48 protein-coding genes and 1 riboswitch (2 of these 49 running past the window's edge) are annotated in these 57,671 nt (G+C 73.8%); of the genes, 24 read left to right on the top strand and 24 right to left on the bottom strand.

Annotated elements, in window-relative coordinates:
* From LY71_RS08905 to LY71_RS08880, 6 genes are all read right to left on the bottom strand, one after another.
* Positions 1 to 622 carry the 5' portion of a TerD family protein gene (locus LY71_RS08905; RefSeq protein WP_106276620.1) on the bottom strand. Its footprint begins 152 nt before the window's first position, so the window shows 622 of its 774 coding nt (coding positions 1-622); its start codon is at positions 620 to 622; the stop codon falls past the left edge of the window.
* Positions 623 to 691: 69 nt separating this feature from the next.
* A complete protein-coding gene (locus LY71_RS08900; RefSeq protein ID WP_106276619.1) occupies positions 692 to 2,443 on the bottom strand; it encodes an alpha/beta hydrolase family protein in 1,752 nt (583 codons plus the stop codon).
* A 68-nt stretch (positions 2,444 to 2,511) separates the two neighbouring features.
* Positions 2,512 to 3,450, bottom strand: coding sequence for an AIM24 family protein (locus LY71_RS08895; protein WP_211297228.1), 939 nt, complete (start codon positions 3,448 to 3,450; stop codon positions 2,512 to 2,514).
* A gap of 10 nt (positions 3,451 to 3,460) precedes the next feature.
* Positions 3,461 to 4,105: an AIM24 family protein gene (locus LY71_RS08890; protein WP_106276618.1), complete on the bottom strand. Its 645-nt coding sequence runs from the start codon at positions 4,103 to 4,105 to the stop codon at positions 3,461 to 3,463.
* A 3-nt stretch (positions 4,106 to 4,108) separates the two neighbouring features.
* Positions 4,109 to 4,726, bottom strand: coding sequence for an AIM24 family protein (locus LY71_RS08885; RefSeq protein ID WP_106276617.1), 618 nt, complete (start codon positions 4,724 to 4,726; stop codon positions 4,109 to 4,111).
* Positions 4,727 to 4,861: 135 nt separating this feature from the next.
* Positions 4,862 to 5,980 carry a DUF475 domain-containing protein gene (locus LY71_RS08880; RefSeq protein WP_211297227.1) on the bottom strand — a complete coding sequence of 373 codons (1,119 nt, stop codon included), beginning with the start codon at positions 5,978 to 5,980 and terminating at the stop codon, positions 4,862 to 4,864.
* Between the two features lie 218 nt (positions 5,981 to 6,198).
* Here LY71_RS08880 and LY71_RS08875 point away from each other — a divergent pair, with 218 nt between their 5' ends.
* On the top strand, positions 6,199 to 7,551 hold the full coding sequence (locus LY71_RS08875) for a hypothetical protein (protein ID WP_146146090.1): 1,353 nt from the start codon (positions 6,199 to 6,201) through the stop codon (positions 7,549 to 7,551).
* On the opposite strand, the gene LY71_RS08870 is transcribed toward LY71_RS08875, so the two are convergent.
* The 8 genes from LY71_RS08870 to uvrB all read right to left on the bottom strand — a co-directional run bounded on the left by LY71_RS08870 (position 7,548) and on the right by uvrB (position 18,130).
* Positions 7,548 to 8,354 carry an HAD family hydrolase gene (locus LY71_RS08870; protein ID WP_211297226.1) on the bottom strand — a complete coding sequence of 269 codons (807 nt, stop codon included), beginning with the start codon at positions 8,352 to 8,354 and terminating at the stop codon, positions 7,548 to 7,550. The two genes, LY71_RS08875 and LY71_RS08870, sit on opposite strands and share 4 nt — an antisense overlap.
* Positions 8,351 to 9,475: a cysteine protease StiP family protein gene (locus tag LY71_RS08865; RefSeq protein WP_211297225.1), complete on the bottom strand. Its 1,125-nt coding sequence runs from the start codon at positions 9,473 to 9,475 to the stop codon at positions 8,351 to 8,353. The genes LY71_RS08870 and LY71_RS08865 overlap by 4 nt, the downstream gene beginning before the upstream one ends.
* Positions 9,472 to 10,743 (bottom strand): phosphoribosyltransferase domain-containing protein, encoded by a 1,272-nt coding sequence (locus LY71_RS23710; RefSeq protein ID WP_211297224.1) that lies wholly within the window; start codon positions 10,741 to 10,743, stop codon positions 9,472 to 9,474. Before LY71_RS23710 ends, LY71_RS08865 begins: the two co-directional genes overlap by 4 nt.
* The gene (locus tag LY71_RS08855) at positions 10,740 to 11,936 is read right to left on the bottom strand and encodes an HpcH/HpaI aldolase/citrate lyase family protein (RefSeq protein WP_106276614.1); all 1,197 of its coding nucleotides are present in this window, start codon (positions 11,934 to 11,936) and stop codon (positions 10,740 to 10,742) included. Before LY71_RS08855 ends, LY71_RS23710 begins: the two co-directional genes overlap by 4 nt.
* Positions 11,937 to 11,995: 59 nt before the next feature.
* Positions 11,996 to 13,381 (bottom strand): VWA domain-containing protein, encoded by a 1,386-nt coding sequence (locus tag LY71_RS08850; protein WP_170121282.1) that lies wholly within the window; start codon positions 13,379 to 13,381, stop codon positions 11,996 to 11,998.
* 171 nt (positions 13,382 to 13,552) lie between these two features.
* Positions 13,553 to 14,134, bottom strand: coding sequence for a TerD family protein (locus LY71_RS08845; RefSeq protein ID WP_106276612.1), 582 nt, complete (start codon positions 14,132 to 14,134; stop codon positions 13,553 to 13,555).
* A gap of 231 nt (positions 14,135 to 14,365) precedes the next feature.
* On the bottom strand, positions 14,366 to 15,508 hold the full coding sequence (locus tag LY71_RS08840; protein WP_146146089.1) for a TerC family protein: 1,143 nt from the start codon (positions 15,506 to 15,508) through the stop codon (positions 14,366 to 14,368).
* 501 nt (positions 15,509 to 16,009) lie between these two features.
* Complete coding sequence (uvrB, locus tag LY71_RS08835) at positions 16,010 to 18,130, bottom strand: excinuclease ABC subunit UvrB (protein ID WP_106276611.1); 2,121 nt, start codon at positions 18,128 to 18,130, stop codon at positions 16,010 to 16,012.
* 475 nt (positions 18,131 to 18,605) lie between these two features.
* Here uvrB and glgX point away from each other — a divergent pair, with 475 nt between their 5' ends.
* The 5 genes from glgX (at position 18,606) to LY71_RS08810 (ending at position 26,601) form a co-directional block, all read left to right on the top strand.
* Positions 18,606 to 20,711: a glycogen debranching protein GlgX gene (glgX, locus tag LY71_RS08830; protein WP_106276610.1), complete on the top strand. Its 2,106-nt coding sequence runs from the start codon at positions 18,606 to 18,608 to the stop codon at positions 20,709 to 20,711.
* The gene (gene treY, locus LY71_RS08825) at positions 20,708 to 23,047 is read left to right on the top strand and encodes a malto-oligosyltrehalose synthase (protein ID WP_106276609.1); all 2,340 of its coding nucleotides are present in this window, start codon (positions 20,708 to 20,710) and stop codon (positions 23,045 to 23,047) included. The genes glgX and treY overlap by 4 nt, the downstream gene beginning before the upstream one ends.
* A 256-nt stretch (positions 23,048 to 23,303) precedes the next feature.
* Positions 23,304 to 23,404: riboswitch (cyclic di-AMP (ydaO/yuaA leader) on the top strand.
* 61 nt (positions 23,405 to 23,465) lie between these two features.
* On the top strand, positions 23,466 to 24,017 hold the full coding sequence (locus LY71_RS24430; protein WP_281261596.1) for a LysM peptidoglycan-binding domain-containing protein: 552 nt from the start codon (positions 23,466 to 23,468) through the stop codon (positions 24,015 to 24,017).
* 110 nt (positions 24,018 to 24,127) lie between these two features.
* Positions 24,128 to 25,879 carry a malto-oligosyltrehalose trehalohydrolase gene (gene treZ / locus LY71_RS08815; protein ID WP_106276607.1) on the top strand — a complete coding sequence of 584 codons (1,752 nt, stop codon included), beginning with the start codon at positions 24,128 to 24,130 and terminating at the stop codon, positions 25,877 to 25,879.
* A complete protein-coding gene (locus LY71_RS08810) occupies positions 25,879 to 26,601 on the top strand; it encodes a dihydrofolate reductase family protein (protein WP_106276606.1) in 723 nt (240 codons plus the stop codon). The genes treZ and LY71_RS08810 overlap by 1 nt, the downstream gene beginning before the upstream one ends.
* Here the strand turns inward: LY71_RS08810 and LY71_RS08805 are convergent.
* Positions 26,576 to 26,770, bottom strand: a complete 195-nt coding sequence (locus LY71_RS08805; RefSeq protein ID WP_106276605.1) for a DoxX family protein — start codon at positions 26,768 to 26,770, stop codon at positions 26,576 to 26,578. The genes LY71_RS08810 and LY71_RS08805 overlap by 26 nt on opposite strands.
* Before the next feature lie 164 nt (positions 26,771 to 26,934).
* Between LY71_RS08805 and LY71_RS08800 the strand changes: the two genes are divergently transcribed.
* The 4 genes from LY71_RS08800 to LY71_RS08785 are packed head-to-tail and all read left to right on the top strand — an operon-like array spanning position 26,935 to position 31,702.
* Positions 26,935 to 28,002: an ATP-dependent DNA ligase gene (locus LY71_RS08800; RefSeq protein ID WP_106276604.1), complete on the top strand. Its 1,068-nt coding sequence runs from the start codon at positions 26,935 to 26,937 to the stop codon at positions 28,000 to 28,002.
* Positions 28,003 to 28,055: 53 nt separating this feature from the next.
* Entirely contained in the window at positions 28,056 to 29,618 is a 1,563-nt protein-coding gene (locus LY71_RS08795; RefSeq protein ID WP_106276747.1) for an alpha/beta hydrolase, read from the top strand.
* 37 nt (positions 29,619 to 29,655) lie between these two features.
* Positions 29,656 to 30,729 (top strand): DNA polymerase domain-containing protein, encoded by a 1,074-nt coding sequence (locus LY71_RS08790; RefSeq protein ID WP_106276603.1) that lies wholly within the window; start codon positions 29,656 to 29,658, stop codon positions 30,727 to 30,729.
* Positions 30,730 to 30,778: 49 nt separating this feature from the next.
* Positions 30,779 to 31,702, top strand: coding sequence for a tyrosine-type recombinase/integrase (locus LY71_RS08785; RefSeq protein WP_106276602.1), 924 nt, complete (start codon positions 30,779 to 30,781; stop codon positions 31,700 to 31,702).
* A gap of 9 nt (positions 31,703 to 31,711) precedes the next feature.
* On the opposite strand, the gene LY71_RS08780 is transcribed toward LY71_RS08785, so the two are convergent.
* The 3 genes from LY71_RS08780 to LY71_RS08770 all read right to left on the bottom strand — a co-directional run bounded on the left by LY71_RS08780 (position 31,712) and on the right by LY71_RS08770 (position 33,464).
* Positions 31,712 to 32,380 carry a hypothetical protein gene (locus tag LY71_RS08780; protein WP_170121279.1) on the bottom strand — a complete coding sequence of 223 codons (669 nt, stop codon included), beginning with the start codon at positions 32,378 to 32,380 and terminating at the stop codon, positions 31,712 to 31,714.
* Between the two features lie 26 nt (positions 32,381 to 32,406).
* The gene (locus tag LY71_RS08775; RefSeq protein ID WP_146146087.1) at positions 32,407 to 32,808 is read right to left on the bottom strand and encodes a hypothetical protein; all 402 of its coding nucleotides are present in this window, start codon (positions 32,806 to 32,808) and stop codon (positions 32,407 to 32,409) included.
* 71 nt (positions 32,809 to 32,879) lie between these two features.
* Positions 32,880 to 33,464 carry a TetR/AcrR family transcriptional regulator gene (locus LY71_RS08770; protein ID WP_211297223.1) on the bottom strand — a complete coding sequence of 195 codons (585 nt, stop codon included), beginning with the start codon at positions 33,462 to 33,464 and terminating at the stop codon, positions 32,880 to 32,882.
* A gap of 285 nt (positions 33,465 to 33,749) precedes the next feature.
* Between LY71_RS08770 and LY71_RS08765 the strand changes: the two genes are divergently transcribed.
* The 10 genes from LY71_RS08765 to LY71_RS08720 all read left to right on the top strand — a co-directional run bounded on the left by LY71_RS08765 (position 33,750) and on the right by LY71_RS08720 (position 45,307).
* Entirely contained in the window at positions 33,750 to 35,246 is a 1,497-nt protein-coding gene (locus LY71_RS08765) for an APC family permease (protein ID WP_106276745.1), read from the top strand.
* Between the two features lie 29 nt (positions 35,247 to 35,275).
* Positions 35,276 to 36,622, top strand: a complete 1,347-nt coding sequence (locus tag LY71_RS08760) for a flavin monoamine oxidase family protein (RefSeq protein WP_106276599.1) — start codon at positions 35,276 to 35,278, stop codon at positions 36,620 to 36,622.
* Between the two features lie 28 nt (positions 36,623 to 36,650).
* Entirely contained in the window at positions 36,651 to 36,947 is a 297-nt protein-coding gene (locus LY71_RS08755; RefSeq protein ID WP_106276598.1) for a hypothetical protein, read from the top strand.
* A gap of 178 nt (positions 36,948 to 37,125) precedes the next feature.
* Positions 37,126 to 38,088, top strand: coding sequence for an MBL fold metallo-hydrolase (locus tag LY71_RS08750; RefSeq protein WP_106276597.1), 963 nt, complete (start codon positions 37,126 to 37,128; stop codon positions 38,086 to 38,088).
* Positions 38,089 to 38,096: 8 nt separating this feature from the next.
* Entirely contained in the window at positions 38,097 to 39,710 is a 1,614-nt protein-coding gene (locus tag LY71_RS08745) for an FAD-dependent monooxygenase (RefSeq protein WP_106276596.1), read from the top strand.
* A gap of 19 nt (positions 39,711 to 39,729) precedes the next feature.
* On the top strand, positions 39,730 to 40,935 hold the full coding sequence (locus tag LY71_RS08740) for a homogentisate 1,2-dioxygenase (protein WP_106276595.1): 1,206 nt from the start codon (positions 39,730 to 39,732) through the stop codon (positions 40,933 to 40,935).
* A complete protein-coding gene (locus LY71_RS08735) occupies positions 40,932 to 41,768 on the top strand; it encodes a hypothetical protein (RefSeq protein ID WP_106276594.1) in 837 nt (278 codons plus the stop codon). The genes LY71_RS08740 and LY71_RS08735 overlap by 4 nt, the downstream gene beginning before the upstream one ends.
* Positions 41,765 to 42,973 carry a fumarylacetoacetase gene (gene fahA, locus LY71_RS08730; RefSeq protein WP_106276593.1) on the top strand — a complete coding sequence of 403 codons (1,209 nt, stop codon included), beginning with the start codon at positions 41,765 to 41,767 and terminating at the stop codon, positions 42,971 to 42,973. Before LY71_RS08735 ends, fahA begins: the two co-directional genes overlap by 4 nt.
* A gap of 91 nt (positions 42,974 to 43,064) precedes the next feature.
* Positions 43,065 to 44,498 (top strand): aldehyde dehydrogenase family protein, encoded by a 1,434-nt coding sequence (locus LY71_RS08725; protein WP_245887776.1) that lies wholly within the window; start codon positions 43,065 to 43,067, stop codon positions 44,496 to 44,498.
* Between the two features lie 140 nt (positions 44,499 to 44,638).
* Positions 44,639 to 45,307: an IclR family transcriptional regulator gene (locus tag LY71_RS08720; protein ID WP_245887775.1), complete on the top strand. Its 669-nt coding sequence runs from the start codon at positions 44,639 to 44,641 to the stop codon at positions 45,305 to 45,307.
* A 214-nt stretch (positions 45,308 to 45,521) separates the two neighbouring features.
* Here LY71_RS08720 and LY71_RS08715 read toward each other — a convergent pair whose 3' ends face one another.
* From LY71_RS08715 to LY71_RS08705, 3 genes are all read right to left on the bottom strand, one after another.
* Positions 45,522 to 46,646 carry an NDMA-dependent alcohol dehydrogenase gene (locus LY71_RS08715; protein ID WP_106276590.1) on the bottom strand — a complete coding sequence of 375 codons (1,125 nt, stop codon included), beginning with the start codon at positions 46,644 to 46,646 and terminating at the stop codon, positions 45,522 to 45,524.
* Positions 46,647 to 46,691: 45 nt separating this feature from the next.
* Positions 46,692 to 48,146 carry a phenylacetaldehyde dehydrogenase StyD gene (gene styD / locus LY71_RS08710; RefSeq protein ID WP_211297222.1) on the bottom strand — a complete coding sequence of 485 codons (1,455 nt, stop codon included), beginning with the start codon at positions 48,144 to 48,146 and terminating at the stop codon, positions 46,692 to 46,694.
* 137 nt (positions 48,147 to 48,283) lie between these two features.
* On the bottom strand, positions 48,284 to 49,204 hold the full coding sequence (locus tag LY71_RS08705; protein ID WP_211297221.1) for an AraC-like ligand-binding domain-containing protein: 921 nt from the start codon (positions 49,202 to 49,204) through the stop codon (positions 48,284 to 48,286).
* Positions 49,205 to 49,470: 266 nt separating this feature from the next.
* Here LY71_RS08705 and LY71_RS08700 point away from each other — a divergent pair, with 266 nt between their 5' ends.
* From LY71_RS08700 to LY71_RS08685, 4 genes are read left to right on the top strand one after another with little or no spacing between them, the layout of a single operon-like run.
* Positions 49,471 to 50,715, top strand: a complete 1,245-nt coding sequence (locus tag LY71_RS08700; RefSeq protein WP_106276587.1) for a thiolase family protein — start codon at positions 49,471 to 49,473, stop codon at positions 50,713 to 50,715.
* Positions 50,712 to 51,566 carry a 3-hydroxyacyl-CoA dehydrogenase family protein gene (locus tag LY71_RS08695; RefSeq protein WP_245887774.1) on the top strand — a complete coding sequence of 285 codons (855 nt, stop codon included), beginning with the start codon at positions 50,712 to 50,714 and terminating at the stop codon, positions 51,564 to 51,566. Before LY71_RS08700 ends, LY71_RS08695 begins: the two co-directional genes overlap by 4 nt.
* Positions 51,567 to 51,595: 29 nt before the next feature.
* A complete protein-coding gene (locus tag LY71_RS08690; protein WP_106276586.1) occupies positions 51,596 to 52,384 on the top strand; it encodes an enoyl-CoA hydratase-related protein in 789 nt (262 codons plus the stop codon).
* Complete coding sequence (locus LY71_RS08685; protein WP_106276585.1) at positions 52,381 to 53,721, top strand: cytochrome P450; 1,341 nt, start codon at positions 52,381 to 52,383, stop codon at positions 53,719 to 53,721. The genes LY71_RS08690 and LY71_RS08685 overlap by 4 nt, the downstream gene beginning before the upstream one ends.
* Positions 53,722 to 53,773: 52 nt before the next feature.
* Here LY71_RS08685 and paaZ read toward each other — a convergent pair whose 3' ends face one another.
* The 3 genes in view from paaZ to paaK are tightly spaced (at most 56 nt apart) and all read right to left on the bottom strand, a layout consistent with a single transcriptional unit that may run on beyond the window.
* Positions 53,774 to 55,840, bottom strand: a complete 2,067-nt coding sequence (gene paaZ / locus LY71_RS08680) for a phenylacetic acid degradation bifunctional protein PaaZ (RefSeq protein WP_106276584.1) — start codon at positions 55,838 to 55,840, stop codon at positions 53,774 to 53,776.
* A 56-nt stretch (positions 55,841 to 55,896) separates the two neighbouring features.
* A complete protein-coding gene (locus tag LY71_RS08675; protein WP_106276583.1) occupies positions 55,897 to 56,508 on the bottom strand; it encodes a TetR/AcrR family transcriptional regulator in 612 nt (203 codons plus the stop codon).
* A protein-coding gene (gene paaK / locus LY71_RS08670) for a phenylacetate--CoA ligase PaaK (RefSeq protein ID WP_106276582.1) crosses the window boundary here: on the bottom strand, positions 56,505 to 57,671 show its 3' portion. Its footprint extends 174 nt past the window's final position; 1,167 of the gene's 1,341 nt are visible here — the last part of the coding sequence; its start codon lies beyond the right edge, outside the window — the gene reads right to left on this strand; it ends in the stop codon at positions 56,505 to 56,507. The genes LY71_RS08675 and paaK overlap by 4 nt, the downstream gene beginning before the upstream one ends.

The raw sequence follows: 57,671 nt of genomic DNA, 5'->3' as shown, positions 1-57,671 counted from the left end.
CGTGCTCGTCGAGGCGCACCTCGATCTGCGGCCCGTTCGCCGGGAACATCGTGACCACGGCGTCGGCCTGGCCCCAGTTGGGCACGCCCTCGTAGATCAGCGCGAAGACCAGGATCCGCCGGATGAGCTGCGTGTGCTGCAGGTCCACCAGCAGGTTCTCGCCACCGGTGTTCCGCCCGGACCGGTCGTCGCCGTCCAGCCACGCGATCGACTGCCCGTTGCCCATCGTGTGCTGCCCGCGGAAGGCGTTGCCCAGCGCCTGGATGACACCCTTCGACCCGTCCGCGTACTCGTAGAGGCAGCCGAGGTCGAGGTCGATCGCACCTCCGCCGGCGGCCGAGGCGAGCCGCTTGAGGAAGCCCCCTCCGCCTCCTCCCGCGCCCCCCGGCCTGGAGTTCCAGTTGAGGTTGACCCGCAGGATCCCCGTGGTGCCGGCCGTCTTGGTCAGCGAGACCGACGGCGCCGACTTGGTCAGCGACACCTTGCTCATGTTCACGCCGCTCCCCTGCGGGGGCGGCGGCTGCTGGCCGTACTGCTGCGGCGGCTGCCCGTACGGCTGCGCCGGCGGCGGCTGGGGGGGCGGCTGCGCCGGGGACTTGGGGCGCTTCGTGTAGTCGACCAAGGGAGCCCTCCTCGCAGGTCACCCCGCAGGGGTCCCTGCACTCCGAGCTGCGGACGTGTCCCCCCGACCCTAGGGGGCCCGGCCACCCTCGGGACCGGTGCCCGTCGACGCCGGCGCGCACGCCCGCTCGGCGCCCTGGTCGGCCGGCAGCCACCGGTCCCACCAGCGCAGCAGGTGCTCGAGCCGGGCCGCGCGGTCGCCGGGCCGGTCCCCGGGCAGGAGCAGCAGCTCGCTGGGCACGCCGCGCCGCTGCAGCGCGGCGAACAGCCGCGGCCCCTCCCCGGGCGGGCAGTCGCGGTCGTCCTCGGCGGCGACGACCAGCAGCGGCGCGCGCAGCGCGTCGAGGTCGTCGGGCAGGCTGCCGGAGGGAGGACGCTCGACCACGGCGGCAGCCACGCGGCCGGGTCCGGCCAGCCACCGCAGCGCGGCGCCGGCCGCCTCCCCGGCGGCCAGGACGCCGACCCGGCCGGTGTCCAGCGGACGCCCGTCGAGGGCCGCGTCGAGCAGGGCGGTCGCGGCGGGGACGTCGTCCGGGTCGCCCTGGACGACGGCGTAGCCGGCCGACACCAGCACCTGGACGTCCTCGCGCAGGCACCACCCGCCGCCGGGCAGCACCAGCAGCACCGGGTGCGGCCCGGGACCGCCGGGGACGGTGACCCGCGCGCCGGCGGGGGCCTCGAGACCGGTCGCCCGGTGCAGCCGCCCGGTGGCGCCCAGCGCGCGGCCGAAGCCGGTGAGCAGCCGCCGCCGGCCCGGGGTGAGCGCCACCAGCTCACCCGCCGACCGGTCGTGCGCCACGGTGGCGACGACGACCCCGCCGGCGGCCGCGACCCCGCGGACGGTGAACGGCCCCTCGACCAGCGTCTCGGCCGGCCCGCCGTCCAGCGGCACCCGCAGCAGCTCCACCGCCCCGCGCCGGGCGACGCCGAGCAGCGCCGCACCGCCGGCCAGCACGGTCGCGGGCGCCTCGTCGGCGCGGGCGTCGGGCAGCAGCGGCTCGAGCACCCCGCCGGCGACCGGCACGCGGCACAGCGTCGGCCCGCCGGCCCCCAGCTCCAGGCCGGCCGGGCCCAGGTCGGGGCGGGCGGTGACGTAGAGGCTGCGGCCGTCGGGCCCGAAGGCCGGCAGCCGGCACTCGCCGCGGCCCCGGGTGACCCGCCGCGGCTCCCCGCCGGCGGCCGGGACCAGGTAGACGTCGCGGACGAGGTCGCGGCCGGCGCGCGCGTGCCGGGCGGAGACGAAGGCCAGCGTGCCGCCGTCGGGCGACCACGCGACGTCGACGTCGTCCCCGGTGCCGTCGGTCACCGCGCGCGGCGCGGGCAGCGGCACGGCGTCGTCGTCCGGGTCGCCGGGCAGGTCGACGACGAACAGGCGGCGGGGCGGGCCGTCGTCGGGCCGCAGCGGCAGGCGGGTGAGCAGCCGCGGCGTCCCGGCGCCGGGCCCGGGCACGCGGGCGGCGAAGGCCAGCCGGCGGGAGTCGGGCGACCAGACCGGGACACCGGCGCCCAGCGGCAGGTCGGTCAGCCGCCGCGGCGCCCCGCCGGCGGTGGGCAGCAGGTGCAGCTGCGCGGGCTCGCCGGGCGCCGCGGAGAGGTGGGCCAGCCAGCGGCCGTCCGGGGAGAACGCGGGGGCGGAGTCGCGGGCGCCGGAGGTGAGCGGCCGGGCCGGCGCGGAGCCGTCGGTGGGCACGGCCCACAGCTGGGCGCGGTACCCGTCGGTGCCCGGGTCGGGCCGCTCGACGGCGACCACGGCGATCCGCCCGTCCGGGGAGACGGCCGGCACGCCCGGGGTGCGCAGCAGGGCGAGGTCGGCGGGCCGCATGGGTCCCCCAGGGTAGTGGAGCGGTGACTCCCCGCCCCGGGACGCGCGCCGGGGTGGGGAGCCGCCGCTCAGTGCTGCTGCTGCGCCCGGGCGATGAGCCGCTGGCCCAGCGAGCCGGCCTGGCTGTCGGTGAGCAGCTGGGTCTGCGACTCCACCAGTCGTAGCACCGCCGGGTCCTCCCGGGCCACCTCGGAGGACTGCAGGAGGATCGTCCCCGTCCCGGTGAAGTCGTACTGCCGCTCCTCGCCCGAGGCCCGGCCCAGCGCGCCGGAGATCATGGCGCGGATGTTCTGCGTCATCCACTGCGCGTCGTGGTGCACGGACGGCGACGGGCAGTCGGCCCACCCCAGCAGCGCCTCCGGGTCGGCCCGGAACGGCGGCTCGACGAAGATCACCGGCCCGTTGGAGGAGGCGATGAACTTGCCGGTGCCGATGAGCGTGACGAAGCCGGGCACGATCGACTGCTTGAGCTCCAGCTGCGGCGAGAACGCGCAGAGGTTGCCCGCCTTGATCGTCAGGTTGCCGTCGTCGAGGTCGTAGGAGTTGAGGTCGAAGCCGCGGTCGCCGATGAGCACCTTGCCGTGCCCGGTGGCCACCACCCAGTCCTGCACGTAGACCGGGCTGGAGAAGCGGGCGGCCACCCACCCCTGCACCGAGGAGTACTCGGTGACGGCCTCGAAGCGCACGTCGCCGTAGTAGGCGAGCATCGCGCCCTTGCTCATGAACCAGTCGCCGTTGAGCGAGACGCAGAAGACGTAGGGGTTGACGTTGTCGTCGTCCGGGAGGGTCCGCGGGTTCAGCGTGGTCCCGGTCGGGCTGGCGGCCGGCTGCGGCGGCCCGCCGTACCCCGGCTGGGGCTGGCCGTACCCGGGCGGGGGCTGGCCGTAGCCGGGCGAGGGCTGGCCGTACCCGGGAGGCGGCTGGCCGTAGCCGGGCTGGGGCTGGCCGTAGGGGTTGCCGCCGGGGCCGGGCTGGCCGCCGTAGGGGTTGCCGGGCGGGTACGTCATGTCGCCGTCCTCAGAACTTCTGCTCGCTGGCCTGCACGTACACGGTGCCGTAGCCGCCAATCCGCAGCTGGAAGGCCTCGCCGGAGCCCCGGCCGACCACGTCGCGCAAGCCCACCTTGGCGGCGAGGTCCACGGTGAGCTGCCCGACGTGCCCGACGTAGGCCTGCGGGTCGACGCCGACCTGGGTGCCGTTGAGCTGCAGCGGGAACGCGCCGCCGTGGGACAGCAGCGCCACCGACCCGCGCCCGTGCACGTTGGTGGTGAACAGCCCCTGCCCGGTCATGGCGCCGCCGATCGCCTGCTTGATCCCGCCCGAGCCGAGGAACTGCACGCTGGTCTGCAGGCCCGCGTCGTGCACCAGCAGCCGGTCGGCCTCGCAGACCAGCGGCGCGCCGCCGTCGAGTTCGAGCACCGTCACGTGCAGGCCCTTGTAGCCGTAGAGCACCTCACCCTGGCCCTCGGTGGCCATCATCGGGTTGGACTCCCCCGACAGCGCCGCGCCGGCGAACCCGCCGATGCCGCGACCCTGCCCGTGGACCGGGCGGAAGGTCACCTGCCCGGAGTAGCCGAGCATCGCGCCCCGCCGGGCGAGCACCGGTGACGCCGGGCTGACCCGCGCGCGCACGACCTTGCTGTTGACCTCTTCGAACGGCACGGGTCAGCGCTCCGAGGACTGGACGAGCACCAGGCCGTGCCCGGTGAAGCGGAGGGAGAAGGGCTCGCCGGAGCCCTCCCCCACGAGGGACTTCCACGAGACGCCGCTGACCAGGTTCATCGACAGCTGGCCGCGGGAGCCGACGTAGGCGTCGGGGTCGACGACGAGGTCCTGGCCGGGCGCGACCTCCAGCGCCATCACCGGGCCCTCGGAGACGAGCGCCACCTGGCCGTGCCCGGTGACGGTGGTGGTGGCCAGGCCCTGGCCGCTGGTGACGCCGCGCAGGCCGGCGAACTGGACGTCGAGGCGCAGCTGCTCGGTGTGCGCCAGGATGTGCTCGCTCTCCACGGTGAGCGTGTCGCCGGCCAGGTCGACGACGAGCACGTCCATGGCGTCGAGGGCGAGGTGGACGCGGCCGTGGCCGGCGCAGTCCATGAGCGAGAGGCTCTCCCCGGCGACGGCGCGCTTGAGCGCCGCCCGCAAGCCGCCGCCACCGCCCATGCCGGCGCTCGTGAACTCGACGTTGCCCTCGACGGCGACCATCGAGCCGCTGGCGGCCCGGATGCGGTCGCCCTGCAGGTCGGCGTGCAGGACGCGCTTGTGCGCGGTGAGCAGTGCCACGGGTTCCTCTCGCGGGACGGGTCGGGGACCGCGCGGGACCGTATCGGGCTCCCCGGCGCGACGGTAGGTCCCGCGCCGCGGACGCAGCGGCGGCCCCGGGGCCGGTGCCCCGGGGCCGCCGGTCGAGCCGTCCGGTCAGCGACCGACGGTCACCTCGTCGCGCTCCCGCGCGGCGCGGGAGGGCACCTCGGCGCGCTCCTTGCGGGTGGCGACAACGCTGCTGATCACCGCGGCGACGATGAACAGCAGGCCGGTCAGGCCGGTGACGTACTCGCTGATGTGGAACTTGAGCTCGAGGATCATGATCGCGGCGAGGAAGCCGATGGCCCACATCGCGCCGTGCTCGAGGTAGCGGTACTCGTCGAGGGTGCCCTTGTCGACCATGTAGATGGTCAGCGACCGCACCCAGAAGGCGCCGATGCCCAGGCCCAGCGCGATGATGAAGATGTCGCTGCTGATGGCGAACGCGCCGATGACGCCGTCGAAGGAGAACGACGCGTCGAGCACCTCGAGGTAGAGGAACGCCGCCAGGCCGGCGCCCGCGACGGCCTTGGTCGCCGTCCCGCCGGCCCCGGCGCCGGAGGAGGCGGTCTCGCCGGTGGCGGTCACGTCGTCCTCGTCGTCGCCGCCCGGCGCCTCGAGCATCTCGTTGATGCCGCCGATGAGCAGGTAGGTGAACAGGCCGGCGATGCCGGAGACCAGCACGGTGGCGTACTTGTCGTCGGCGGCGATCTGCGAGCCGACGTAGATGACGGCCAGCGCGATGACCACCGCGAGGTAGGGCAGCTTGCCGGCCTTGGCCAGCGGCCGCTCGATCCAGGCCAGCCAGTGGATCTCCCGCTCCTCGTCGAAGAGGAAGTTGAGGAAGATCATCAGCAGGAAGATGCCACCGAAGGTGTAGATGGCCTCCGCGGCGGCCTCGACGTTCTCGCCGTAGGCCTGCTGGTCGGTGAGCGCGAGGTCCCAGACCTCGGGGATCGACAGCGACGCGGTGATCGACACGAGCACGACCGGCAGCAGCAGCCGCATGCCGAACACGGCGATGAAGATGCCGACGTAGAGGAAGAGCTTGCGCCACAGCGGGCTCATCCGGCGCAGCACCTTGGCGTTGACCACGGCGTTGTCGAACGACAGGCAGACCTCGAGCACACCGAGGACGGCGACCGCGAGCAGGGCGGCCGGGCCGCCGAAGAACACGGCGGTGACGAGTGCGGCCACCGTCAGGAAGACGGAGAAGCCGAAGTAGCGGAGCATCAGGGGGGTTCCTCTCCACCGCCGGAGGGGTCCGGGCGGCGACGACTGGGGGTCGACCGGGCCGGGGTCGGCCGGGAACCCGGGTCGGGGTGTCAACGCGACCCGGGGAGGCGGTGTTCCCCGCTCCCCTCGCGAGGGGGCGGGACGCCGGGTCAGCGGCCGGGGCGCCTCCCGCCGTCCGCGCGGCCGGGGAACAGCCCGACGGGGAGCCGCCCGACGTGGTATCCACAGGCCGCCGGGGCGCGGAGGCCGCCGGCGGACGGCAACGGGAGGCGCTGATGGCCGGGCTCGGTTCCGGTGCGGCTCCCCGCTGGTGGCGTCGCGACGCGGACGCCGCCCGGCGCCGGGCGGCCGCGGCGCGCGAGGCGGCGGCCGCGGCGATGCTGGAGCTCGACGCGGCGCTCAGCGACCTGCCGGACGCGGTGGCCGTGGCCGAGGAGCGTGCGGAGGAGACCGCGGCGGCTGTTGCGCGCGGAGGCCGGGCCCAGCACGCCGCATCCGCCCCCGACTCGTTGACCCGTGACTGGCGGGACCTCTCCGCCCACGCCGACGCGGTCATTGGACACTATCTGCAGGCGCTTTCCAACCATGACGCGGACGCCGCGACCGAGTCCGGACCGGCCCGCGCGGCCACCGCCGAGCTGGGCCGGGCGGCCGACGCGCTGCGCGAGGTGCTCGCCCAGGTGCTGCGCTTCCGCGAGCAGTACGGCGAGGCCCTCACCGCCGCCTCGAGCGCCCGCGCCGGGGCCACGCGCACGCTCTCCGCGGCCCGCGACGCGGTCGCCGCCGCCCGCGCCGCGCTCGGGGAGGCCACCGCCGCCGGGCTGGCCGACCCCGCGCTGGACGCCGCCCTCGCCGGTGCCCGGGCCGCGGCCGCGAGGGCGGAGGCCGAGCTGGCCGCCCGCCGCGCCGGCGCCGCCGGCAGCGCCGCCGAGGAGGCGCGGCGGACCGCCGCGTCGGTCGCCGAGCGGGCCCGGGCGCTGCCCGGCCGCGCCGCCGACGTGCGCCGCGGCGCCGCCTCGGTGCACACCCGGCGGGAGGCGCTGGGCACCCGGCACGAGCGGCTGGCGCCGGTGATGAGCGAGCTGCGGCGGCGCTACCCGCTCTCGGCCTGGGCCGACGTCGAGCGGGCGCCGCAGCGGGCGGCCGAGGCGCTGCGCGAGGTCGACGCCGCCCTGGCCGGCCTGGACGGCGTCCTCGCCGCCCCGGTGCTCGACGTCCCCGCCGCGGCCGCGCTGCTCGCCCAGGTGCGGACCGCGGCCGGCCGCGTCGACGACGAGGTGCGCGCGGCCACCGGGCGCCTGGAGCAGCTCGACGCGGTGGCCGCCGACCCCCGGGCGCTGCTCGGCGACGTGCAGCGCGCGCTGGTCGACGCCCGCCGGTTCCTCGCGGGCCTCCCCGAAGAGCGGGCCCGCCGCTTCCGCCGCACCTTCGAGGAGCTCGCCCGGCGGCTGCCCCCGCTGGAGGAGGCCGCGCGCGCCGAGCGGCCCGACGTGGGCGCGGTGCTGCGCGAGGCGACCTCGATCGAGCGGGGGCTGGCCGGGCTGGTGCGCACCGCCCGGGCCGACTAGGCCCGGTCGAGCAGCCAGCGCACGATCTCCTCGCCGGCCGCGGCGCCGGTGGCCGCGGTGACCGCGACCCGGGCGCCGGTCCAGCCCTGCTCGTGCAGCTCGCCGTGCGCGGGCCGGACGGCGGCGTCGGCGGCCAGCAGCATCGGCGCGTCGAGCAGGCTGTCGCCGGCGCACAGCAGCCGCGGCGCGGCCCCGCCGGCGGTGAGCAGGCGGCGCAGCCGGAGCAGCCCGGCGGCCTTCGACAGCCCGGCCGGCACGAGGTACACCTTGCGGCCCTGCACCGACAGGGTGGCGCCCGCGGCCGACGCGGCGGCCGCGGTGCCGGCCAGCCAGTCCTCCGGGATGCCGGCCCGGGAGTGCGCCACGAGGTAGCAGAACAGGTCCTCCGCGGCGCGCACGGTGCGCACCCACGGCTGCCCGGCCACCGCCTCGAGCAGGCCGAGCAGCTCCGGCAGCGGCGCCGCGCGCCCGGCCACGCCGGCCGCCCAGTCGTCCCAGCCGGGGTCGCGGACGCCGTCGACGAGCAGCACCCCGCCGTTGCCGCACAGCGCGTACCGGGGCAGCAGCGGCAGCCGCACCCGCTCGTACTGCGCCACGGTGCGGGTGGTCACCGGGACGACCAGCGCCCGGCCGGCCAGCTCGGCGAGCAGCGCCCAGGAGGCCGGGGTGGCGTGCGACAGCGGGGCGCCGTCGAGGTGCTCGACGACCTCGAGGCCCGCGGTGTCCCCGGCCGCGGCGGCGGAGTAGATGAGCGTGCGGTCGAGGTCGACCGCGGCCAGGGTCGCCGGCAGCACCGCCGTCACCGGCCCACCGGCCGGATCAGCCCCACGCAGGAGTAGGGCAGGTCGGGGACGTCGACCAGCGGCACCCCGCGGGCGCGGGCCAGCGCGGCGACGTGCCGCAGGTCCTCGGCCCGGTCGGGGCGGACCAGCACCTGCCAGGGCACCCGGCGCAGCAGCACCCGGGTGGTCTCCCCGACCCCGGGCTTGACCAGGTGGACGTCGGCGATGCCGTGCTCGGCGGCGATCCGCTCCACCGCCGTCCAGCCGGCCCAGGTGGGCGTGCGCGCGCCGGCCGGGACGTCGTCGGCGGGCGGGGCGGCCGGGAAGGCGGCGGCCACGGTGTCGACGAACCGCGCCGACACGTCGGACCCGGCGAGCTCGGCGTAGTACTTCGCGCCGTGGAACATGCCGGGGCCGATGAGGTCGTCGCGCAGCACCGTGCGCGACACCAGCCCCGACACCGTGCTGTTGAGGCAGGCGCTCGGGATGAGGAAGTCGTCGCGGGTGCCGTGCAGCTCCGTGCAGCCGCCGGGGTCGGCCAGGACGGCGAGCCGGTCGTCGAGGGCGGCGTCCTCCGGGTGCGCGGCGACCCAGCCGGCGACGGCCGCGGTGAGCTGGCGCTGGATGGCGCCCTTGCCGGTCCAGCCGTCGACGAAGCGCACCGCCGACGCCGGGTGCCGGGCGAGCACGTGCGCCACCGCCACCTCGTCGATGCCGCGGCCGCGGATGATCGAGATCGTGTAGTGCGGCACGTCGACCCCCCGGGAGGCGCGGTACCAGCGGCGCAGCAGCACGCCGATCGGCGTCCCGGCACGGGCCAGCGAGACGAGCACCGGGGTCTGCCCGTGCGCGGCCGCGGCGTCCCACACCAGCTCGCCGACCCGGGCCACGGCGTCGGCCAGCCGGCCCGCCGAGGCCTCGAGCGCCGCGTCGAACAGCGCGAGGTAGGCCGCGTCGGGCTGGTACTCGACCGGCAGCATCTCCGAGTAGTGGGTGCCCGACTGGATGGCCTCCTCGCGGTCCTCGGTGCCGCGCTCCAGCGCGACCGACGACAGGTCGGTGAGCAGCCAGGTCACCTCCTCGGGCGCGTAGGAGCCGAACCGGCCGGGGACGGCGGGCGCGAGGGCCGCCGCCGCGGTCACGGCGCGGGCTCCGCGACCGGCACGGGCACCAGGTGCACCGCGCGGGCGGCGAACGGGCGCAGCGCCTCGGCCAGCGGCGCGCAGTCGGCGGCCGGCGCGTCGGCGACGACCACGACGTCGTCGGCCCGCAGGTCCGCCCACCGGCCGGCGGCGGGGACGGCGGCCGGGTCGGCCAGGTTGTGCACCCGGGACAGCCGCGACGGGTCGTCGGGCGCGGGGAAGGCGAGGCTGCGCCGCAGGGCGTAGCCGGGGTCGTCGGCGGCGTGCACGGGGCTCCGGGTGGTCGACTGGGTGGTGACGGGGACGCCGGGCAGTCGGCCGGCCAGCCGGGCGGCGACCACGGTGGGCGCGTACATGAGCTCCTCGGTGCCGAGCACCAGGACACCGCGGCTGCCGGCCAGCGCGGGTGCGAGTGCCGCGGCGACGGCGTCGGCGGCCGCGTGCAGCCGTCCCGTGCCGGCGGGGGTCAGGCCGTGCCGGGCGGTGGTGGGCACGCCGGCCGGCCACAGGCCCCCGTGGCGGACGACGGCGCCCGGCGCACCGGCGGGTGCGGGCGCGGGGCCGGGCAGCGCGGCGCGGGCGGCGGCGGCCCGCTCGAGGACGTCGCCGGGCAGCTCCAGCTCCGTGGTGAGCACGGCGGCGACGTAGACCCGCACACCCAGCGCCGCGGCCCGCTCGGCGAACGCCGACCGGGCGGCCGCGGTGCGCGCGTCGAGCAGGGTGGCGACGACGTAGCGCTCGCGCGGCCAGCGGGCCTGCAGCTCGGCGACGGTGTTCAGCGCGGTGCGGCCGCTGGTCAGCTCGTCGTCGACCAGGACGAGCGCCCCGGGGGCGTCCAGCCCGACCGGGCCGGCCGGCTGCAGCGCGTGGGCGACGGCGTGCGAGTGCTCCTCCGCGAACCGGGCGGCCACCGGCACGCCGGGGTGCACCCGCCGGGTGGTGTGCAGGCAGGCCGCGCCGAGGCGGGCCGCGGCCGCGTGGCCGAGGCCGGTCGCCGTCTCGCAGTAGCCGACGACCAGGCCGGGGACGTCGTCGCCGAGGACGGCGGCCACGGCGTCCCCCACCGCCGCCCCGGCGCCGAGGACGGCGTCCGGCGCGACCGGCACGTGCTTGCCCAGCACCCGGGAGACCACCAGGTGGGCGCGGCGCGGGTTGTCCCGCAGGCCCAGGCCGCACAGCGCGGCGAAGCCGGCCGGGTCCGCCGCGCGGACGTCGAGCAGGCGGGAGACGGTGCCGTCCAGCGCGGCACCCGACAGGAGCGCCGTCACGAGCGCCGGGCCTCCCCAACCGCGAACACCTCGGCCAGCCGGCGCTGCCCGGCCGAGAGCAGCTCGACCAGCGCGGCCTCGTCGGCGACCACGCCGTAGACCGCGGCGCGGCGGCTGACCAGCTCGGCCCACAGCGCGTGCGGCCCGACCTCGTTCATCCGCCCGTGCCCGGACACCGCGATGCCGCCGCGGCCGCGGGCCATGAGCACCTCGAGGGCGTCGTCGTACTCGTCGCGGGAGACGGTGAGCAGCGCGTTGACCACCGACACGTGCGACGGGTGGATCACCGTCTTGCCGAGCACGCCGTTGGCCTTGTCCAGCGCCACCTCGCGCATCAGCCCGTCGAGGTCGCCGTCGATCATCCGCTGCCGCAGCGGGCCCTCGTGCTGGTCGCTGAACGGCGTGGAGCGCAGCTGCGGCTTGAACAGCCGGGGGCCGGGGATGTGCTCCCACACCGCGCCGGTGACCACGTGCTCGCCGCCCCGGGTGAAGCGGTTGACCACGTCGGCCAGGCAGTCGCGGACGACGGCGACGTCCCAGATGGTGGTGTCGCGGTCGCGGCGCAGGCCGAACAGCCCCGACAGGTCGGTGCCGCCGACGCGCAGGCACAGCACGTGCTCGCGGTGCTCCTCGACGACCTCGGCGAGCGCGGTCAGCGCCCCGGCGCGGGTCTCCCGCCAGGCCAGGTCGGCGGTCTCGAGGATCGGCATGCCGTAGAGCGGGTGGCCGGTCGCGGCGCTGACCTCGGCGACCGCCGCCAGCATCGGGCCGAGCGTGCCGCCGGTGGCCTTGGGCAGGCTGAAGCCGGTGAGGCGGGGCAGGGCGGGACCGGCGGCCAGCGCGATCGAGCGGATCTGCTCGGGGGTGCGCACCCGGACGAACAGCAGCGGCAGGTCCCCGCCGTCGCCGGCCCGCTGGTCGAGCCGCTGCAGCGCGGCCACCACGTTGGCCTCGGCGGCGGGCACCTCGGCGTGCGGGATGGCGTCCTCCAGGCACCAGACCACGCTGGTGGCGCCGATCGAGGCGGCCCGCTCGGCGTCGGCGTCGAGCGCCGGCCGGGTGCCGGGGCTGTAGAGCGTGGCGCCGAGGGCCAGCGCGAGCATGCCGCGCTGGGTGGCCGGGCCGACGTCCCCCGGGGGGACGGCGAACAGCCGGTCGCGGTCGTCGTCGGTCAGGTACGCGAAGTGGCGCACGGTCGTTCCCTTCCACCCGCTGCTGGATGTGGGTCCTGCGGTGCCGGCGAGCCGGCGGCTCACCGGAGGAGCAGTCCCTGGGCGCGCGCCCGGCGCAGCCAGTCGGGGTACTCGGTCATCAGCCGGTCGAACAGCGCGTCGTCGCTGATCGGCCGGCGGCCCATGAGGTCGTCCTGGGCGACGGCGAAGAAGTCGGCGTTGTCGGTGTAGCGGCCCTCGAGGTCGTCCAGGCGCTGCAGGTAGGAGAACTGCCGCTCCGGGCCGATGCCCATGAACTGCCAGAACACCGGCTCGAACGACGCCGACCGGATCTGCCGGGTGGCCACCGCCTTGTCGCTGGGCGCGCCGTCGGTGAGGAACATGACGTACACGGGCACCTGCGCCGGCTGCGGCTCGACGCGCTCCCGGCTGTCGCCGAAGTAGGCCTGCCGGACGGCGGCCATCGCCGCGCCGTAGCGGGTGTCGTACTCCAGCCGGTACTGCCGGGTGAGGTCGGCGATGTACTGCTGGTGGCCCTCCAGGCGCAGCCCCGGCTCGGGCCGGTGGACGTCCTTGCCGAAGAGGAACACGTCGACGACGCCGTCGTCGTCGAAGCGCAGCCCCAGCGCGAGCACCCGCTCGGCCAGCCGCTGCACGGCGCCGGCGCGGTAGAGGGCGGCCATCGAGCCGGAGATGTCCAGGACGAGGGCGACCCGCGCGGTGTGCTCGCCCAGGCCGCGCTTCTCCAGGCTGACGCCGGCGGTCTTGACCAGGCTGAGCATCTGCGGGGCGGAGGTCGCGAGCTTCTTCTCGAGGTCGACCAGCCGGCGCTTCTCCATGCTCACCGGCGGGGTGCTCACCGGCGGGGTGCTCACCGGCGGCGCCGCGGGTGCCGGGGCGGCGGCCTGCGGGGCGGCGGTCGCCGGCTCGTCGTCGACGCTGACGCCGACGTCGGTGGCCAGCCCCGCCAGGCCGGTGGTGAAACCCTGCCCGACCGCGCGGACCTTCCACTCCGCGCCGCGGCGGTACACCTCGGCGAAGACGAGGGCGGTCTCCGGACCGGCGGCGAGCTCGCAGCGGACGGCGGCCGCGCCGCCCTCGGGGCCCACCTCGACGGCCAGGCCGGAGAGCCCGCCGAAGGTGCCCGCCCCGTCGAGGGAGGCGCCGATGACGACCTTCTCGACGTCGGGCGGCAGCGCGGCGGGATCGATGCGCACCTGGTCGACGGTGGCGCCGCCGCGGGTGGACTTGCCCAGGTGGCGGACCGCGCCGCCGGCCCCGGAGGGCTGGTTGTAGAAGACGAAGTCGTCGTCGCTGCGGACCCTGCCGGCGCCGGTGGTGAGGAAGGCCGACAGGTCGGCGTCGACCCCGGGGGCCGGGGTCCAGGTGAGGGTGACGACGACGGGACCGGTCAGGCCGGCCTGGGCCAGGCCGACGTTGCCGCCCCGGGTGAGGACGTGGACCACGCTGCGGCCGCTCAGCCGCGGGGGCGGGGGGTGGACGGGCGGCCGGGCTCGGCCATGGGGACCTCCGGGTCTCGAGGGCTGGCGCAGCGCAGCGCGGCGGCCCCGGCCGGGCGGCGTCGCCACCCGGCCGGGGTGCCGGGCCCGGACGCGGGGGTCCGGGCCCGGCGGGGGTCAGCCGACGTTGACGCCGAAGTCCTGGGCGATGCCGCGCAGGCCGGAGGCGTAGCCCTGGCCCACCGCGCGGAACTTCCACTCGGCGCCGTTGCGGTACAGCTCGCCGAAGACCATGGCGGTCTCGACCGAGGCGTCCTCGGTCAGGTCGTAGCGGGCGATCTCCGCGCCGTTGGCCTGGTTGACCACGCGGATGAACGCGTTGCGGACGGCGCCGAAGTTCTGCTTGCGGCTGTCCGCGTCGTAGATGGACACCGGGAAGACGATCTTCTGGCAGGTCGGCGGGACCGAGGAGAGGTCGACCTGGATGACCTCGTCGTCGCCCTCGCCGGCGCCGGTGAGGTTGTCACCGACGTGCACCACCGAGCCGTCGGGGCTGCGCAGGTTGTTGAAGAAGACGAAGCCCGAGTCGTCCGGGGTGACCTTGCCCTCGGGGCCGACCATGATCGCCGATGCGTCGAGGTCGAAGTCGCCACCGGAGAACGTGTTGACGTCCCAGCCGAGGCCGACGTTCACCGCGGTCAGACCCGGGGCCTCCTTGGTCAGCGAGACGTTCCCGCCCTTGGAGAGGCTGACACCCATCTGTTTGGACTCCCATGTCGCGTGCGGTAGCGGGTCGGCGGTCGCCGCCCTGCTCGGGCGCCGGCGGAGCCGGCGCTGCCGGACGACGGCGCGGGCGCGGGCGCCCGGGCTCGGCCCCCGGCACCGCTCCGCGGGACGCCGGTCGGGCGTCCCGCGGAGCGGACGTGTCTCGGATACTGCCCGACGATCACGGGCGGCAACAGGTTCCCCGGCGCCGTCGCCGGGCGGGGGTCAGACGGTGCCGCGCCCGTCCCCGGGGTCGCGCGACCCGGCCGGCGCCGGGGTCACGGAGCGGTCGCCGCTGTCGGCGGGGACGCCGTCCGCGCGCACCTCGCCCGCGACGCCCGGGCCGGTGGTGCCCACCGTCGGGGTGCCGGTGCGGCCGGCGCGGGCCGCGGCCTCCCGCTCGTCGCGGCGGCTGCGGGCGAGGCTGGCGACGGTGGTGACGAGCAGGGTGACCACGATGACCGCCAGCGACAGCCAGGTCGGCACCTCCGGGATGGCCGTCACGTGCTCGCCGCCGTTGATGAACGGCAGCTCGTTCTCGTGCAGGGCGTGGATGAGCAGCTTGACGCCGATGAAGCCGAGGATGACCGCCAGGCCGTAGTGCAGGTAGACCAGCCGGTCGAGCAGGCCGTCGATGAGGAAGAACAGCTGGCGCAGGCCGAGCAGCGAGAAGGCGTTGGCGGCGAAGACGAGGAAGGTCTCCTCGGTCAGGCCGAAGATGGCCGGGATCGAGTCGACGGCGAAGAGGATGTCGGCGCTGCCGATGGCGACCAGCGCGATGGCCAGCGGGGTGATGTGCCGCCTGCCGTCGAGCTTCGTCGTCATCCGGTCGGAGTGGTACTCCTCGGTGGTCGGGATGACGCGGCGGACCAGCCGGAGGAAGCCGTTCTCCTTGAACTCGTCGTCCTCGTCACCGCTGGCGCGGGCCTGGACGACGGCGGTGTAGATGAGGAAGGCGCCGAAGAGGTAGAAGACCCAGCTGAAGTTCTCGATCGCCGCGGCGCCGAGGAGGATGAAGACCGTCCGCAGGACCAGCGCGAAGGCGATGCCGAACAGCAGCACCTTCTGCTGCAGCTCCCGGGGCACCGCGAAGCTGGCCATGATCAGGACGAAGACGAACAGGTTGTCCACCGAGAGGCTCTTCTCGGTGATGTAACCGGCGAAGTACTCACCGCCGTACTGGCCGCCGGCGAAGACCCACACGCCGATGCCGAACACGACGGCGATGGCGACGTAGATCGCCGACCAGGTCGCCGCCTCGCGCAGCGACGGGGCGTGCGGTGTGCGCACGTGGCCGACGAAGTCGAACACGATCATGGCGATGATCGCGCCGACCGTGATCGCCCAGACCCAGAAGGGGACGTCCACGACAGGTACCTCCGGTGACTCTGCGGCGCGCTCGCGCCGCGTGTCGGGCCTGAGGTCTCTCCCACCGCCTCGGTCGAGGTGGCCGGCGGTACCGGAGGCCCTCGGGGACCTCGTGCTGACGACACCGCCGCGTGGGGATACTCCCCTCCACGGATGACCCCCCGAGGCGGACCTGCTGACGGACCGCGGTCGGGGGGTTCCTTCCCCACAGACGTCCCCGAGATGCGCGGTGTTCCTCGATGAGAGAACTCTCATCGGGGGCCCGCCCCCACCCCGCCGGTCGACGGGGTGGGCGAGCGCACCGTTCCGGACGTCGGAACGGGGCGTGGGCGCACACCGTCGATCGCCCACGCGCGGCCGCTGCGCCGCGCCGTCTCCTCGTTCGACGGTGCACGCCCGCGCCCGGTTCCCCGACCGGGGACGGGCGCACCCACCGTCGGCGGTCCGAGCGTCCGCGACGGGCGCGGGCCGCCGTCCGGCCCGGTGGTCGGCGGCCCGGTCTCAGGCGTGCGCGGCGTCGAGCTGGCGCAGCTCCTTCTTCAGCTCGGTCAGCTCGTCGCGCAGCCGGGCGGCCACCTCGAACTGCAGCTCGCGGGCCGCGGCCAGCATCTGGTCGTTCATCTGGGTGATGAGGTCGGCCAGCTCGGCGCGCGGCAGGCCCTGCACGTCGATCGCCCCGGCCTTGCCCTTCTTGCCGGCCTTCGACGACAGCCCGGGCACCGGTGCCTTGCCGCGGGACTGCTGCCGGCCCGAGCCGCCGACCAGCTCGACGTTCTCGGTGTCCTCGGCCGCGCGGTAGATGCCGTCGAGGATGTCGACGATCTTCTTGCGCAGCGGCTGCGGGTCGATGCCGCGCTCGCGGTTGTAGGCGATCTGCTTCTCGCGGCGCCGGTTGGTCTCGTCGATCGCCTGGGCCATCGACGGGGTGACCGTGTCGGCGTACATGTGCACCTGGCCCGACACGTTGCGCGCGGCCCGGCCGATCGTCTGGATCAGCGACTTGCCCGAGCGGAGGAAGCCCTCCTTGTCGGCGTCGAGGATGGCCACCAGCGACACCTCGGGCAGGTCCAGGCCCTCGCGCAGCAGGTTGATGCCGACCAGCACGTCGTACTCGCCCTGCCGCAGCTCGCGCAGCAGCTCGACCCGGCGCAGGGTGTCGACCTCGGAGTGCAGGTAGCGCACCTTGATGCCGAGCTCGAGCAGGTAGTCGGTGAGGTCCTCGGCCATCTTCTTGGTCAGCGTGGTGACCAGGACCCGCTCGTCCTTCTCGACCCGCAGGCGGATCTCGTGCACCAGGTCGTCGATCTGGCCCTTGGTCGGCTTGACGACGACCTCCGGGTCGACCAGGCCGGTCGGGCGGATGACCTGCTCGACGACCTCGCCGCCGGTGCGGCCGAGCTCGTAGTCGCCCGGGGTGGCCGACAGGTAGACGGTCTGGCCGATCCGGTCGGTGAACTCCTCCCACCGCAGCGGGCGGTTGTCCATCGCCGAGGGCAGCCGGAAGCCGTGGTCGACCAGCGTCCGCTTGCGGCTCATGTCGCCCTCGTACATGCCGCCGATCTGCGGCACGGTCACGTGCGACTCGTCGATGACGAGCAGGAAGTCCTCGGGGAAGTAGTCGAGCAGGCAGGCGCCGGCGGTGCCGGGCGCGCGGCCGTCGATGTGCCGCGAGTAGTTCTCGATGCCGGAGCAGAAACCGACCTGCCGCATCATCTCGATGTCGTAGGTGGTGCGCATGCGCAGCCGCTGGGCCTCCAGCAGCTTGCCCTGCCGCTCCAGCTCGGCCAGCCGCTGCTCCAGCTCGGCCTCGATGGTGGCGATCGCCCGCTCCATCCGCTCCGGGCCGGCCACGTAGTGCGTCGCGGGGAAGACGAACAGCTCCTGCACCTCGCGGACGACCTCGCCGGTGAGCGGGTGCAGGTAGTAGAGCCGCTCCACCTCGTCGCCGAACATCTCGATCCGGACGGCGAGCTCCTCGTAGACCGGGAAGACCTCGATCGTGTCGCCGCGCACCCGGAACGTGCCGCGGGTGAAGGACAGGTCGTTGCGGGTGTACTGCTCGGTGACCAGCGTGCGCAGCAGCTCGTCGCGGTCGCGCTCCTCCCCCACCGAGATCTTCAGCGCCCGGTCGACGTACTCCTGCGGCGTGCCCAGGCCGTAGATGCAGGAGACGGTGGCGACCACGACGACGTCGCGCCGGGTCAGCAGCGCCTGGGTGGCCGAGTGCCGCAGCCGCTCGACCTCGTCGTTGACCGAGCTGTCCTTCTCGATGTAGGTGTCGGTCTGCGGGACGTAGGCCTCGGGCTGGTAGTAGTCGTAGTACGAGACGAAGTACTCGACGGCGTTGCCGGGCAGCAGCTCGCGGAACTCGTTGGCCAGCTGCGCGGCCAGTGTCTTGTTCGGCGCCATGACCAGCGTCGGCCGCTGCACCTGCTCGATGAGCCAGGCGGTGGTGGCGGACTTCCCGGTGCCGGTGGCGCCCAGCAGCACGGTGTCCTGCTCCCCCGCGTTCACCTTCTCCGCCAGCGCCCGGATGGCGGCCGGCTGGTCGCCCGCGGGCTGGAACTCGCTGACGACGCGGAAGCGCCCCTGGGTGGGCCGGATGTCGGTGGTCGCGCGCACGGGACGACGGTACGACCGCACGGTGACAGAACGGCGGGTGTGACGGGAGCGCACGTGCGGGGCGCGTGGGCCCGACCGGTTGCGCGCCGGCGCCCCGCTGTGCTCGTGCCGTCCCCGGTGCTGCGCTAGCGTGCCCTCTCGCAGGCGCGGTGCCGCGCCGGGGACCAGTGCCACCCGGGATGCCCGGACGAGGTCGGACCCCGGCGCCCCGCGGCTCGGTACCAGGTCTCCCCGGCGCACGCCGGGGCACACCGGACCTGCGCACGACGCCCTCCGCGGCCCCGGCCGCGGAGGGCGTCGTCGTCCCGGGAGCCGCCGGGGCCCGGCGTGATCTCCGCCGCGCCAGGTGTGGGCCCGCCCGGATCGGGCACAGGGACCGGCGGGCACCAGGTGCCCAGACCCCCCGCGACGGCCGCGTCGGGGGGCCACCGCGTCCCGTGAGGTGTGGGACGCCCGTGCAGGAGGAAACACTCGAATGACCCAGGTGTGGCCCGGATCCGCCTACCCGCTGGGTGCCACGTACGACGGCACCGGGACCAACTTCGCGCTCTTCAGCGAGGTGGCCGAAAAGGTGGAGCTCTGCCTCTTCGACGAGGCGGGCAACGAGGAGCGCATCCGGCTCCCCGAGATGGACGGCTACGTCTGGCACGCCTTCCTGCCCGGCATCCAGCCCGGGCAGCGCTACGGCTACCGCGTACACGGCCCCTACGACCCGGAGAACGGGCACCGCTGCAACCCGAACAAGCTGCTGCTCGACCCCTACGCCAAGGCGATCGACGGGTCGATCGACTGGGACGAGGCCTGCTTCGGCTACCGGTTCGGCAGCGGGGAGCGCAACGACGACGACTCGGCGCCGCACATGCCGAAGTCGGTCGTGATCAACCCCTACTTCGACTGGGGCGTCGACCGCCCGCCGAGGACGCCGTACAACAAGACGGTCATCTACGAGGCCCACGTCAAGGGGCTGACGATGACCCACCCGCGCATCCCCGAGGAGCTGCGCGGCACCTACGCCGGCATCGCCCACCCCGCGGTCGTCGAGCACCTGCAGTCGCTGGGCATCACGGCGATCGAGCTCATGCCGGTGCACCAGTTCGTGCAGGACGACACGCTGCTGCAGAAGGGCCTGCGCAACTACTGGGGCTACAACACGATCGGTTTCTTCGCGCCGCACAACGAGTACGCGCAGCAGACCGACGGCCAGCAGGTGCAGGAGTTCAAGGGCATGGTCCGGACCCTGCACGAGGCGGGCATCGAGGTCATCCTCGACGTCGTCTACAACCACACGGCCGAGGGCAACCACATGGGCCCGACGCTGTCGTTCAAGGGCATCGACAACCGGACGTACTACCGGCTGGTCGAGGGCGACGAGCAGTACTACATGGACACCACCGGCACCGGGAACTCGCTCAACGTCCGCACCCCGCAGGCGCTGCAGCTGATCATGGACTCGCTGCGCTACTGGGTGACCGAGATGCACGTCGACGGCTTCCGCTTCGACCTCGCCTCCACCCTCGCCCGCCAGTTCCACGAGGTGGACCGGCTCTCGGCGTTCTTCGACCTGGTGCACCAGGACCCGGTCGTCAGCCAGGTGAAGCTCATCGCCGAGCCGTGGGACATCGGCGACGGCGGCTACCAGGTGGGCAACTTCCCCGCGCTGTGGACCGAGTGGAACGGCAAGTACCGCGACACCGTGCGCGACTTCTGGCGCGGCGAGGACGCCACCATCGGCGAGTTCGCCAGCCGGATCTCCGGCTCGGCCGACCTCTACAAGCACTCGGGGCGCCGGCCGGTGGCCAGCATCAACTTCGTCACCGCGCACGACGGGTTCACCCTCAACGACCTCGTCTCCTACAACGAGAAGCACAACGAGGCCAACGGCGAGGGCAACAACGACGGCGAGAGCCACAACCGCAGCTGGAACTGCGGCGTCGAGGGCGACACCGACGACGCCGAGGTGCTGGCGCTGCGGGCCCGTCAGCGGCGCAACTTCATCACCACGCTGATGCTGTCCCAGGGCGTGCCGATGCTGCTGCACGGCGACGAGCTGGGCCGCACGCAGGGCGGCAACAACAACGGCTACTGCCAGGACTCCGAGCTGACCTGGATCGACTGGGACGACGTCGACGAGGGGCTGCTGGAGTTCACCAAGCTGGTCACCCGGCTGCGCACCGAGCACCCGACCTTCCGCCGCCGCCGGTTCTTCCACGGCCGGCCGGTGCGCCGCGAGGAGGGCGACCCGGTGCAGGACGTCGCCTGGTTCACCCCGTCCGGTGAGCTGATGAGCGACGAGGACTGGGACGCCGGTTTCGCCAAGTCGCTGGCCATGTACCTCAACGGCCACGGCATCCGGGAGACCGACGAGCGCGGCGAGGACGTCGTCGACGACTGCTTCTACCTGGCCTTCAACGCCTCCCACGAGCCGATCGACTACACCGTGCCGTCGGCGGACTACGCCGAGGGCTGGACCGTCGTCGTCGACACCGCCGAGTTCGGCGAGGTGGAGCCGGTGCAGGTCAAGGCCGGTGACGTCCTCACCGTGGCCGCCCGCGCCACCGTCGTCCTGCAGGCGGCCCCGTGAGCGAGCCGCTGAGCGAGGACCGGCGCCGCGCCGTCCCCACCGGGACCTACCGGCTCCAGGTCACCGCCGACTTCCCCCTCGACGACGCCGCGGCGGTGGCCGGCTACCTGGCCGACCTCGGCGTCAGCCACGCGTACTCCTCGCCGCTGCTGCGGGCGGCGGCGGGCAGCACGCACGGCTACGACACCGTCGACCACGCGCACGTCGACGAGTCCCGCGGCGGGCAGGAGGGCTTCGACCGGCTCGTCGCGGCGCTGCACGAGCACGGCCTGGGCCTGGTGCTCGACCTGGTGCCCAACCACATGGGCGTGGCCGACCCGGCCGAGGCGCCCTGGTGGTGGGACGTGCTGCAGCACGGGCGGGACAGCGCGCACGCGTCGGCGTTCGACGTCGACTGGGACTTCGGCGACGGACGCGTCCGCATCCCGGTCCTGGGCTCGGCCGACGACGTCGAGAAGCTCGAGGTCGTCGACGGGGAGCTGCGGTACTACGACAACCGCTTCCCGATCGCGCCGGGCACCGGTCAGGGGACGCCCCAGGAGGTGCACGACCGGCAGCACTACGAGCTGGTCGACTGGCGGCGCGCGGACTCCGACCTCAACTACCGCCGGTTCTTCGCCATCAACACCCTCGCCGGGCTCCGGGTCGAGGACCCCGAGGTCTTCGCCGCGACCCACGAGCTGGTGCTGCGCATGGTGGCCGACGGCGCCGTCGACGGGCTGCGCATCGACCACCCCGACGGCCTCGCCGACCCGAAGGGCTACCTCGACCGGCTGGCCGAGGCCTCCGGCGGCCGGTGGACCGTGGTCGAGAAGATCCTCGAGCCCGGCGAGGACCTGCCCGAGAGCTGGCGGACGGCGGGCACCACCGGCTACGACGCCCTCGCCGAGGTCGACGACGTGCTCGTCGACCCGGCCGGCGAGGCGGCGCTGACCGCGCTGGACACCGAGCTGTCGGGCCGCGAGGTCGACTACGCGCAGCTGGTGCACGACTGCAAGCGCGAGGTGACCGACGGCAGCCTCGGCTCGGAGGTCGCCCGGCTGGTGCGGGTGATGGGCGAGTTGCCCGGCATCGACCGCCAGCAGCAGGTCGAGGCGCTGGCCGAGCTGCTGGCGACCTTCCCGGTCTACCGCAGCTACCTGCCCGACGGCCGCGAGCACCTCGACGCCGCCGTGGCCGCCGTCCGCGACCGCCGGCCCGACCTGGTCGCCGCCGTCGACGCGCTGCACCCCGTGCTGGCGCAGGCCGGCACGGAGGCGGCCACCCGCTTCGAGCAGACCAGCGGCCCGGTGATGGCCAAGGGCGTCGAGGACAGCGCCTACTACCGGTGGGCGCGGTTCGTGGTGCTCAACGAGGTGGGCGGGGACCCGGCGCGGTTCGGCAGCACCGTGGCGGAGTTCCACGAGGCCCAGGTCCGGCGGGCCGAGCGCCGGCCCGAGTCGATGACCACGCTGACCACGCACGACACCAAGCGCAGCGAGGACACCCGGGCCCGGCTGGCCGTCCTCGCCGAGGTGCCCACCGAGTGGGCCGACCTGGTGCGCGGCTGGCTGTCCCGGCACCCGCTGCCCGACCGGCCGCTGGCGCACCTGGTGTGGCAGAACCTGGTCGGCGCCTGGCCGCTGTCGCGCGACCGGGCGCACGCCTACGCCGAGAAGGCCGCCCGGGAGGCGGGCACCTCCACGACGTGGACCGACGTCGACGAGGCGTTCGAGACCCAGCTGCACGCGGTGGTCGACGCCGCCTACGACGACGAGGACACGCACCGCGAGATCGAGGCGTTCGTCGCCCGCATCGGGCCGGCCGGGCGGTCCAACGGGCTGGCGCAGAAGCTGCTGCAGCTGACGATGCCGGGAGTGCCCGACGTCTACCAGGGCACCGAGCTGTGGGACCACTCGCTGGTCGACCCCGACAACCGCCGCCCGGTCGACTACGCCGCCCGCCGGCAGCTGCTGGCCCGGCTCGACGCCGGCGAGGCGCCCGGGGTCGACGAGGACGGCGCGGCCAAGCTGCTGGTCGTGTCGCGGGTGCTGCGGCTGCGGCGGGACCGGCCGGAGCTGTTCACCGGCTACGCGCCGGTCGAGGCCACCGGGTCGGCCGCCGGCCACGTCGTCGCCTTCGACCGCGGGTCCGCGGAGCACGGCGGCGCGGTGACCGTGGCGACCCGGCTCCCGATCGGCCTGGCGGGCAGCGGCTGGGGCGACACCGCGCTGGCGCTGCCGACCGGCGCCTGGCGCGACGTGCTCACCGGCACGCGGGTGGTCTCCGACGCCGGCGGCGCACCCGTCGGCGAGCTGCTCGCCCGGCTGCCGGTGGCCCTGCTCGTCCGCGACTGAGGCACAGGTCACGTCCCCGTCGCCGACGGGGACGTGACCTGCGCGGACGCCCGGCGCCGAGTGGGTGACCGGGCGCGACACGCCTGGGACGCGTGGGGCACGACGTGCCCCGCCGTGATCCGGTCGTTATGTTTGCCCGCGCACCCGGCCGACAGAGAGCCGGGCGTCGGAGCCGGTCCGCCCAACCCCGTCCGCCGGTGTCCGTTCCTCCTGCACCGCCAGGACGGGGGTGGGGGACCCACTTCGACGGGGCGCGGCCGAGGTCACGGGGGCCGGGCCGCACCGTCTCGGGGTGAAGCCGCACGTCGTGCGGCCGGGGCACCGATCGCTCCGAACCCGACAGCTCACCTCGCAGGCGGCGGATCGGAGTACCCCCATGTCCTCGTCCCTGCTTCGCCGTGCCCTCCTCACGACCGGCGTGACCGCGGTCGCCCTCGGTGTGGCCGCCGGCCCCGCCTCGGCCGCCGCCCCCAACGACTGGGACGCCGTCGCCCAGTGCGAGTCCAGCGGCAACTGGTCGATCAACACCGGCAACGGCTACTACGGCGGCCTGCAGTTCAGCGCCGGCACCTGGGCGGCCTTCGGCGGCCTGGACTACGCCCAGCGCGCCGACCTGGCTACCAAGGCGCAGCAGATCGCCGTCGCCGAGCGCACCCTCGACGCCCAGGGCCCCGGCGCCTGGCCGACCTGCGGCAAGAGCCTCGACCCGAGCGCCCCCGAGGCCGGAGCGGCCGCCCCGGCTGCCGCCCCTGCCCCGGCTCCGGCCGCCGCCCCGGTGGAGCGGGAGCCCGAGGCCGCGTCGCGCGCCGACCGGCCGGCCGGTGAGAGCTACACGGTCGTCGCCGGTGACACGCTGTCTAAGATCGCCGCGGCCCACGGCACGACCTGGGAGGCCCTGTTCGACCTGAACGAGGGCACGCTCAGCGACCCCGACCGCATCGCCGTCGGCCAGGTGCTGAAGCTCGCGTGAGCCGCGCGGCGGCCGGGGGACGCGTCCCCCGGCCGCCGCTGTCGGTGGTTGGCCGGGCGGCAGGCGGGCAAGACCCACCGGTCACCCCCCTGTCCCCTGGAGGCCCCCGCATGTCCGCACCCGTCGAGTTCGCCGTCTGGGCGCCGGTCCCCGAGCGGGTCCGGCTGCAGGTCGACGGCTCGGTGCACGAGATGCGCCGGGACGACGCCGGCTGGTGGCGGGCCGAGGTCGAGGCCGCTCCGGAGGCCGACTACGGCTACCTGCTAGGCGACGACGACACGCCCCGGCCCGACCCGCGCTCCCGGCGCCAGCCCGAGGGCGTGCACGGCCTGTCCCGCCGCTTCGACCCGGCCGCGCACGCCTGGGGCGACCGCGCCTGGACCGGCCGCCCGCTGGCCGGTGGCGTCGTCTACGAGCTGCACGTCGGCACCTTCACCCCCGAGGGGACGCTGGACTCGGCGATCGAGCGGCTCGACCACCTCGTCGACCTCGGCGTCGACTTCGTCGAGCTGCTGCCGGTCAACGGCTTCGACGGCACCCACAACTGGGGCTACGACGGCGTCCTCTGGTACACGGTCCAGGAGAGCTACGGCGGGCCCGCGGCCTACCAGCGCTTCGTCGACGCCTGCCACCAGCGCGGCCTGGGCGTGGTCCAGGACGTCGTCTACAACCACCTCGGCCCGTCGGGGAACTACCTGCCGCTGTTCATGCCGGTCTTCGCCGAGGGCGGCGCGAACACCTGGGGCGAGTCGGTCAACCTCTCCGGCCCCGACTCCGACGAGGTCCGCCGGTACATCCTCGACAACGCCCTGATGTGGCTGCGCGACATGCACGTCGACGGGTTGCGGCTGGACGCCGTCCACGCGCTGGTCGACGAGCGCGCCACCCACGTGCTCGAGGAGATGGCGCAGGAGGTCGACCGGCTCTCGGTCGCCGTCGGCCGGCCGCTGACGCTCATCGCCGAGAGCGACCTCAACGACCCGCGGATGGTCACCCCGCGCGTGGCCGGCGGCCTGGGCATCCACGCCCAGTGGAGCGACGACTTCCACCACGCGCTGCACGCCACGCTCACCGGCGAGGGCCAGGGCTACTACGCCGACTTCGCCGCGGCCGGCCTGGGCGGGCTGGCCAAGACCCTCACCGGGGCCTTCTTCCACGACGGGGCCTGGTCGAGCTTCCGCCGCCGGCACCACGGCCGGCCGGTGGACGCCGCGGCGCTGCCGGGCTGGAAGTTCCTCGGCTACCTGCAGGACCACGACCAGATCGGCAACCGCGCCGTCGGCGACCGCGTCTCGGCGTCGCTGTCCCCGGGCCTGCTCGCCGTCGGGGCGACGCTGGTGCTGACCAGCCCGTTCACCCCGATGCTCTTCATGGGCGAGGAGTGGGGCGCCTCGACGCCGTGGCAGTTCTTCACCAGCCACACCGACCCCGAGATCGGCCGGGCCACCGCCGAGGGGCGCAAGGGCGAGTTCGCCGAGCACGGCTGGGACGAGGACGAGGTGCCCGACCCGCAGGACCCCGAGACGTTCCGGCGCTCGAAGCTGGACTGGTCGGAGGTGGAGCGCGAGCCGCACGCCCGGCTGCTCGAGGTGCACCGGACGCTGCTGGCGCTGCGGCACTCGCAGCCGGAGCTGGTCGACGCCGACCTCTCCGCGGTGGAGGCCGGCTGGGACGACGAGGACCGCGTGCTGGTGGTGCACCGCGGGTCGCTGCGGGTGGTGGCCAACCTGTCGGGCGAGCCGCGGGAGGTCGACCTGGACCGGGCGGCCACCGGGGTGCTGTTCGCCACCGGGGACACCCCCGGGCTCGACGGGACGACGGTGACCGTGCCGGCCGAGAGCGCCGTCGTCCTGACCACCTGATGCGCCGGCTGCACCCCTCGCCGGCGGCGGACCTCTCCGACGACGACCTGGCGGCGGCGTACGCGCTGCCGCCGGGCCGGTCGGTGCGGGTCGACTTCGTGACCTCGCTGGACGGCGCGGTCACCGTGGACGGCCGCAGCGCGGGCCTGGGCTCGCCGGGCGACCGGCGGGTGTTCCGGGTGCTGCGGGCGCTGGCCGACGCGGTGCTGGTCGGGCACGGGACCGCCGCCGCCGAGGGCTACCGGCCGGTGGCCGCCGACTCCGCGGTCGGGCGGCTGCGCGCGGCGCTGGGCCGGCCGGGCACGGCGCCAGTGGTGGTGGTCTCGCGGCGGGCCTCGCTGGCGCCGGGCGACCGGCTGGCCGTCCCCTCGACGGTGCTGGTGACCTGCGCGTCCGCCGACCCCGGACGCCGGGCCGCGCTGGCCGACGCCGGGGTCGAGGTGCTCGTCTGCGGGGACGACGACGTCGACCTGCCGCTGGCGCTGGACCGGCTGGCCGACCGCCGCCTGGCGCAGCTGGTCTGCGAGGGCGGCCCGGCGCTGCTGACCGCGGCGCTGGCCGCAGGGGTCGTCGACGAGCTGGACCTCACCGTCTCACCGGCCCTCGTCGGCGGGGAGAGCCGGCTGGTGACCGACGCGCTGCCCGGCGTCGTCCGCCCCCGCCTGCTGCAGGTGCTGGAGGAGGACGGGGTCCTGTTCACCCGCTACGCCGTCGACCGCTGACGCCCAGGACGCCGACGGCGACGTCGGCCGCTCCGCTGAGGACCACCACGGCCGAGCGGGCTGGCACCCACGGCGGGGCCAGCCGCCGGGAGCGGTCGGGCGACGCGACGTGCGCGATCCCGCCGACGGCCATGGAGGTGGCCAGTGCCCGCGCTGCGGCGTCCCCCACCCGGTCCTCCCTCCGACGCACGCCCAGCCTGCCGCAGACCGCCCGCCGGGCAACGGACCGGCCGCAGCGCGTCGCCGCACCCGGTCGGCCGCTCGCCGTCCCGGCCACCCGTCCGGTCGACGTCGTCGTGTGCGGGGTCGTCCCCCACTGCTTGACTGGCCGGCATGGACCTGCCCCTCCTCCCGCCGGTGAAGCCGATGCTGGCCAAGGCCGTCACCAAGCTGCCGACGGACGACGGCCTGTTCTACGAGCCGAAGTGGGACGGCTTCCGCTGCATCGTCTTCCGCGACGGCGACGAGGTGGAGCTGGGCAGCCGCAACGAGCGCCCGCTGACCCGCTACTTCCCCGAGGTGGTCGCCGCGGTCAAGGAGGCGCTGCCGGAGCGCTGCGTCGTCGACGGCGAGATCGTCGTCCCGCAGGGCGACCGGCTGCACTTCGAGTCGCTGCTGCAGCGCATCCACCCCGCGAAGTCGCGGGTGGACCTGCTGGCCGAGCAGACGCCGGCGCACTTCGTCGCCTTCGACCTGCTGGCGCTGGGCGACGAGTCGCTGCTGGAGACGCCCTTCGCCGAGCGCCAGGCCCGGCTGCACGACTCGGTCACGGCCACCGAGCGGGTGCACGTCACCGCCGTCACCCGCGACGTGGCGACGGCGCAGCGCTGGTTCGAGGAGTTCGAGGGCGCCGGCCTCGACGGCGTCGTCGCCAAGGCCCCCGACCTGCCCTACGGCCCCGACCAGCGGCTGATGGTCAAGGTCAAGCACGTCCGCACCGCCGACGCCGTCGTCGCCGGGTTCCGCTGGCACAAGAGCGGGCCGATCGTCGGCTCGCTGCTGCTGGGCCTCTACGACGACGGCGGGCTGCAGCACATCGGCGTCGCGGCGTCCTTCCCCATGGCCCGGCGGGCGGAGCTGGTCGAGGAGCTGGCGCCCTACCGGGCCGAGGCGCTGGACACCCACCCGTGGCGGGAGTGGGCCAACGCCGAGCTGCAGGCCGACGGCGAGCACCGGATGCCGGGGGCGCAGAGCCGGTGGAACGCCAAGAAGGACCTGTCCTGGGTGCCGCTGCGCCCGGAGCTCGTCGTCGAGGTCAAGTACGACCAGCTGGAGGGGCGGCGGCTGCGGCACACCGGCCAGTTCCTGCGCTGGCGGCCCGACCGCGACCCGCGCAGCTGCACCTACGACCAGCTCGAGGTGCCGGTGCGCTACGACCTGGCCGAGGTGTTCGACGGTTGAGAGACCGGACACGACGCCTGCACTCGCGCCGCGCGGCTCCTAACCTCGTGATCATGCGTCTGCGCCGCGGCCTGCTCGCCGCCTCGACCGGCCTGCTCCTCGCGGTCACCGGGTGCACCTCCTTCTCCGAGTCGGTGTCGGCCTCGGGCTCGTCGGCCGCGACGACGACCCCGGCCGAGGCGGAGGCCGCCCCGATCGCCTGGACCGACTGCGACGCCCAGATCAGCCAGCTCCTCGCCGGGACGCCGGGCAGCGAGCGCGACATCGCCTTCGAGTGCGGCCGCACCGAGGTGCCCATCGACCACGACGAGGCCGACGGCGCCACGCTGCCCTTGTTCCTCATCCGCGCGAAGCTCGCCGGCCAGACCGACCGGATCGGCTCGCTGCTGGTCAACCCGGGCGGACCCGGCGCCTCCGGCGCCGACGCCGCGCTGGGCCTGGCGCTGTCGCTGCCCGAGGACGTGCTGCGCCGCTTCGACCTGGTCGGCTTCGACCCCCGCGGGGTGGGCCTGTCGACGCCGGTCGAGTGCCTCCCGGCCGAGCTCAAGGACCGCTCGATCGCCGCCGAGCCGCGGCCGACGACGCAGGAGCAGATGGACGAGGTGCTCGCGCTCACCGACGAGGCCGCCGCCGCGTGCGCGGAGGAGTACGGCGACGCCCTGGGCACCTTCAACACCGTCGACACCGCCCGCGACATGGACCTGCTGCGCGAGTCCCTCGGCGACGAGCAGCTGACCTACCTGGGCTACTCCTACGGCACCACGCTGGGCTCCACCTACGCCGAGCTGTACCCCGACCGGGTGCGGGCGATGGTGCTCGACGCCGCGGTCGACCCCGACGTCGACCCACAGGCCGACGCCGAGGCGTCGGCCGCCGCCCTCGAGGCCGGCTTCGACGCGTTCGCCGCCAACTGCACCGGGCTGGTCTCGGGCTGCCCGATCGGCGACGACCCGCGTCGGTGGCTCGAGGACCTGCTCGCCCAGGCCGCCGCGAGCCCGATCCCCAGCACCGCCGCCGGGGAGACCCGGACGGCGACCCCCGGCGTGGTCATGACGGCGGTGGTGGCGGCGCTGTACGACCCGGGGTCGTGGCCGCAGCTGTCGCAGTCGCTGGCGGCGGCGCGCTCGAACAACGACAGCGCCGGCCTGTTCTCGCTGGCCGACAGCTACTCGGGCCGGCTCCCGGACGGCGGCTACACCAACCTCTTCGACGCCAACGTCGCCGTCAACTGCGCCGACACCCCCGAGGACGAGGTCTTCTCGGAGGAGCAGGTGCTGCAGCTGGCGCAGGACTGGGGACAGCGCTACCCGCTGTTCGGTGCCGGCAAGGCCTCCAGCCTCTACACCTGCGGCGTGTGGGAGGCCCCGCGCACCCCGCTGCCCGAGCGGGACGCCGAGGGCAGCGCGCCGGTCCTCGTCGTCGGCACCCAGGGCGACCCGGTGACCCCGCTGCCCGGCGCGGTCGACCTGGCCGAGGACCTCGACGCGGGCGTGCTGCTGACCTGGCAGGGCCAGGGGCACACCGCCTACCCCCGCACCCCGTGCGTCACCGACGCGGTCAACGCCTACCTGATCGACCTGACCGTGCCGCAGGACGGCCTGACCTGCCCCGCCTGACGAGAGCCCGACCCGCCGCGCCCGAGACGAGGAGCCCATGGCCAGCAGCAAGGACGCCGTCGTCCTGACCGTCGACGGGCACGAGGTGCGGGTCTCCAACCCGGAGAAGCCGTACTTCGCCGAGCGCGGGATCCGCAAGATCGACGTCGTCGAGTACTTCCTGGCCGTGGGCGAGGGGGTCCTGTTCGCGCTGCGGGACCGGCCGACGACGCTCGAGCGCTGGCCCGGCGGGGTGTTCGAGGGCGCCCGGCTGTCGACCCGGATGGACAACACCGGCGACGCCTTCTACCAGAAGCGGGTGCCCAAGAACGCGCCCGGCTGGGTGCCGACGGCGCACATCACCTTCCCCAGCGGACGGACGGCCGACGAGATCGCTCCGGACTCGGTGGCCGTCGTCGCGTGGTGCGCCAACCTCGGCACGCTGACGTTCCACCCGTGGCCGGTGGACAAGACCGACGTCGAGTCGCCGAACCAGATCCGCATCGACCTCGACCCGCAGCCGGGCACCGACTTCTCCGACGCCGTCCGGGTGGCCCCGCACGTGCGCGAGCTGCTGCACGAGCTCGGCATGGAGGGCTGGCCGAAGACCTCCGGCGGGCGCGGCGTGCACGTGTACGTGCCGATCCAGCCGCGGTGGACCTTCACCGACGTGCGCCGGGCGGTCATCGCCTTCGGCCGGGAGCTGGAACGGCGCCTCCCCGACCGCGTGACGATGTCGTGGTGGAAGGAGGAGCGCGGCGAGAAGATCTTCATCGACTACAACCAGATGGCCCGGGACCGCACGATCGCCTCGGCGTACTCCATCCGGCCCAAGCCGCACGCGCCGGTGTCCGCGCCGCTGGACTGGGACGAGCTGCCCGACGTGCACCCCACCGACTTCACCGTGCTGACCATGCCCGAGCGGTTCCGGGCGGTCGGCGACAAGCACGCCGGCCTGGCCGGGCACGCCTTCGGCATCGAGCCGCTGCTCGAGCTCGCCGAGCGCCAGGCCGCCGACCAGGGCCTGGGCGACCTGCCCTATCCCCCCGACTACCCGAAGATGCCGGGCGAGCCGATGCGGGTGCAGCCGAGTCGCGCTAAGCGTTCTACCAGCGAAGATGCACCATTATGAGACCCCGGCTGGGCTAGCACAGCGCTGTTTCCCCGGATGACCTGCCACCGTGGCGATCCGGCTCGAGGACCTGCTGGCGTCCTTCCGGCGGCACCTGCGGGCCGCCGCCAAGGCGCCGCGGACGATCGAGCTCTACAGCCAGTCGGTGCGGTACTTCAGCCGCTGGCTGGCCGATCGCGGCCGGCCGGTGACGCTGGAGGAGCTGACCAGGCACGCGATCAGCGCCTGGCTGGCCGACCTCGCCGAGACGTGCGAGCCCTCCACCGTCGGGACCCGGCTGCGCGGCATGCGCCGGTTCTGCCGCTGGCTGGTCACCGAAGGAGAACTGGAGAAGGCACCCACCGACGGCATCGAGATCCCCAGCCCACCCGACAAGCCCGTCCCCATCCTCACCGACAGCGAGATCGCCGCCCTTCTGAAGACGTGCGCGGTCCCCCGCGGCCAGCCCGGCGTCTTCCACCGCGCGGTCTTCCTCGGACGCCGCGACGAGGTGGTGCTGCGGCTGCTGCTCGACACCGGCGTCCGGGTCTCGGAGCTGTGCGGGCTGGAGATCACCGACGTGGACCTGGACCGGGAGCTGGCCTACGTCACCGGCAAGGGCTCCCGCCTCCGGGTGGTGCCGTTCGGCGCCAAGACCGCGCAGGCCGTCGACCGCTATCTGCGGGTGCGCGCGCTGCACCCCTATGCCCGGTCGCCGCGGCTGCTACTCGGCCAGCGCGGGCCGATGACCCCCGACGGCGCCCGCGACGTGCTGCACCTCCGTGCTGGGCAGGCCGGCGTCGCCGACGTCCACCCGCACCGCTTCCGGCACACCTTCGCCCACCGGTGGCTGGCCGGAGGAGGACAGGAGCGGGACCTGGTGATGCTGGCCGGCTGGCGGTCCGACGACATGCTCTCCCGGTACGCCGCCTCCACCGCCGTCGAGCGGGCCCACGAGGCGCACCGGCGCCTCGGCCTGGGCGATCGACTGTGAGGCGGCGGACTACTCGTTGACGTCCGCGATGCCGTTGCCGTTGGCATCCGCGCCGGGTCCGAAGCACTCCTCGACCGTGGCCGTGCCGTCGGAACACCGCACCTCCAGGTCGTTGATCTGCGCGTCCTGCTCCGGGCTGCAGCCGTAGCCGATGCACTCCTCCTCGACGACGGTCGCCTCTTCCGCGGCCGTTGCCTCCGCTGCGGCCTGTGCTGCCGCCTCCTCTGCGGCCGCCGCCTCCGCCGCGGCCCGGGCGGCCGCTGCCGCCGCTTCTGCCTGTCGCCGCTGGTCCTCAGCCGCTTGTCGCTGCTCCTCCAGGGTTACCCGTGCCCCCTGTTCTGCCTCGACCTCCAGACCCGACGGGCCCTCGAACAGCGCCCATGCGGGCGTACTGGGGGTTGCCACCGGAGCGGCGGATGGAGCCGCCTCGGTACAGGCGGACAGCAGGAGAACACCGGCAGCCAAGGTGCCGATCACCGTCAAGCGCATCTGTTGCCTCTCGCGCTGGGTCGCCTCGAGGAGGCTCCTTGCGCTTGGGTGCATCGGCACAGCCGGGCCCCGCTTGAGCGGAGCGTCGAGCGACTCCTCAGGAGACGGCCCATCCTGCGAGTTGATCTTGAGGCTGTGGGCAGCGGTTGGTCCGCGCTGAACATGCAGGTCAGCAGCCGTTCGTGTCATCGGCCGGCGTTGGTCATCATCGGGCGTCAGGGGTGGTTTGCTGGTCGTGAGTTGGTCGCGCCATGAACCGCTCCAGCGTTGTTGGAGGCTTCCCTCCTTCGGTGGTTGGAAGCCTCCGTCAATGCTGGGCGGTTCACCGGGTCGCAGATCTGCAGGTCGGCCGCCGCAGCACCGCCCACGCCAAAGGCCGCCTCGATGATCGCCCGCAGGACGGTCGACCGGTCGGCGACCGCCAGGAAGTCCACATCCAGGAAACCCACAGCCGGCAGCTTCGTATGGAGGCGAGCCAGCCGCAGCAGGGCCCGACGGGTCTCGCGAACCTCGGCATCCACGAGCCACTGCTCGCTCTGGGCGATCAGCAAGGAGCGATGGCGCAGCATCTCCGTGCGCTCGGCGCGTAGGGCCGCCGTGTTCCTGGAGATGACCACCGACCGCACCGTAAACAGTGTGCTCGCAGCAGGCCGCTCCCGGATCGGACCGGCGCCCCGCTGAGGGAGCGTCAGGCCAACGGTCGCAGCAGATCGCGCAACCGCTTCACCCCGGCACCGGCAGCATCCGGGTCGCCCAGGCACACCTGCTGGAACACCAGGCCGTCGACCGCCGCGAAGACCAGGTGGACCAGAGCATCGTCAGCTCGGATGCCGGCGGCGTCCAGCTCATTCCTGAGCGCCTGACGGTAGGTCGCGTAGACCTGCACCACATGCGGCCGGAGCTCCGGACGGCGCCGGGCCTCCAGGATCAGCTCGTACTGGAAGGCCTGGTCGTCCGGGTTGGCCTGCACCATCTCGACGACGCCGGCGAAGATTGCCTCCAGGTCGCCACTGCCCGGAGCGGCGCTGATCGAGCCGACGCTGTTGGCCAGCGAGAACTCCAGGGCGGCCTCGAGCAGGGCGTCCCGGGTCCCGAAGTGGTGCGCCACCAGCCCGTGCGCGACACGAGCCTCCTGCGCCACCGATCGGTAGGTCAAGTGGCGCAGCCCCCGCGTGGCCACGACGTGGACGGCCGCAGCGAGCAGAGCCTGTCGGCCCTCCCCATAGCCCGGTGCCGGGCGCGCGGTCATCGCCGCCGTCTCGGTCCCTGTCATGTCACCCCGTTCCTCGATGGGTCGACGGTACGCACGAAGTCGTGCCGCGCTCGGCCGCAACCCGGCCAGCACCCCTGACCGTGAAAAAAGGTGAAGCTGGCCACTTGACCAGTTTCACACCCGCGTGCATTCTTCGTGCCAGCGGTCACAACTGTCCAGGTGGACAGTTCCGCCTGTAGCGCCGGCACTCCGCAGTCCGTCGTCCCGGATCAGGGACGACGCCGCTCTCCCGCTGTCGTGGTCACTGCCCGCAGCGTGATCCGCCGCCCACTCATCGGAGCGACCATGTCCCAGGCAACGCAGCCCCCGGCCACCCCCGTCGACGAGCGGGGCGGCAACCGCCAGCTCAGGCGCGGCGCGATCGGCGTCGTCGGCATCCTGTTCTTCGTCCTGTCCGCCCAGGCGCCGTTGACGGGCATCGGTGGCGCCTTGCCGCTGGCGGTCGCGCTCGGGAACGGCGCAGGTGCGCCCGCCGCGTACCTGGTCGTCGGCGTGGTGATCGCGATCTTCGCGGTCGGCTTCATCGCGATGAGCCGACACGTCACCGAGGAAGGCGCCTTCTACGCCTACATCGGCAGAGGCCTTGGACGTCGCCTGGGCACCGGTTCCGCGATGCTCGCCCTGTGGTCGTACAACACGGTCCAGGCCTGCATGTACGGGCTCTACGGCTTCATCGTGTCCTTCCTCTTCGACACCTACCTCGGCTTCGCTCCTCCGTGGTGGGTGTGCGCACTGGTCACGATGGCCGTGGTGCAGGTGCTCGGTTCCCTGAACATCGACCTCGGCGCCCGATTCCTCGGAGTGCTGGTCGCCGCCGAGATGTCGATCCTCCTGGCCTTCGCGCTGGTCACCCTCTTCACCGGCGGCGGCCCCGAGGGGCTGAACCCCGGCGCATCGTTCACCCCCTCGGCCTTCCTCGCCGGTGCACCCGGCATCGCACTCACCTTCGGCATCGCCTCGATGTTCGGCTTTGAGTCCACCGCCATCTACTCGGCCGAGGCCAAGGACCCCGCGCGCACCGTGCCCCGGGCCACCTACCTCGCCGTCGCCACGATCGCGCTGTTCTTCGCGTTCGTCTCCTGGATGGTCGTCAGCCACTACGGCGCCAGCCAGGTCGTCGATGCCGCCGGCAGCGCGCTGGAGTCCGGCGACGGCACGGTGCTGCTGTTCGCCGCCATCTCCGACGCCCTCGGTCCGTGGGCCGCCGAGGTGGGCGGCGTCCTGCTGGCCACGTCGCTGCTGGCCGGGATCCTCGCCTTCCACAACGCGTCGAACCGCTACGTCCACTCGCTCGGACAGACGGGGATCTTCCCGTCTGTCGTGGCCCGTACGACGCGGCAGGGTGCGCCGTACGTCGCCAGCGCGCTGCAGACCGTTATGGCGCTGCTCCTGGTCATGCCGTTCGCGGTCCTCGGGCTCGACCCGGTCCTCACGCTGTTCGCCTGGTTCAGCGGCGTGGCCGTCCTCGGCCTGGTCGTCCTGTACTTCCTGACGTCGATCTCCGTGGTGGTCTTCTTCCGGCGCACCAAGCTGGACACCCGGCCGTGGCAGACGCTCATCGCCCCGGTCCTCGCCGCCGTGCTGATCGCCGCGCTGGCCGTCCTGGTGCTGACGAACTTCACCCTGCTCATCGGGGGCTCGGTTGGCACCGCTCTGCCGCTGATCGCCTCCGTTCCGCTGGTGGTCCTCGTCGGAGTGGCGCTCGCGTCAGTCCGCCGGACTACGCCCGATGCGGACACCCCGGCCGCCGCGGCGAACCTGGCCGGCGCCACCACCCACTGACCGCCCCCGTACGCCCGCAAGGAGAAGACATGAGCACCTCGAACGATGCCGACGTCATCGTCATCGGCGCCGGGTTCGCCGGGATCACGGCCGCCCGGGAGCTGCACAGGCAGGGGCACCGCACCCTCGTCCTGGAAGCCCGCGACCGCATCGGCGGTCGTACGTGGACCGACAGTCGACTCGGTCGCGACCTGGAGATGGGCGGCACGTGGGTCCACTGGATCCAGCCGCACTCCTGGGCCGAGCTCAGCCGGTACGGCATCGACGTCAAGCCCTCCCCCACCCCGGTCCGCGGCCACTGGATCGCCGGCGGCGCCCTGCACAGCGGCACCGCCGACGATCTGCTCGGCCTCATCGACCGCGGGATGGGAGCCAGCACGGCCGAGGCACTCACGTACTTCCCGCAGCCCTACCAGCCGCTCTTGAGCGGCGACTCGCTCGCCGGGATCGACACCCTGACCATCCGCGAGAAGCTGGAGCAGGTCGGCCTGAGCGCTGACGAGTTCGACGCCGTCGAGGGCATGTGGGCGACGAACTTCAGCGGCCGGACCGAGGACGGCGGCTACGCGCAGGCGCTGCGCTGGTGCGCTCTGGCCGGCGGCAGCTGGCAGCTGATGTTCGAGGCCTGCGCCACCTACAAGGTGGTGGGCGGCACCCGCCGGCTGATCGAGGCGATGGCCGCCGACGCCGGCGTGGAGATCCGCACCGACGCCCGCGTCTCCGCTGTCACCCAGGACGACGGAGGCGCCACCGTCACGCTCCAGGACGGCACGATCCTGACGGCGGCCGCGGTCGTCGTGACCCTGCCGCTCAACGTGCTCGACTCGGTGACCTTCGACCCGCCGCTGTCGGAGGGCAAGCGCCGGGCCGCCCACCAGGGTCAGACGTCGCAGGGGGTCAAGGTCTGGGCACGGCTGCGCGGCGAGTACGAGCCGTTCGTCGCCCTGGCCCCGGGGTCGGCACCGCTCACGCTGTGCCAGGTCGAGGAGGTCGGCGACGGCGAGACGCTCGTGGTCGCCTTCGGTTCGGTGAGCGAGCGGCTCGACGGCAACGACCGGGTAGCGGTCCAGGAGGCCCTGCGCGGCTGGCTTCCCGACGTCGAGGTGCTGGAGACCACGAGCCACGACTGGGTAGCGGACGACCTCTCCGGCGAGACCTGGCCGATGCAGCGGGCCGGGCAGCTGACCGGGGCTCTCGCCGAACTGCAGCGACCGGAGGGTCGCGTGGCCCTCGCCGGCGCCGACTACGCGAACGGGTGGGCCGGCTTCATCGACGGCGCCATCGAGAGCGGCATGCGCGCCGCGCGCCACGTGCACACCTTCCTGACCACGGTCGACGTGGTCCTGCCCGAGCAGCCGGCTCTGTCCCGGTCCTGACGCACCACCACCTTCCGAAGGGATCCCCATGAAGCAGCACCTCGTCGAGTTCGTCCACATCCGCGTCCAGGAGGGGCAGGAGGAGGAGTTCCTGGCCAGTCGCCCGGGCGCTGTCGCAGCCGTCCAGGCCGCCATCCCGGGCTTCGTGGCCGCTCCGGTCATCGCCAAGGGCGAGGACGGCCTGTGGACCGACGTCTGGATCTACGACAGCGTCGAGCAGGCGGAGGCGGCCAACGCCAAGGCCGCCAACATGCCGGAGTTCGGGCGGATGGCTGCGGTCAGCGAGGTCGTGTCCATCGACATGGCGTGGACGCCTGTCCCCTGACCCATGCCCCTCCGGCGCCCGGGCTCCCACGACCTCCGTCGGGCGCCCGGGCGCCGCCGTTTCAGCGACATCGAAAGCTCACCAGGCCTTGTGTCGCAGGCCACCCGCCCGTACCGTTGGACCGGTAAGGGAACACACTGTTCGGCTATCGAACAACGGCGGATCAGGAGATCCCCTCATGGCAACCAAGCCCTTCGCTTCTTCCGCCGACCTCGGCGTCAAGGAGCAGACCCTCGAGGTGCTCGCCGACGGCGTGTACGCCCTGACCGCGGAAGGCGACCCCAACCTCGGTGCCATCGAGGGCGAGGACTTCCTCGTGTGCTTCGAGGCGCTGGCCACCCCCGTCGCCGCGCGCCGCTGGCTGGCCAAGCTGCGGGAGCACACCGACAAGCCGGTCCGTTACCTGGTGCTGTCCCACTACCACGCCGTCCGCGTGCTGGGCGCCAGCGCCTTCGACGCCGAGATCATCGTCAGCTCCGAGCAGACCAAGGGCCTGATCGCCGAGCGCGGCCAGCAGGACTGGGTAAGCGAGTACGGCCGGATGCCCCGGCTGTTCGAGGAGCCCGAGTCCATCCCCGGCCTCACCTGGCCCACGATGACCTTCCGCGACAAGCTGACCATCGAACTGGGCGGCGACCGCGGCGAGCTGGTGCTGGAGTTCCTCGGCCGCGGCCACACCGAGGGCGACATCGTCGCCTGGATCCCCAAGCACGAGATCCTCTTCGCCGGCGACCTCGTCGAGTCCCAGGCCGCGCTCTACACCGGCGACGCGTTCCACTTCGACTGGGCCTCCGACACCCTCGACCGGGTCAAGGCCCTCGGCGCGCAGCAGCTCATCGGTGGGCGAGGCGCCATCGCCCGGGGCCGGGACCAGGTCGACGCCGCGATCGAGCAGACGCGCGACTTCCTCCTCACCATGCAGCGCACCGTCGGCGACGTGCACCGTGCCGGCGGCACCCTCAAGCAGGCCTTCGAGGCCACTCACACCGCCCTGGCCCCGAAGTACGGCAAGTGGCCGATCTTCGAGCACTGCCTGCCCTTCGACGTCCAACGCCTCTGGGACGAGATGGACGGCATCGAGCGCCCCGTGATCTGGACGGCGGAGCGCGACCGCCAGGTCTGGGACGAGCTGCAGGGCTGACGACGGCGATGACCACTCCCACCACCAGCGCACCGGTCCTGGTGCTCGGCTGCGGCCCGGTCGGCCAGACCACCGCCCTCCTCCTGGCCCGCTGGGGCCTGTCCGTCGTCGTCCTGGACGGACGCTCCGAGCGCGACGTCATCGGCAGCAAGGCCATCTGCCAGCAGCGCGACGTCCTCGATGTCTGGGACGCCGTCGGCGTCGGCGCCGAAGTGGCCCGCCGCGGCGTCACGTGGACGACCGCCCGGACGTTCCACCGCGACCAGGAGCTCTTCAGCTTCCAGTTCGCCGACCGCGGGAAGTCCCCCTTCCCCCCGTTCGTCAACATCTCGCAGTGCGAGACCGAGCAGCTGCTCGACGAGCGCATCTCCGCCGAACCGCTGATCGAGGTCCGCTGGGGCCACCGGGTCACCGGCATCCAGCAGGACGAGTCCGGCGTCACCGCCGTCTGCGCCACCGAGGGCGGCGAGACGTCCGTCCAGGGCTCCTACGTCGTCGCGTGTGCCGGCCCGCGCAGCGACGAGATCCGCGCGGCCCTCGGCCTCACCTTCGAGGGCGAGACGTTCGACGACCACTTCCTCATCTGCGACATCCGCACGGACATGCCGGGCTGGGAGACCGAGCGGCGGTTCTACTTCGACCCGGAGTGGAACCCCGGTCGGCAGGTGCTGATCCACCCGTGCCCCGACTCCACGTTCCGCATCGACTGGCAGGTTCCCCCGGACTTCGACCTCGCGGCCGAGGAGGCCTCCGGCGGTCTCGACCGGCGGATCCGGCAGGTGATCGGCGACCGGCCCTACGAGATCGCGTGGAAGTCGGTCTACCGCTTCCACTCCCGGGTCGTCGACCGGATGCGGGTCGGCCGGGTGCTCGTCGCCGGCGACGCGGCACACCTCGTCTCCCCCTTCGGTGCCCGGGGCCTGAACTCCGGTGTGCTGGACGCCGAGAACGCCGCCTGGAAGATCGCCTTCGTCCTCCGTGGCTGGGCCCCGGAGTCGCTCCTCGACAGCTACCACGACGAGCGGCACGCCGCGGCGCTGGAGAACATCGCGGTCACCGGCGACACCATGCGGTTCCTCGTGCCGGGTAGCGACGAGGAGGCAGCCCACCGCCTGGACGTCCTGGAGCGGGCGGCGACCGATCCCTCCGCACGAACCCAGGTGGACTCGGGCCGGCTCGCCGAGCCGTTCTGGTACGTCGACTCGCCGCTGACGACCCCCGACGAGCGGCGGCCGTTCCCCGGCCGGCCGGCCCGCGGGGACGTCCCCGTGCCGGCACCGGGTGTCCTCGTGCCCGACTGCCCGATCAGCGTGCCCGGCCGGCCCGAGCTGGTGCGGCTGCGGCAGCTGGCCCGCTCCGGGGTGACCGTGCTGGTCGGGGACGACGCCGCGCTGCCCTCCCTGCCGGAGACCCTTCCGGCGGACCTGCCCGTCGCCGTGCACCGCATCAGCGACCTCGACGCCGGCCCCACGCTGCGCGACGCGCTCGGCGCCCGCCCGGACGAGATCTGGGTGCTGCGCCCCGACGGTCACGTGGCCGCCGTCCTCACACGCTCCGCCGACGTCGCCCCCGCGGTGGCCCGGCTGCTCGACCGCTCCGTTCCCAGCCCCGTCCTGGCCTGACCCTTCTGGAGGCACTCCCATGGCGTTCTACAAGCAGGTGGGCAGCGTCCCGCCGAAGCGGCACACCCAGTTCCGCGCTCCCGACGGCAGCCTCTACTCCGAGGAGCTGGTCGGTGAGGAGGGCTTCTCCTCCGACTCGTCGCTGCTCTACCACCGCGGCATCCCGTCGGCGATCGTCGACGCCCGCCCGTGGGAGCTGCCCGACCAGACCCTCACGCCCAACGCCCCGCTGACGCCGCGGCACCTGAAGCTGCACGACCTGTTCCCGTGCGAGGAGCACAAGGCCACCGACGCGGTCACCGGCCGGCGCCTGGTGCTGGGCAACGGCGACGTCCGGATCTCCTACGCCGTCTCCTCGGCGACCTCGCCGTACTACCGCAACGCGACCGGCGACGAATGCGTCTACGTCGAACGCGGCACGGCGACGGTCGAGACGTCCTTCGGCGCCCTCGACGTCGGGCAGGGCGATTACGTGATCATCCCGCGCACCGTCACGCACCGCTGGGTCCCGACCGGCAGCGAGCCGCTGCGGACCTACGCCATCGAGGCCAACAGCCACATCGCCCCGCCGAAGCGGTACCTGTCGAAGTACGGGCAGTTCCTGGAGCACGCCCCGTTCTGCGAACGCGATCTGCGCACCCCCACGGAGCCGCTGCTGGCCGAGGGCACCGACGTCGAGGTCTACGTCAAGCACCGCGGAAGGGGTCCAGGAGGACTCACGGGCACGATCCACGTCGTCCCGGAGCACCCCTTCGACGTGGTCGGGTGGGACGGCTGCCTCTACCCGTACGTCTTCAACATCGCCGACTACGAGCCGATCACCGGCCGGGTCCACCAGCCGCCGCCGGTGCACCAGGTCTTCGAGGGCGCCAACTTCGTGATCTGCAACTTCGTGCCCCGCAAGGTCGACTACCACCCCCAGGCGGTGCCGGTGCCCTACTACCACTCCAACGTCGACTCCGACGAGATCATGTTCTACGTCGACGGCGACTACGAGGCCCGCAAGGGCTCCGGCATCGGCAAGGGCTCGATCTCCGTGCACCCGGGCGGGCACAGCCACGGCCCGCAGCCGGGCGCCGTCGAGCGTTCCCTGGGCATCGAGTACTTCGACGAGCTCGCCGTCATGGTCGACACCTTCCGGCCGCTCGACCTCGGTGAGGGCGGGCTCGCCGTCGACGACGGCAAGTACGCCTGGACCTGGTCGGGCCGAGGGCCGTCGGCGTGACCACCCTCTTCGACGGGCTCTTCGACGACGCCGCGCTCTTCCCACCCGGGGACGCCCCGATGGCCGCCGCGGTGCCGGCCCACCGGGAACTGCGGACCCGGCTCGGCGACCTCGTCGGCCCCTTCGTCGTACCGGCCACCCGGCTCGACGAGCTGAGCGTGCACCTCGACGTCGGCCCGGCGTTCGGGATCTCGCTGATCGTGTCCGCCGGCGACCTGCCGGCCGCCACCCGTCGGGTCGAGGACCCAGGCCTGCACCTGGCCGCGGTCGAGGTACCGGTCGTCGCCGACGCCGAGGCCGCCGCCGAGGCGGTGCGCGCACTCGACGAGGTGCTGCCCGCCACCGTGCCGGCGGCGATCGAAGTGCCCCGCTCGGCGGCGCGGGACGAGGTGCTCGACGTCCTCGCCGGCACCCGCTACCGCGCGAAGCTGCGCACCGGCGGCGTGCGGCCGGAGCTGTTCCCGTCCGCCGCGGAGCTCGCGGAGACCCTGCACGCCTGCATCGCGCGCGACGTGGCCTTCAAGTGCACCGCCGGCCTGCACCACGCCGTCCGGCACACCGACCCGGCGACGGGGTTCGAGCACCACGGCTTCCTCAACCTGCTGCTGGCGGTCTCCGCGATGTCGGCCGGGGCGCCACCGCAGATCGCCGCCGAGCACCTGCGTGACTCCGACGCGAGCCGAATGGTCGCGGCACTCCGGACCTGGCCGCCTCAGCGCTGCGAGCGGGCCCGGGCGCTGTTCACCTCCTTCGGCACCTGCAGCGTGCTCGAGCCCGTCGACGACCTCGTCGCTCTCGACCTGCTGCCCTCACCCGATCGGATCCCCGCGTGACCGCGAACGCACAGAGCTGGCTCGACCTGTCCCCGGACAACGGGTTCGGACTCGGCAACCTGCCGTACGGCGTCTTCTCCACCCCCGCTACCGGGCGTCGCACCGGCGTCGCGATCGGCGACCTCGTCCTCGACCTGCAGGCAGCCACCGGCGACGACGTCCACGCGACGGGCTCGCTCAACGCCTTCATGGCCCGGGGGCCGGAGGCGTGGCACGCCCTGCGGGCGGACCTGACCACCTGGCTCACCGACACGGCGCACCGGGACACGATCGAGCCGCACCTGCTGGCCCGGACCGACGTGACGATGCACCTGCCGATCGAGGTCGCCGACTACGTCGACTTCTACAGCTCGCAGCACCACGCGGAGAACCTCGGCCGGATGTTCCGGCCCGACTCCCCTCCCCTGACCCCGAACTGGAAGCACCTGCCCATCGGCTACCACGGCCGCTCCGGCACCGTCCAGGTCTCCGGCACGCCGGTGGTCCGCCCGTCGGGGCAGCGCAAGGCGCCGTCCGACGACGCGCCGACCTTCGGCCCCTCACAACGTCTGGACATCGAGGCGGAGATCGGCTTCGTCGTCGGCACGCCGTCGGAACTCGGCCGCCCGGTGCCGCTCGGAGCCTTCCGGGACCACGTGTTCGGCGTCTGCCTCGTCAACGACTGGTCCGCCCGCGACCTGCAGGCGTGGGAGTACGTGCCGCTGGGCCCCTTCCTCGGCAAGTCCTTCCTCACCTCGGTGTCGCCGTGGGTGGTTCCGCTGGCCGCCCTCGAGGGCGCCCGGGTGACGCCCCCCTCACGTGACCCGAAGCCCCTTCCCTACCTGGACGACACCGATGCCGAGCCGTGGGGCCTCGACATCGCCATCGAGGTCCGCCTGAACGGCGAACTCATCTCCTGCCCGCCCTTCGACCTCGTGTACTGGACCCCGGCGCAGCAGCTGGCGCACATGACCGTCAACGGCGCCAGCCTGCGCACCGGTGACCTCTACGCCTCCGGCACCGTCTCCGGCCCCGGCAAGGACCAGCGCGGGTCGTTCATCGAGCTGTCCTGGGGCGGCAAGGAGCCGATCACCCTGCAGGACGGCACGACGCGCACCTTCCTGGACGACGGCGACGTCATCACCATCACCGCGAGCGCGCCCGGCGCCGACGGCATCCGGATCGCGCTCGGCGAGGTGACGGGCCGGGTGGAACCCTCCCGATGAACGGCCCGTTCAGCTTCAGGTTCCCTACTGCAGTTCTCGACCGCAAGGCGCCATCCACTCCACCGAGAGGCCGACGATGACCACTCCGACCGTGAGCGAGCCCGTGGACACCACCTCGGGCACGCCGACCTACGACAGCCTGCTGGCCGCCGTGACCGACCCCGACGGCCGTGAGGTGCTCGACCCGGCGACCGGCGAGGTCGTCGGCCGGGTCGCCGAGCGGTCGGCCGAGGACGTCGACGCCGCCGTCGCGCGGGTCCGGGCCGCCCAGCCGGCCTGGGCCGCCCGCGCCGACGCCGAGCGCATCGACCTGCTCAACCGCGCCGCCGACGCCATCGAGGCGGCGGCCGAGCCGCTGGCCGAGCTGCTCTCCCGCGAGCAGGGCAAACCGCTCAACGGCCCCAACGCCCGCTTCGAGGTCGGCGCCTGCGCCGCGTGGCTGCGCGCCACCGCAGCGACCCCGCTGCCGGTGGAGACCGTGGTCGACGACGGCGAGGTCCACGCCGAGCTGCACTACCGCCCGATCGGCGTCGTCGGCGCCATCGGCCCGTGGAACTGGCCGATGATGATCACCATCTGGCAGGTCGCGCCGTCGCTGCGGATGGGCAACACCGTGGTCGTCAAGCCCTCGGAGTACACCCCGCTGAGCGTGCTGGCCCTGGTCCACGTCCTCAACACCGTCCTGCCGGCCGACGTGCTCACCGCCGTCGCCGGCGGCCGCGACGTCGGCGCCCGACTGTCGGCCCACCCCGACGTGGACAAGGTCATGTTCACCGGCTCCACCGCCACCGGGCAGGCCATCATCAAGAGCTCGGCCGACACCGTCAAGCGCCTGACCCTCGAACTCGGCGGCAACGACGCCGGCATCGTGCTGCCCGACGTCGACCCCGAGGCCATCGCCGAGGGCCTGTTCTGGGGCGCGTTCATCAACACCGGCCAGACCTGCGCCGCCCTCAAGCGCCTCTACGTGCACACCGACGTCTACGACGACGTCGTCGCCGCCCTCACCGAGGTCGCCAAGGCCATGCCCATGGGCCGCGGCCTGGACGAGAACAACGTGCTCGGCCCGCTGCAGAACCGCGCGCAGTACGACATCGTCGCCCGCCTCGTCGACGCCGCCCGCGACTCCGGCGCGCGGATCCTGCTCGGCGGCGACCCCGACCCCGACGCCCCCGGCCACTTCTACCCCACCACCCTCGTCGCCGACATCGACGACGACAACCCACTGGTCGCCGAGGAGCAGTTCGGCCCCGCCCTGCCGATCATCCGCTACGAGACCATCGACGAAGCGATCGCCATGGCCAACCGGCTCGACGTCGGCCTCGGCGCCTCGGTCTGGAGCAGCGACCGCGACGCCGCCCGCGCCGTCGCCGCCCACCTGCAGGCCGGCACCGTCTGGATCAACGCCCACGGCGGGGTGCACCCGATGATCCCCTTCGGCGGACACAAGAAGTCCGGCTACGGCCTGGAGTTCGGCGCCGAGGGCCTCAAGGCCGTCGCCGTCCCCCAGGTGATCAACGGCTGAGCGACCGCGACACGGCCCCCGGCCCCGTCGCGGGCCGGGGCCGTGTCGCTTCCAGGGGCCTGTCCCGCTGCGCCGACCGTAGGCTGGAAACGATCGACCACCGAGAGAGACGGCGACGAGTGGCAGACGACGACGGGGCGGTGCCCCAGTCCCAGACGCTGGACCGCGGTGTCCGCATCCTCGAGCACCTGGCCGCGGTCGGCACTCCTCAGCCGATCACCGAGATCGGCCAAGCGCTCGGCCTGCACCGGTCGATCACCTACCGGCTGCTGCGCACGCTGGAGGACCACCAGCTCGTCGAGCGGGACGCCGTCGGGCGCTACCGGCTCGGACTCGGCATCGCCGGGCTCGCCCGCGGCGTACGCAGCGATCTCCAGACGGCCGCCCTCCCCCGCCTGGACGCGCTGGTGGCCGAGCTGGGGGTGACCGCGTTCCTCGTCGTCCGGTCCGGAGACGACGCCGTGACCGTGGCGAGCGTCGAACCCCAGCACTCGCAGGCACACGTCGTGTACCGCCCGGGGATCCGTCATCCCGTCGGCCGTGGAGCTCCGGGATTGGCGCTGCTGATCCAGGAGCCGCCATCCGGCGACGACCGGCCAGAGCTCAGGGAGGCCCGGGACCTCGGCTGGGCCACGTCGCACGGTGAGGTCATCGCCGGCCTGCGGTCGGTCGCTGCGCCGATCCTCGGTCCCGACGGTGGGACGCGGGCCGCGATCGCGGTCGTCTTCGTCGACGCGGGCGCCGACACCGCGCGCATCGGTGCAGCCGTCACCGCGGCCGCCGCAGAGGTCGCTGCCGCGCTGCGCTGAGCGACGCCGCGCGGCCACTGACGGTGGTCGACGGACTCGCCGCTGACCCGGGGTCACGCCGTCCCTGGCTCACCGACGCAGGACGGCGCAGCGGAGGTGTGACGAACGGCCGCGATGCACCGCGCCCGAGCCGAGTGGACGGGAGGCCCTGCACACCCGGCGCGCGACGCCCCGGTGCCGCAGTCACCAGGTGGCTGCGGCACCGGGGGCACGATCAGTCGAAGACGACGACGCCGCGGATGTTGCGGCCGGCGTGCATGTCCTCGTAGGCCTCGGCCACCTGGTCGAGCGTGTACTCCCGGGTCACCAGCTCGTCGAGCTTGAGCTGGCCGGCCTGGTACATGCGCAGCAGGTTGGGCACGTCGTGGCGGGGGTTGGACTCCCCGAACAGCGACCCCTGCAGGCGCTTCTGCATCAGCGTCAGGTCCCCGAGCGCGATCGGCGCGCCGACGGCGGTGATGTCGCCGAGGCCGGTGAGCACCACGGTGCCGGCCTTGCGGATGCTGGCCAGCGCCTGCGCAACGTGCTCGCCCTCGACCACGCCGATGGTGACGATGGTGGCGTCGGCGCCCTGCCCGTTGGTGAGGGAGCGGGCGTGGTCGGCGGCCTCGTCGATCGAGGTGTAGAAGTGCGTGGCGCCGAACTGCTGGGCCCACTCGCCCTTGCTGGCCACCGGGTCGACGGCGATGACCGTCGTCGCCCCGGCGTGCACCGCGCCCTGCAGCGCGTTGGCGCCGATCCCGCCGATGCCCATGACGATGACCGTGGCGCCCGGCTTGATGTTCGCGGAGTTCACCGCGGCACCGAAGCCGGTGGGCACGCCGCAGCCGACGAGTGCGGCGGACTTGAGCGGGATCTCCTTGTCGATCTTGATGACGGAGTCGACGGACGCGGTCGTGTACTCGGCGAACGTCGAGATGCCGCACTGCTGGCCGACCGGTTGCCCGTTCTCCGACATGCGGAAGCTGGTCGGGTCCTCGGCGCGGGCGCCGGTCAGCAGCGAGGCGCCCAGGTCGCAGAGGTTGGACATGCCCTGCGCGCAGAACTCGCACCTGCCGCACGCGGGGAGGAAGGAGAAGACGACGTGGTCGCCGACCTCGTAGCCCGGGGTGTTCGGGCCGACGGCGGTGACCACGCCGGCGCCCTCGTGGCCGCCGACGAACGGGTAGACGCCGACCGGCACGTCGCCGGTGGCGACGTGGTCGTCGGAGTGGCAGAGACCCGAGGCGGCGATCTTGACGGTGACCTCGCCCTGGCGGGGGTCGTCGAGCTCGACGGTCGCGGTCTCGTAGGTCCCGGGGGCCTTGCGGACCAGCGACACCTTGGTGGTGATGGGCACGGGGAAGCGCTCCTCTCTCAGTGGGGTCGGGCAGGCACCGCGTCCTCAGAGGACGACGGTGACGACCTTCTCCTCGGTGTTGGCGACGATGCCGCTCCAGCCGAGTTCACGGCCGATGCCGCTGGACTTCATGCCGCCCCACGGTAGGGCGGCGTCGATGGCGGCCCAGCCGTTGACCCACACCGCACCGGCGTGGACCTGGGCCGCGAGGGTGTGGGCGGCGGTGACGTCCTTGGTCCAGATCGTGGCGGCGAGCCCGTAGGTGGTCGCGTTCGCGAGCCGGACGGCGTCGGCCGGGTCGTCGAAGGGGATGACCGTGCCGACGGGACCGAAGATCTCCTCGCGGGCGATCGTCATGTCGTTGTCGGCGTCGGCGAAGATCGTCGGCTGCACGAAGAAGCCGGCGTGGTCGGGGCGGGCGCCGCCGGCGACCAGCCGCGCGCCCTCGGCCTGCCCCTTGGCGATGTAGCCGAGCACCCGGTCCTGCTGCTTCTTGTTGACCAGGGCCCCCATGGTGGTGGCCTGGTCGAACGGGTCGCCGAGGACCTGCTGGGACGCCGCGCCGGCGAGGGCGTCGACGACGTCGGAGTACAGCGACCGGTGCACCAGCACGCGGGTGCCGGCGGCGCAGACCTGCCCCTGGTTGAAGAACAGGCCCATGGCGGTTCCGCCGACGGCGGCCTCGATGTCGGCGTCGGCGAGGATGACCTGCGGCGACTTGCCGCCGAGCTCGAGGGTGACCCGCTTGAAGGAGCTGGCCGCGGCCATGCCGATGTGCCGCCCGACCTCCGGGCTCCCGGTGAAGCTGATCTTGTCGACGTCGGCGTGGTCGACCAGCGCCTGGCCGGTCACCGAGCCGAGGCCGGGCAGCACGCTGACCACACCGTCGGGGACGCCGGCCTCCTGCAGGATCCCGGCCAGGTGCAGGATCGACAGCGGCGCGTCCTCCGCGGGCTTGACCACGACGGTGTTGCCCGCGGCCAGAGCCGGCCCGAGCTTCCAGGCCGCGATCATCAGCGGCGTGTTCCACGGCACGATCGCGGCGATGACACCCACCGGCTCGCGCCGCGTGTAGGAGTGCGTGGGCCGGCCGAAGTAGCCGTCGGTCGGGATCACCGTGCCGGTGATCTTGTCCGCCCAGCCGGCGAAGTGCCGGAACGTGCGGGCGGCATTCGGCACGTCCAGGACGGTGGGCTGCATGACCGGCTTGCCGATGTCGAGGGCCTCCAGCCGGGCCAGGATCTCCGCGTCGCGCTCGATCAGGTCGGCGACCCGTGCGAGGATCCGCCCCCGCTGCGAGCCCGGCAGCGCGGCCCACTCCCCCGACAGCTGCGCACGGGCCGCGGCCACGGCGGTGTTGACGTCCTCCGCCGAGGCGGCCGCCACCTCGACGAGCGTGTCCTCGGTGGCCGGGTTGACGTCGGCGAAGGTCCCGGCTCCGCCGTCGCGCCACTCACCCGCCAGGAACAGCTGGTGGGGAAGGATGTCGGTGCTGGTCACGCGTCTTTCTCCTCGCCGGTCGGCTGACCGCGGCCCGGACGGGTCCGCCGCTGCGAGCGTGCGGGCGGCCACACCGGCAGCCTTGCGTCTGCGCGCCCAGCTCTTGTGCCAGGACGACCACCGTCGACCCATGCGCCTCAGCCGTCGCGGGCCGTCAGGTCCGCCCGGTGCGCGCGCGGGGTGGTCCCGTACCGGGCACGGAAGGCGCGGCTGAACTGGGCCGCGTCCACCAGACCCCAGGAGGCGGCGACCGCCGCGACCGGGCGGTGCGCCAGCCGGGGATCGGCCAGGTCGTGCCAGCACCGCTCCAGCCGGAGCTCGCGGATCCCGCCGGTGATGGTCGACCCGCGCCGCTCGAAGAGCTTCTGCAGGTGCCGCAGCGACATGTGGACCGCGGTCGCCACCTCCGCCGGGGACAGCGCCGGATCGGCGAGGTGGTCCTCGATGTAGCGCCGTGCCGCCAGCACGACCGCATCCGCGCCCGGGGCGGCCCCCCGCGAGTCGCTGCAGCCGGCGAGACAGGCCGCCACCAGGTCGACCGCGGCGTCACTGAGGTAGACCGCCTCCGCGCCCTGTCGCGCGGTCCGGGGGTCCAGTCCTCGCAGCAGGGACGACGTGAGCGCGCCGCTGCCCCGCGCACCGGAGATCGTCACCGCGGTCAACCCGTCCAGGCCCGGCGCACGGGAGACGAGCCGCCGACGAGGCACCACCAGGACGAGCATCTCGAAGTCGCGCTCGAAGACGAGCTCGTAGGGGCGGGCGGTGTCGTAGACGGCGAGGTCACCCGGCGCGAGTTCGGCGACGCGGCCGTCCTGCTCGACGAGACCGCGACCGCGCAGCTGGACGCCGACCTTGTACAGGTCGGCCGCGGCGTGCTCCACCAGTCGACGGGTGCGGCGGACGACCTGCCCCGACCCGGACACGATCGACAACTGCAGATCGGCCACGGGCGCGGCCTGCACCCGCCCGTGGAACGCCGCCTCCTCGCCCAGCGGCGTGGCCTCCAGCGGCACGAAGGTCTGCGCCAGGACCTCACGCCACGCCTCCAGGCGCGTCACGCGCGCCACGTCGAGCACTGCTGGAGAGGCGGGCACCCGGGTCTCCTTCCGGCACCATTCCTGACCGTCTGGTCGGTAATGGGGAGGATACGGCGTTCCGTGGCCCGCGTCACGGTCCACCTGGATCGAGGCGACCGGCCCGAGCGGGGGCTTGCACCGGCGACCGGGCGTCCGCCACACTGGCCCTCCATTTACTGAACGCTTGGTCGGGAAATCGCGGTCACGGGGCTCCCCCGTCGCCTTCCCGACGACGCTGAGGAGTGCCGATGTCCCACGGGTCCACCGAGGTCTTCCTGGTCGACGGGGTCCGCACCCCCCAGGGCCGGTACGGAGGCGCCCTGGCCGCCGTCCGCCCGGACGACCTGGCCGCACTCGTCGTCGGGGAGGCGCTGCGCCGGTCCGGCGCACCGGCCGACGCCGTCGAGGAGGTGGTCCTCGGGGCCGCCAACCAGGCCGGCGAGGACAACCGCGACGTCGCGCGCATGGCCGTCCTGCTCGCGGGCCTCCCGGACACCGTCCCCGGTTACACCACCAACCGGCTCTGCGCCTCCGGTCTCACCGCGACCGCGTCGGCCGCAGCTGCCATCCGGGCCGGGGAACTGGACCTGGCCATCGCCGGTGGCGTCGAGTCGATGACCCGCGCCCCGTGGGTCATGGCCAAGCCCGGGACACCGTGGGCCAAGCCCGGCGAGATCGCCGACACCGCTCTCGGGTGGCGGTTCACCAACCCCGCCTTCACCGCGCACGACGAGGCGGTGGAGCACCCCGAGGATCCGCGGACCCGGAAGATCACCCTGTCGATGGGCGAGACGGCCGAGGAGATCGCCGCGCTCGACGGGCTCACCCGCGACGAGTGCGACGCGTTCGCCGTCCGCAGCCACGAGCGCGCGCTCGCCGCGCAGGACGCCGGCCGGTTCGCGTCGGAGATCGTCCCGGTGGCCGTGCGCTCGAGGAAGGAGACCGTCGAGGTCAGCCTCGACGAGGGCCCCCGCCGCGGGTCGTCCCTGGAGACGCTGGGCAGGCTCCGGCCCGTCTTCCGCTCCGGGGGTGTGGTCACCGCCGGCAACAGCTCGCCGCTGTCCGACGGTGCCGCCGCACTCGTGCTGGCCGGCGGCGATGCGGTGGATCGGCACGGCCTGACCCCGCGCGCCCGGATCGTGGTCAGTGCGAGCGCCGGCGTCGCCCCGAACGTCATGGGCCTCGGTCCCGTCCCGGCGGTGGAGAAGGCGCTGGGCAAGGCCGGCTGGAGCGTGGGTGACCTGGACGCCGTCGAGCTCAACGAGGCGTTCGCCGCCCAGTCGATCGGCGTACTGCGCCGGCTGAAGATCGACGAGGAGATCGTCAACGCCGACGGCGGCGCGATCGCGCTCGGTCATCCGCTCGGCTGTTCCGGAGCCCGGCTGCTGGTGACCCTGCTCGGCCGCCTGGAGCGCGAGGGCGGACGGCGCGGCCTCGCCACTCTCTGCGTGGGCGTCGGGCAGGGCGTCGCCATGCTCGTGGAGCGGGTGTGACCGCCGTCCCGGCGCGGGTGGGCGTGATCGGCGGCGGCCGCATGGGTGCCGGGATCGCGCAGGTCTTCCTCGCCGCCGGCGCCCGGGTGGACGTGGTGGAGGCCGGCGGCGACGCCACGGAAGCCGCGCGTACCCGGGTGAGCGAGGGCTTGGCGGAGGCCGCCCGCCGCGGAAAGCTCGACGGGGACGTCGAGGCCGTCCTCGGCCGGCTGACGCTGGTGGACTCGGCCGCGGAGCTCCCGGCCGGGACCGACCTGGTGGTCGAGGCCGTGCCGGAGCGGGCCGACCTGAAGGCCGAGGTGCTGCGCGCCGCCGAGTCCGCCGTCGGACCCGACGCCGTCCTGGCCACCAACACCAGTTCGTTGTCCGTGACCGAGCTCGGCGCGGTGCTGCAGCGGCCTGCCCGGTTCCTGGGTCTGCACTTCTTCAACCCGGTTCCGGCCTCGAAGCTGGTGGAGGTCGTCGTCGCGCGCGAGACCGAGCCGGAGCTGGTCGGGACGGCGAGCAGGTGGGTCCGGGCCCTGGGCAAGACCGACGTCGTGGTGCAGGACTCCCCCGGCTTCGCCTCCTCGCGGCTGGGCGTGCTGCTCGGCCTGGAGGCCATCCGGATGCTCGAGGAGGGCGTCGCCGACGCCGAGGCCATCGACACCGCCATGGAACTGGGGTACCGCCACCCCATGGGCCCGCTGCGGTCCACCGACCTGGTCGGCCTGGACGTCCGGCTGGCGATCGCCGAGTACCTGCACCGGACCCTCGGGGAGCGCTTCGCCCCGCCCCGGCTGCTGCGCGACAAGGTCGCGGCCGGCGAGCTCGGTCGCAAGACCGGACGCGGCTTCCACACCTACTCCTGACCCGCACTCCCACCCCGAGGAACCCGACGATGACGTCGACGACCGATCCCGCGGTGACCCGGACCGACGCCGACGGCGTCGTCACGCTCACCCTGCAGTCCCCCGGCCTGTCCCGGCGATCCCGGACGGAACTCACCGACGCACTGCGCGCCGTCGCTGCCGACGGGGACGTGCGCGCGGTGGTGCTCACCGGGTCCGGGCGGGCGTTCTGCGTCGGACAGGACCTGGCTGAGCACGTCGAGGCGCTGCGGGCCGACCCCACCACGGCGATGGACGTCGTCGCGGACTCCTACAACCCGATGGCCCTGGCACTCGCCGCGGTGCCGGTCCCGGTGGTGGTCGGCGTCAACGGCGCCTGCGTCGGCGCCGGGCTCGGACTGGCCCTGGCCGGTGACCTGCGCGTCGCGGCTGCCGGCGCGAAGTTCGGCACCGCGTTCACCGGCATCGGGCTGTCCAGCGACTCGGGGCTCGCCGCCCGGCTGGTGCACGCGCTGGGGACGTCACGCGCCACCGAGCTGCTGCTCCTCCCCGAGCCGTTCAGTTCGGAGACCGCGCTGCAGTGGGGTCTGGTGCACCGGGTCGTCGATCCGGCGGCGGTGCTCGCCGAGGCCCAGGCGCTGGCCGGACGGCTGGCGCAGGGACCGACCGCGGCCTACTGGGCCGTGAAGGCCGTCCTGGCGGCAGCGGCGACCGACTCCCTGGAGAGCAGCCTGGCGCGGGAGGCGCGACTGCAGGCCGAGCTCGGTCGGACCGCCGACCACCGCGAGGCGGTCGAGGCCTTCCTGGCCAAGCGGGTCCCGTCCTTCACGGGCCGATGAGCGCGCCGGCCGGCTCGCGGGACACCACGTCGATCGTCGACCCGGTGACCTACGAGACCGGTCCGCCGTTCGAGGTGCTGCACAGGCTCCGCGCCGAGACACCGGTGACCTGGGTCGAGGAACCGGCGCTGCACGGCCAGCCGGAGGGGTCCGGATTCTGGCTGGTGCTGCGGCACGCCGACGTCGAGCGGGTGCTGCGGGATCCGGCGACCTTCTCCTCGTGGCTGGGCGCCACCCAGGTCCGCGACGCGGCGGACCTGGCGTGGGTGCGCCGGATGATGCTCAACACGGACCCGCCGGACCACTCCCGGCTGCGACGGCTGCTCACCCGCTCCTTCACCCCGCGGGCCGTCGCCGGGCTCACCGCGTCGATCGAGGCGACCGCGGCCCGGCTCGTCGACCGCATGGTCGACGGCGCGGCCGAGGGACACTGCGACTTCGCCAAGGACGTCGCCGCGGACCTGCCGCTGCTCACCCTCGCCGACATCCTCGGCGTCCCGGCCGAGGACCGCTGGTTGCTCTTCGACTGGTCGAACCGCGTCATCGGCTGGCAGGACCCCGACTACGCGGTCTCCGCCGCCTTCGACGGGACCGGCGGGACGGCCCTGGCCCGCGAGGCGTTGACCCTGCGCCCCTCCCCCGGCGCCGACGGGCGGATGCCCGACCCGCGGACCCGCGCCGGCATGCCCGACCTCTACGCCTACGCCCGCCTGCTGGCCGAGGACAAACGGCGTGCACCCGGCAGCGACGTCATGTCGATCCTGCTCGCGCAGGTGGACGAGGACGGCGGCCAGGTCAGCGACGCCGAGTTCGAGAACCTGTTCTGGCTGTTCGCCGTCGCCGGGAACGAGACGCTGCGCAACGGCCTGCCCGGCGGTCTGATCGCGCTGCTGCAGCACCCCGAGCAGTTGGCCGCCCTGCGCGCCGACCCGGTGCTGCTGGCCGGTGCGGTCGAGGAGATGCTGCGCTGGTGGACCCCGGTCATGGTGTTCCGCCGCACCGCGAGCCGCGACGTCGACCTCGCGGGCGTGCGCATCCGGGCCGGGGACAAGGTGGTCGTCTCGTTCACCTCGGCCAACCGCGACGGGACGGTGTTCCCCGACCCCGACGCCTTCGACGTCCGCCGCGCCCCCAACCCGCACCTGTCCTTCGGCCACGGGCCGCACTTCTGCCTGGGCGCCCAGCTGGCCCGCGTGCAGATGCGTGCGCTGTTCGCCGAGCTGCTGCGCCGCACCAGCTCGCTGGAGCTGGACGGGTCGCCTGCGCTCCTGCGCTCGAACTTCCAGCGCGGCGTCAAGCGCCTGCCGCTGCGGTGGACGGCCGCGCGAGGAGCCTGACGGCCGGGGTGGTGCTCCGCGACCGCGGTCGCGGAGCACCACCCGGCGGGTCTCAGCCCTCCTGCTGAGCGGCCGGAGGCCAGGTCTTGGCGACCATCGTCAGGACGTCGTAGGTGGCCACCGGCTTGCCCTCGGTGTTCACCACGACGGCGTCCCAGCGCACCTCGCCGTGGTCGGCGCCGCCGCGCGGGGTGATCTGCTTGGCCGTGAGGGTGACCGTCAGCTCCTCCCCGGGCTTGACCGGGGTGAGGAACCGCAGGTTGTCCACACCGTAGTTGGCGAGCACCGGGCCGGGTGCCGGGTCCACGAACAGTCCGGCCGCCCAGGAGACGATCAGGTAGCCGTGCGCGACCCGGCCGCCGAACAGCGGGTTCGCCGCCGCGGCCTCCTCGTCGGTGTGGGCGTAGAAGGTGTCGCCGGTGAACTCGGCGAAGTGCTCGATGTCCGCCAGCGTCACCGGCCGGGGGCCGGCGGTGACGGAGTCACCGATGCGCAGCTCGGCCAGCGACTTGCGGAACGGGTGGACGCCGTCGTCGGTGCGGCGGGCGCCAGCGACCCAGCGGCCACCGATCGCGGTGAGCATGTCGGGCGAGGCCTGCACGGCGGTGCGCTGCATGTGGTGCAGCACGCCGCGGATGCCGCCCAGCTCCTCACCGCCGCCGGCGCGGCCGGGGCCGCCGTGGACGAGTACCGGCAGCGGGGAGCCGTGGCCGGTGTTCTCCTTGGCGTCGTCGCGGTCGAGCACCAGGATGCGGCCGTGGGCGTGCGCCGCGCCGAGCACGAACTCGCGGGCGAACTGCTGGTCGTGGGTGACCAGCGAGGCGACCAGGCTGCCCTGTCCGCGCGCGGCGAGCTCCACGGCCTGCCCGACGCCGTCGTAGGGCAGGACGGTGCTGACCGGGCCGAAGGCCTCGATGTCGTGCGGCTCGGCGGCAGTCAGGTCGTCGCAGCGCAGCAGCATCGGCGGCAGGAACGCCCCGCGGTCCCGGTCGGCCCCCACCACCTCGAAGTGGTCCGGGTCCCCGACGACGAGTTCGGCGACGCCACGCAGGGCCTTGACCGAGCGCAGCACCTCCTCGCGCTGGTCAAGGCTGGCCAGGGCGCCCATCCGGACCCCCTCGGCGTCGGGTGCGCCGACGACGACCTTCGCCAGCCGTTCCCGGGTCGCCTCGACGACGTCGTCGACCAGCTCGCGGGGCACGAACGCGCGGCGGATGGCGGTGCACTTCTGGCCGGCCTTGACCGTCATCTCGGTCACCAGCTGCTTGACGAACAGGTCGAACTCGGGGGTGTCCGGGGTGGCATCGGGCCCCAGCACGGCGCAGTTGAGCGAGTCGGCCTCGGCGTTGAAGCGCACCGAGTTGGCCACCACGGCGGGATGGCTGCGCAGCTTGCGGGCGGTGGTGGCCGAGCCGGTGAAGAAGACCAGGTCCTGCCCGGCCAGCCCGTCGAGCAAGCCGGTCGCGCTGCCGGCGAGCAGCTGTACCGAGCCCTCGGGCAGCAGGCCCGACTCGATGATCTTCCGGACGACGGCCTCGGTGAGGTACGCGGTCTGGCTGGCCGGCTTGACGATCGTCGGCACACCGGCGAGGAAGGCAGGGGCCAGCTTCTCCAGGAACCCCCAGACGGGGAAGTTGAAGGCGTTGATCTGCACGGCCACCCCGCGCAGCGGGGTGTAGAGGTGCTGGCCGACGAAGGTGCCACCCTTGCCGAGCGGCTCGACCGCGCCGTCGAGGACCACGGTGTCGTCGGGCAGCTCGCGGCGGCCCTTGCTCGCGTAGGACAGCAGCGTGCCGAAGCCGCCGTCGATGTCGACCGCGCTGTCGCGGTCGGTGGCGCCGGTGCGCCGGGACAGTGCGTAGAAGGCGTCCTTGTCGGCCATCAGCCGCAGGCCCAGCTGCTTGAGCAGCCCGGCCCTCTGGTGGAACGTCAGCTCCCGCAGCGCCGGGCCGCCGACGGTCCGGGCGTGCTCGAGCATCCCGGCCACGTCCAGGCCGGTGCTGCTGATCCGGACGACGGTCTCACCGGTCACCGCGTCGGCGATCGGCGTCCCGTCGTCCGGTGCGGCGTACCACCGGCCGGCGACGTAGCTCTCCAGGAGCGGTGCGGGGTGGGTCATGGCGGTCTCCTCTGGGCCCGGTGGTCACCGGGCCCCGCAGGGGTCAGGGGCAGGGATCAGGGCCGGGCGCGCAGGCCCTCGAACGTGGTGGCGACGAGGGCGTCGGCGAGGTCGTCGGCGGACAGGCCGCCGTCCGGCCGGTACCACTCGGTGAGGGAGTTGACGGTGCCGAACAGCAGCCGGCTGGTGACGGCGGGGTCGACGTCGGGGCGCACGTCGCCCTCCTCCTCGGCGGCGCGCACGAGGTCGGTGACGATCCGGTCGAACTCGCGCCGCCGGGCGAGCGCGGCCTGCTCGACCGGGGAGTTGCCGCGCACGCGCAGCAGCAGCGTGACGAAGGGCAACTGCTCGGTGAGGACGCGGACCGAGCCGCGGACGACGTGCTCGAGGCGGTCGATGGCCGGCCCCGTGGTCGCCTCCGGCTCCTCGGTGACGGCGAACAGCGCGTCGAGCGCGCGGTCGAGGGCCAGCCGCAGGAGCTCGACCTTGCCGGTGACGTGGTGGTAGATCGCGGACTTGGTGACCCTCAGCCGGGTGGCGAGCTCCTCCATGCTGGTGGCGTCGTAGCCGCGCTCGTTGAAGGCCGCCACGGCGATGTCCAGCAGTGAGTCCAGCGAGTGGCCCGGGCGTCCACGCCGGGTCCGGGCCGGATCGGCCGTGGCCGTCATCCGCGGTCCCGGTGGTCGAACAGCCGCTGGAGCTTGCCGACGGAGCGGGCGAGGGTCTCGGGGTCGACGACGAGGACCTCGATGCTCGTGCCGACGGTGTCCTTGACGCCCTTGGCGACCTCCCGGGCGGCCTGGGCGCGCCGCTCGGGCGGGCAGTCCGGGCGGGCCTCGACCCGGCAGGTGAGGTGGTCCATCCGGCCGCGGGTGGTGAGCTCGAGGGCGAAGTGCGGAGACAGGCCCGGGGTGCGCAGCACGATCTCCTCGATCTGGGTGGGGAAGAGGTTGACCCCGCGCAGGATGATCATGTCGTCGCTGCGGCCGGTGATCTTCTCCATCCGCCGCATACCGGGCCGGGCGGTGCCGGGCAGCAGCCGGGTGAGGTCGCGGGTGCGATAGCGGACGACCGGCATGGCCTCCTTGGTCAGCGAGGTGAACACCAGCTCGCCGACCTCCCCCTCGGGCAGCACCTCGCCGGTGATCGGGTCGATGACCTCGGGGTAGAAGTGGTCCTCCCAGATGTGCAGCCCGTCCTTGGTCTCCACGCACTCCTGCGCCACGCCGGGGCCCATCACCTCCGACAGGCCGTAGATGTCGACGGCCTGGATGTCGAGGCGCTCCTCCATCTCGCGGCGCATCTGCTCGGTCCACGGCTCGGCCCCGAAGATGCCGACCTGGAGCGAGGAGGTGCGGGGGTCGATCCCCTGCTTCTCGAACTCGTCGATGACGGTGAGCATGTAGGACGGCGTGACCATGATGATCCGGGGCTGGAAGTCCTGGATGAGCTGCACCTGGCGGGGCGTCATGCCCCCGGAGACCGGGATGACCGTGCAGCCGAGCTTCTCGGCGCCGTAGTGCGCGCCGAGCCCGCCGGTGAACAGGCCGTAGCCGTAGGCGTTGTGCAGCCGGTCCCCCGGCCGCCCGCCCGCGGCGCGGATGGAGCGGGCCATGACCGTGGCCCAGGTGTCGATGTCGCGCTCGGTGTAGCCGACGACGGTCGGGCGGCCGGTGGTGCCGGAGGAGGCGTGCACGCGGCGCACCTGCTCCTGCGGGACGGCGAACATGCCGAAGGGGTAGTTCTCGCGCAGGTCGGCCTTGCTGGTGGTGGGGAACCGCGCGAGGTCGGCGAGCTCGCGGCAGTCGTCGGGGTGCACGCCGGCGGCGTC

Origin of the sequence: Geodermatophilus tzadiensis, assembly GCF_003002915.1 — a bacterium.
Lineage (GTDB): Bacteria > Actinomycetota > Actinomycetes > Mycobacteriales > Geodermatophilaceae > Geodermatophilus > Geodermatophilus tzadiensis.
Note: the sequence above shows the minus strand (reverse complement) of the source record. Positions and strands in the feature narration are given on the sequence as shown.

Bases quoted from the DNA above. Each gene is read 5' to 3' on its own strand.
- LY71_RS08900 (WP_106276619.1), bottom strand. From the start codon at position 2,443: ATGCGGCCCGCCGACCTCGCCCTGCTGCGCACCCCGGGCGTGCCGGCC.
- LY71_RS08895 (WP_211297228.1), bottom strand. From the start codon at position 3,450: ATGACGTACCCGCCCGGCAACCCCTACGGCGGCCAGCCCGGCCCCGGC.
- LY71_RS08880 (WP_211297227.1), bottom strand. From the start codon at position 5,980: ATGCTCCGCTACTTCGGCTTCTCCGTCTTCCTGACGGTGGCCGCACTC.
- LY71_RS08845 (WP_106276612.1), bottom strand. From the start codon at position 14,134: ATGGGTGTCAGCCTCTCCAAGGGCGGGAACGTCTCGCTGACCAAGGAG.
- glgX (WP_106276610.1), top strand. From the start codon at position 18,606: ATGACCCAGGTGTGGCCCGGATCCGCCTACCCGCTGGGTGCCACGTAC.
- treZ (WP_106276607.1), top strand. From the start codon at position 24,128: ATGTCCGCACCCGTCGAGTTCGCCGTCTGGGCGCCGGTCCCCGAGCGG.
- LY71_RS08810 (WP_106276606.1), top strand. From the start codon at position 25,879: ATGCGCCGGCTGCACCCCTCGCCGGCGGCGGACCTCTCCGACGACGAC.
- LY71_RS08800 (WP_106276604.1), top strand. From the start codon at position 26,935: ATGGACCTGCCCCTCCTCCCGCCGGTGAAGCCGATGCTGGCCAAGGCC.
- LY71_RS08795 (WP_106276747.1), top strand. From the start codon at position 28,056: ATGCGTCTGCGCCGCGGCCTGCTCGCCGCCTCGACCGGCCTGCTCCTC.
- LY71_RS08790 (WP_106276603.1), top strand. From the start codon at position 29,656: ATGGCCAGCAGCAAGGACGCCGTCGTCCTGACCGTCGACGGGCACGAG.
- LY71_RS08780 (WP_170121279.1), bottom strand. From the start codon at position 32,380: ATGACACGAACGGCTGCTGACCTGCATGTTCAGCGCGGACCAACCGCT.
- LY71_RS08770 (WP_211297223.1), bottom strand. From the start codon at position 33,464: ATGACAGGGACCGAGACGGCGGCGATGACCGCGCGCCCGGCACCGGGC.
- LY71_RS08765 (WP_106276745.1), top strand. From the start codon at position 33,750: ATGTCCCAGGCAACGCAGCCCCCGGCCACCCCCGTCGACGAGCGGGGC.
- LY71_RS08760 (WP_106276599.1), top strand. From the start codon at position 35,276: ATGAGCACCTCGAACGATGCCGACGTCATCGTCATCGGCGCCGGGTTC.
- LY71_RS08755 (WP_106276598.1), top strand. From the start codon at position 36,651: ATGAAGCAGCACCTCGTCGAGTTCGTCCACATCCGCGTCCAGGAGGGG.
- LY71_RS08750 (WP_106276597.1), top strand. From the start codon at position 37,126: ATGGCAACCAAGCCCTTCGCTTCTTCCGCCGACCTCGGCGTCAAGGAG.
- LY71_RS08745 (WP_106276596.1), top strand. From the start codon at position 38,097: ATGACCACTCCCACCACCAGCGCACCGGTCCTGGTGCTCGGCTGCGGC.
- LY71_RS08740 (WP_106276595.1), top strand. From the start codon at position 39,730: ATGGCGTTCTACAAGCAGGTGGGCAGCGTCCCGCCGAAGCGGCACACC.
- LY71_RS08700 (WP_106276587.1), top strand. From the start codon at position 49,471: ATGTCCCACGGGTCCACCGAGGTCTTCCTGGTCGACGGGGTCCGCACC.
- LY71_RS08690 (WP_106276586.1), top strand. From the start codon at position 51,596: ATGACGTCGACGACCGATCCCGCGGTGACCCGGACCGACGCCGACGGC.
- LY71_RS08685 (WP_106276585.1), top strand. From the start codon at position 52,381: ATGAGCGCGCCGGCCGGCTCGCGGGACACCACGTCGATCGTCGACCCG.
- paaZ (WP_106276584.1), bottom strand. From the start codon at position 55,840: ATGACCCACCCCGCACCGCTCCTGGAGAGCTACGTCGCCGGCCGGTGG.
- LY71_RS08675 (WP_106276583.1), bottom strand. From the start codon at position 56,508: ATGACGGCCACGGCCGATCCGGCCCGGACCCGGCGTGGACGCCCGGGC.